The following is a 57,671-nucleotide window of genomic DNA, read 5'->3' on the forward strand; positions in this document are numbered from 1 at the left end:
GGCGACCAAACCAAGGTGATCGAGGTTACGGATCGAGATAGCGGGTGCGGCCATGATGATCTACCTGCAAAAGAGAGTAATAGATCAGAACGGCCGATCGCCGTCAAGCACTGAAAATAGCAAAATCAGGTGCGGAATGACGGATCAGGGCTGGCTATCACTCGCGTCATAAAAATGCGGACCCAATAGTCTGCATGTTGCAGGCAAAGGCGCCGGGCTTACGGCATTTCGCTTTGCTCGCAGTGCATGGCAGGCTTAGCCTTGATTGGGTAAATCGGTCTTGCTGTAAAAGACGATGTGAGTAACGTGGGGATCGTTGATCTGTTCCAGAATACCGACCTAGAGTTCATAGGCGAAACCGCCACCAACCTTGAAAAATCGGGCCATAGGGCGTATAACCACGCGCTTGTCAGTGTATTGAGTGAGCTAACTTTTATGCAGCAGAGTGAACCCGTGCAGACCGCCCCCTTTTGGCAGGCGAAGAGCCTGCAGCAGATGACCATGACGGAGTGGGAGTCTCTGTGCGACGGCTGCGGCAAGTGCTGTCTGAACAAGCTGATCGACGAGGACACCGAGGAGCTGGTGTTCACCAACGTGGCCTGCAACCTGCTCAATACCAAGACCTGCCAGTGCTCCGACTACGGCAACCGCTTTAAAAAAGAGCCGGACTGCCTGCAGATCACCCACGACAAGATTGCCGAGTTCAACTGGCTGCCCTCCACCTGCGCCTATCGCCTGCTGGCGGAGGGGCAGGGCCTGCCAGAGTGGCATCCGCTTATCACCGGCAGCCGCAGCGCCATGCACCAGGCTGGCCAGTCGGTGCGCGGCAAGGTAGTGCACGAGGCGCAGGCTGGTGACTGGGCCGACCATATCATTACCTGGGCGAGCTAAGCCTTAATCCGCCGTTTATTGCTTACTACAGGGGCAGGGGAGTGAGACTTCGCTGCCCCTGTTGTTTTTGGGATATAAGGGATGCGTTTTTGTGATAAAGGTAGTGTAAAGTTCTGCTGTGAGATGAACGTAGTGAGGGGGATGAGAAGCCGTCTCTAACGCCGTCTGTATTCGTTCAATCGCTTTTAGACACAAGGGCAGCAGAGTCCACACTCCGCTGCCCTTGTTGCTTTCTGGCGTCTTCTGGCGATGTAGTGTTGTTCTCCTCAGCCTGGCCCTCTCCCAAGGGGAGAGGGAAGGGGGCGGGGGATGTTTTACAGCGTCCGCGACGATAACGTTTCTCTGTTCTGCTGTTCTGCTGTTCTGCTGTTCTGCTGTTCTGCTGTTCTGCTGTTCTGCTGTTCTGCTGTTCTGCTGTTCTGCTGTTCTGCTGTTCTGAGTACCTGAGTACCTGAGTACCTGAGTGCCTGAGTGCCTGAGTGCCGGTGGGCACATCCGTGCATCAAGCGCAGGAGAGGAGTGGAGAGGGGCATCATAGAGAGGGGCGTTAGGAGGCTAACGTCTGGCCGAGCCTGCGGCTCAGAGCCCACGAGCCAGCCGGCCTGGGAGGTGGGAAGCGGCTTGCACACTGCCAAACAGCCATAAAAAAACCGGCGCCTTGGCGCCGGTTTTTGTTCTCCGAGACTCTATTACAGAGAAGCGGTGAAGGTACGGGTGATGACGTCTTGCTGTTGCTCCTTGGTCAAGGAGTTGAAGCGAACGGCATAACCGGATACGCGGATGGTCAACTGCGGATATTTCTCCGGGTTTTCCATGGCGTCCAGCAGCATTTCACGGTTCATCACGTTGACGTTCAGGTGCTGACCACCTTCCAGGTTGGCTTCGTGGTGGAAGTAACCATCCATCAGGCCGGCCAAGTTGGCTTTCTGGGCTTCCATGTCTTTGCCCAGCGCGTTCGGCACGATGGAGAAGGTATAGGAGATACCATCTTTGGCGTAGGCGAACGGCAGCTTGGCAACGGAAGTCAGGGAAGCAACGGCACCCTTCTGATCACGACCGTGCATCGGGTTGGCACCCGGGCCGAACGGCGCACCGGCGCGACGACCATCCGGGGTATTACCGGTCTTCTTGCCGTACACCACGTTGGAGGTGATGGTCAGCACGGACTGGGTAGCCACGGCACCACGGTAGGTGTTCAGCTTCTGAATCTTCTTCATGAAGCGCTCGACCAGGTCGCAGGCGATGTCATCGACGCGAGCGTCGTTGTTGCCGAACTGCGGGTACTCGCCTTCGATTTCGAAGTCGATGGAGACGCCATCGGCATCACGTACCGGCTTGACCTTGGCGTACTTGATGGCAGACAGGGAGTCAGCGGCTACGGACAGACCGGCGATACCACAGGCCATGGTGCGATAGACGTCACGGTCGTGCAGCGCCATCAGGGAGGCTTCGTAGCTGTACTTGTCGTGCATGTAGTGGATGATGTTCAGCGCAGCAACGTATTGCTTGGCCAGCCAGTCCATGAAGTGATCCAGTCTGTCCATCACGTCGTTGTAGTCGAGGTACTCGGAGGTGACCATTTCGGTCTTCGGACCGACCTGGATCTTGAGCTTCTCGTCCATACCGCCGTTGATTGCATACAGCATGGTCTTGGCCAGGTTGGCACGGGCACCGAAGAACTGCATCTGTTTGCCGACGATCATCGGGGACACACAGCAAGCGATGGCGTAGTCATCGTTGTTGAAGTCCGGACGCATCAGGTCGTCGTTTTCGTACTGAACGGAAGAGGTCTCGATGGATACCTTGGCGCAGTACTTCTTGAAACCGACCGGCAGCTTCTCAGACCACAGGATGGTCAGGTTCGGCTCAGGGGACGGGCCCATGGTGTACAGGGTGTTCAGCATACGGAAGCTGTTCTTGGTGACCAGGGTACGGCCATCAACGCCCATACCGGCCAGGGTCTCGGTGGCCCACATCGGGTCGCCGGAGAACAGTGAATCGTATTCCGGGGTACGCAGGAAGCGAACCATACGCAGCTTCATGACCATGTGGTCCATCAGCTCCTGGGCTTCTTGCTCGGTGATCAGGCCTTTTTGCAGGTCACGCTCGATGTATATGTCCAGGAAGCTGGAGGTACGACCGAAGGACATGGCCGCGCCGTTCTGGGACTTGACCGCCGCGAGGTAGGCGAAGTAGGTCCACTGTACGGCTTCTTTGGCGGTCTTGGCCGGTACGGAGATGTCGCAGCCATATTTGGCAGCCATCACCTTCATCTGGGCCAGGGCACGGTGCTGCTCGGAGATCTCTTCGCGCAGACGGATGGTGGCTTCCAGGTTGACACCGTTTTCCAGGTCAGCCTGCAGGGACTTGAACTGGGCCAGTTTGTCGGCCATCAGGAAGTCGATACCGTACAGGGCAACACGACGGTAGTCACCGATGATACGGCCACGGCCGTAGGCATCCGGCAGACCGGTGATGACGCCGGACTTGCGGCAGTTCAGGATGTCTTTGGTGTAGACGTCGAACACGCCCTGGTTGTGAGTCTTGCGGTACTCGGTGAAGATCTTCTCGACCATGGGGTCAAGCTGGCGACCGTACACTTCGCAAGAGGTCTTGACCATCTTGATACCGCCGTTGGCGATGATGGCGCGCTTGAGCGGTTTGTCGGTCTGCAGACCAACGATTTGCTCCAGGCTCTGGTCGATATAGCCGGCATCGTGAGCGGTAATGGTGGAGGGCAGGTCGGTATCAAAATCGACCGGCGCGTGAGTGCGGTTCTCGATCTTGATGCCTTCCATGACCTTGTCCCACAGCTTGGTGGTAGCTTCGGTCGCGCCAGCCAGGAAGGACTCGTCACCTTCATACGGGGTGTAGTTCTTCTGGATGAAGTCACGGGTGTTGACAGAGGTCTGCCATTCACCGGCTGCGAAGCCTTCCCATGCTTTTTGGAACTGTTCGTTAAGTTCTGCCATTTTCATTACCTCTCAAGGTATTTATGTGTCTGCCGCCATCCTTAATGATGGCGACGGAAGATAAACCAGTAAGTCAGCCCAACCATGACGCCACCACCAATGATATTACCGATGGTGACGGGAATGAGGTTGTGCAGGACGAAGTTGGACACGGTCAGGTCGGCAAAGGTCGCCGGATCCTGGCCGATGGCCTGCCAGAATTCCGGGCTCGCGACGCTGTGGATGGCGATACCGACCGGGATCATAAACATGTTTGCAATGCTGTGCTCAAAACCGGAGGCCACGAACATGGCGACGGGGAGCAGCATCACCATCACCTTGTCGGTGGCGCTGCGGGCGCCGAAGGCCATCCACACGGCGAGACACACCATGAGGTTGCAGAGGATGCCAAGGGCCACGGCCTCGAAGAAGGTGTGATGGATCTTGTGCTGGGCCACTTTCATGGCGTTCAGCCCCCACTGACCATCCGCTGCCGTGTATTCCGCCGACATGATGATGAGGCCGACGATGATGAGACCGCCGATGAGGTTGCCGAAGTAGACCAGTCCCCAGTTCTTGAGCAGCTGGGCCCAGCTGATGCGATTGGCCGCCTTGGCTACCAGGGTGAGGGTAGTGGAGGTGAACAGTTCGGCGCCGAGCAGGACGCAGAGGATGAGACCGAGGGAGAAGCAGATGCCGCCCACCAGCTTGGACATGCCCCAGGCCATGCCGCTTGAGCCCGTGGTGACGGTGATATAGAAGACGAAGGCGATGGCGATGAAGGCGCCAGCAGTGATGGCCAGGGGAATGACCTTGTATGCGGGCTTGGTGGCCTTGGCATAGGTAATGTCTTCGGCCAGGGCGGCGATGGCTTCGGGCTTCAGACAATCAAAGGGAGATTCTGCTTTCAATTCTCAGTACCTGCATATTTTGCCTGTGGAAATCATAACAAAGGGGCTGATCCCCAAAATTGACTCCGATCAAGAATTACAGATTGTGAATGTAATTTTACTACAGGATTTTTCGCCATCCGGAAGCGTTTCTTTACACCAGGTTTCAGGTGAAACAGAAATGAGTCTGTTATTAATTTTATGATTTTTAAGAACTTATAAAGGGCGCCCTGAAAAACGTACCGGCAAGGCACCTGTGCAGCCGCACTGCACCATGAGTGCCAAATTAACAACCCCCTAAGAGGTATTTTTTGTCTTTTATTTCATCTTTGTGGCACGGCCAGCCAAAGCGTAGACCATAAAACAGAAGGGGCCATAAGGCCCCTTCGTCACGCTAGCATATCAGTTCCAGGTATGGATTCGTTTGGCTTTTTGCAATTTCTCGTAAGCGGCCAGCAGTTTCTGGTGCAGCGGGAACTGGGAGAGGGAGAGATCGGCGGCTTCCAGACCGTGGAAGCGCGCCTCGCCGCGGGCGTTGGCCCACGCCTGTGCCAGGGTCTCTTCCCCGAACATGCGGGCGAACACCGGGCGGTACTGCTCGGGGTCGCGTTCCTCGTCGAGGAAAAGCTCGACGCAGGCGCGCAGGGCGCGGTAGTAAGCAGCGCGATCCGCCGGGAACACCGACTGGTTGAACTCCATGGTCCAGTCGATGAGGTCGAGGGCGCTCTCCAGGTCGCCAGCGGCCAGCGCCAGCATGGCTTTGAGCTCACCGACGCGCAGGGTGTGCAGGGCAGTGCCCTTGGCGGCGGCGATGCCGAGCAGCTCGCGCACCCGGGTCCGCTCGTCGTGCCCCTCTTCATCCAGCTGGTCGAACAGGGCCATGTACTGCTCTGCGTCCCACTCGAGCGCCGGCAGCGCCAGGATGGTCTCCCGCAGGTGGGCCCCCATGGTGTTGTTGGCCAGCAGCAGATCTTCCACCGGATAGATGTCGGACATGCCGGGCACCAGGATACGGCAGGCGTAGACACCCAGATGCTCGTAGTCGGCGATGTAGACCGGCTGCTCCAGCTCGTGGAAGATGCCGATCAGGTGGTCGAACTCCTCTTGCGAGGTGCCACGGAAGTCCCAGTCGGCAAACTCGAAGTCGGACTCTTCCTTGAACAGATCCCAGCTGATGAGGCCGGAGGAGTCGATGAAGTGGGTCTCCAGGTTGTGGTGATCCGCCACCTGCTCGTTGTCGAACGACGGCGGCACGAAGACGTCCAGATCCTTGAGGCTGCGCCCTTGCAGCAGTTCGGTGACGGTACGCTCGAAGGCGACCTCGAAGCGCGGGTGGGCGCCGAAGGAGGCAAAGCAGGTGCCATTGCTCGGGTTGAGCAGCACCACGCAGATGACCGGATAACGGCCGCCGAGGGAGGCATCGAAGCTGTAGATGGGGAAGCCTTCGGCCTCCAGTGCATCGATGGACGCCTTGATGCCCGGGTAACGGGCGATGACCTCGCCCGGGATCTGGGGCAGGCTGATGGCCTCGGCGATGATCTTGTTCTTCACGTGGCGCTCGAACACCTCCGACAACCCCTGGGTGCGGGCCTCGGTGCGGGTGTTGCCGGCACTCATGCCGTTGGAAACATACAGGTTGCCGACGATGTTCATCGGGATATAGACGGTCTGGTGGTCGGACTGGCGCTCGAAGGGCAGGGCGACGATGCCGCGCTCCTCGTTGCCGGATTGCAGGTCCACCAGCATGTCGGCGGTCACTTCACCGTCCGGGTTGTAGAACTTGCGGGTGAAGGAGTCGAGCAGACCAGTGGGCAGCTGATCCCCCTCGATGGGGAACCACTTCTCGTTCGGGTAGTGGACGAAGTCGCCATTGGCGACCTGCTCGCCCAGGTAGAAGTCGGCGAAGAAGTAGTTGGTGGAGAGACGCTCGAAATACTCGCCAAGGGCGGAGGCGAGCGCCGCCTTCTTGCTGGCACCCTTGCCGTTGGTGAAGCAGAGGGCGCACTCCTTGTCCCGGATGTGCACGGACCAGACGTTGGGCACGGGGTTGAGCCAGGAGGCCTCTTCGATATCAAACCCCAGGGCTTGCAGCTTGGTCTGGAAGCGTTCGATGGAGTCTTCCAGCGCTGCGTCCTTGCCGGGAATAAAAGTGTGGTCGGTCATCACAATGTCCTGATTTTATGGGCTCATGTTTGGACGCAGATAATAGCATGAGTGACGGGGAAAGCGGCCAGGGCAATGGTGTGGGCTTGCCCAGGTCTGCATTGGATGGGCGGGGTGTGGCAGTGGGGCCGGGCGGTGCGCTGCGGGGCGGCGATTTTTCATGGGAAAGAGGGTTGGGTCATCAGTTTTACTTAACATAATTAAGATAAAGTAAATTTTATTATGACCCTGTGCCCTTCATCATGGCGTCAACCGTTGGCGGGGGAAGGAAAAGAGGGGAACGCCCGTGCCCGTTCCGCCGCCCCGTCTTGATGAACCTTGACCAGGAGTGCTGAATGTTCCCGATGATCCCCCGTATCGACCCCGAGATAGCCAGGTTGGCGCCGGGCTTTTGTGCCCTCAGCATCGTGGTGGAAGCCGCCCCCGTGATTGACACTCTGGTGGGGGAGCGGGCCCTGGCCCGGGCATGTGCGGCCCTTGGCACCGACGAGGCTCCTTGGGCCCTTGAACATCTGGCCGCCTGGGATCAGGTGTTCAAGGGGTTTGGCGCCAAGCCTGCCCGCACGCCCTGCTCGGCCCAGGCACTGCGCAAGCGGGTGCTGCGCGATGGCGTCTTGCCTGCCATCGATCCCGTTGTCGATCTCTACAACGCCATCAGCATCGAGTATGCCATTCCCGTGGGCGGGGAGGATCTGGCGGCCTATGTGGGAGCGCCGCGCCTGGTGATTGCCGATGGCAGCGAATGCTTTGACACCCTCAAAGAAGGGCTGCCAACCCAGGAGGCACCGGCTCCCGGAGAGGTGGTGTGGCGGGACGATCTCGGCGTCACCTGTCGCCGCTGGAACTGGCGCCAGGGGATCCGCACTCGCCTGAGCCTCTCTTCCCCCCGGATGTGGTTCATTCTGGAGTGTCTGCCGCCGATGCCGCGCACAGCCTTGTGGGAGGCCGGCGACAGGCTGATTGCCGGTCTTACGCAGATGATGCCTGGGGCCCGCATCGAGCAGACGCTGGTGGAGTGATTGAAGGAGCAGACGAAAAGATAAAAGGAGGCGCCCCATGCTCGCCCGGGCGGTCATGGGGCGGATCTTGCTCGCCATCACGCGCCATGCCACGTCTGTGCCACCCGCCTTTCCCCACCGCCTGCGAACACATCAGCAAGCAGAGGAACACAGCAACATGCCGGGCTGACATCGCCCCCTGGAGCTTGCCACGTCGGGGCCGGTGTACCCGGCCCTTTCAGCGCACCTAACCGATGAACTTCAACCCCAGAATGCCAACGATGATGAGCAGCAGGCAGAGCACCCGGGCCAGGGTGGCCGGTTCGTTGAACAGCCAGATCCCCATCAGCACGGTGCCGACCGCGCCGATGCCGGTCCAGACCGCATAGGCGGTGCCAAGGGGCAGCTGTTTGACCGCCATGGCGAGCAGCAGCACGCTCACGGCCATGGCGATCAGGGTCAGCAGGGTGGGGAGGGGACGGCTGAAACCGTCGGTGTATTTGAGGCCGATGGCCCAGGCGACCTCGAACAGGCCGGCCAACAGCAATAGCAACCAGGACATAAGGCAGATATTCCGCAGGAAGCAGGGTCGTCCCTGCGTATCAGGAGGCCTCGGGGCCGTCCCCGAGGGGCAGCGGGGCTGCCGATCGGTCTCAATGATGCCCCAAGTTGTAGCGGGATGCCAACCGGCTGGCCGCAGGTCGGCCAGGCCGACGGATATTGCAGCGAACGGCACAGAATATTGCGCAATTCGACTTGCGCCCGCCGTCACAATCCGTAATGTGGACAGACGCATTTTTTGCAACTCATATATTGTGAATCCCTTGTAAACGGCTGGCGCCAAGGCAGGGGGTCACGGGTACCACACACGATTTCTATAAGCAGCTATCCAGGGTAGGACATTATGAAAAAAGTAGGTTTGGTCGGTTGGCGTGGCATGGTGGGTTCGGTGTTGATGAGTCGGATGCAGGAAGAGAAGGATTTTGCCCGCATTCAACCCACCTTCTTCACCACCTCCCAGGCCGGTGAGGCCGCCCCCAATTTTGGCGTCGATGCCGGCACCCTGCAGGACGCCTTCGATCTCGAGGCGCTGGCCGCACAGGACGTCATCATCACCGCCCAGGGCGGCGACTACACCAAGGATGTCTATCCGCGCCTGAAAGCCGCCGGCTGGCAGGGCTACTGGATTGACGCCGCCTCCTCCCTGCGCATGGAGAAGGACGCCGTTATCATCCTGGATCCGGTCAACGGCGACGTCATCGAAGATGCCCTGAACAACGGCATCAAGACCTTCGTTGGCGGCAACTGCACCGTCAGCCTGATGCTGCTGGCCCTGGGTGGCCTGTTCAAGGCCGATCTGGTGGAGTGGGTGAGCGTGGCCACCTATCAGGCGGCCTCCGGTGGTGGTGCCCGCCATATGCGCGAGCTGGTCACCCAGATGGGCATGCTGCGGGATGAAGTGGCGGTGGAGCTGGCGGATCCCGCCTCCGCCATCCTCGACATCGAGCGCAAGATCACCGAGAAGACCCGCTCCGGCACCCTGCCGGTGGACAATTTCGGTGTGCCGCTGGCCGGTGGCCTCATCCCCTGGATCGACACCAAGCTCGACAACGGCCAGAGCCGTGAAGAGTGGAAGGGCCAGGCCGAGACCAACAAGATCCTGGGTATCGAAAACGCCGCCATTCCGGTGGATGGTCTGTGCGTGCGGATCGGGGCCCTGCGCTGCCACAGCCAGGCCTTCACCATCAAGCTGAAAAAAGATGTGCCCTTGGCCGAGATCGAAGCCCTGCTGGCCGCCCACAACGACTGGGTCAAGGTGATCCCCAACGATCGCGACATCACCGCCCGCGAGCTGACCCCGGCTGCCGTTACTGGCACCCTCAGCATCCCGGTGGGTCGTCTGCGCAAGCTCAATATGGGTCCGGAGTACCTGGCCGCCTTTACCGTGGGTGACCAGTTGCTGTGGGGCGCCGCCGAGCCGCTGCGCCGCATGCTCAACATCCTGCTGGCCCGCTGAGGTAGCGGCAGCAGGGAACAAGGAAGGCCTGGCCTTTCTTGTTCCCCTCTTCGTGCCTGTCCATAAAAAAGCGGCATCCCTTGGGATGCCGCTTTTTAATTTATCCAGTTTGACTCTTAGATGTTCTGTGCTTCGTTTGGCACGATGACAGAGGCATGATTTCCTTTCGGCCCCTGCTGCAGTTCAAAGTTGACTGCCTGACCTGCTTTCAAGGTCTTGTAACCTTCCATTTGAATCGTGGAGTAGTGAGCGAAGATGTCTTCACCACCGCCTTCCGGACAGATAAACCCAAATCCTTTTGCGTTGTTGAACCACTTGACTGTTCCGGTTGCCATACATCTACATCCTTTTATTGATTACCCTGAAGTCGTTGAGTAACCTGCGCCAGCCTTATATAACTAGGGCATGACCCCGTAGCAGACGGGCGCCGATTAGCAAGTAACCAATCTAGTCCAACTTTTAAGCGAGTCAAGAAGTTGTTAACAACCGATGTGATCTGGTTAACAAGTCTATTGACAATCTTGAGCGACACGGTAGTAATCTAGAGGTACCAAAGCGCAACTATGAGCAAGCAGAAAGAACTCTTTGCTAATGAAGAGATTGCAGAGGCAGAGAAAACGAAGCTGCAACCGCCACCCATGTACAAGGTCGTCCTGAACAACGACGACTACACACCGATGGAGTTCGTGGTGGAGGTGCTGCAAAGGTTCTTTGGTATGGATCTGGAGAAGGCCACTCAGGTGATGCTGAGCGTGCATTATAGTGGTAAGGGAGTCTGCGGCACATTTACCGCCGAGATTGCCGAGACCAAAGTGGTCCAGGTCAACACCTATTCACGTAACAACGAACATCCACTGCTATGTACCATGGAAAAGGCTTGAATCTGATGACTTGATGACTTGATGACTTGATGGCGATAACGACACCGCATTGTTGCTGTACTGAGGGGAGGTGCCTATGTTGAACAAAGATCTAGAAAAGACGCTGAACGAGGCTTTCAAGCTGGCCCGTGACGAGCGCCACGAATTCATGACCGTCGAGCACCTGTTGTTGGCCCTGCTGGATAACAGCTCAGCCCATGAGGCGCTGAGTTCATGTGGTGCGGATGTGGAACAGATGCGCAAAGAGATCCGCGCCTTCATCAATCAAACGACCCCGCTCATCCCCCGTGACGACGAAGACAGGGAAACCCAGCCGACGCTGGGCTTCCAGCGCGTGCTGCAACGTGCCGTCTTCCATGTCCAGTCGTCCGGCAATACCGAGGTGAGCGGTGCCAATGTCCTGGTCGCCATCTTCAGCGAACAAGAGTCCCAGGCCGCCTACTTCCTGAAAAAAGCCGAAATAAGCCGCCTGGATGTGGTGAACTTCCTGTCCCACGGGGTGCGCAAGGACAACAAGCCCGAGAGTGGTGGCAACAATGCGGAATCTGATGACGAGGTATCCTCTGCCCAGATAGAAAGCTTTGCCACCAACCTCAACCAGCTGGTGCTGGAGGGGCGCATCGATCCGCTCATCGGCCGTGATCAGGAGCTCAATCGCACCATTCAGGTATTGTGCCGCCGTCGCAAGAACAACCCCTTGCTGGTCGGGGAAGCCGGCGTGGGCAAGACCGCCATCGCCGAAGGGCTTGCCTACCGTATCGTCAAGGGGGATGTGCCCGAGGTGATTGCGGGTAGCACCATCTACTCCCTGGACATGGGCTCCCTGCTGGCGGGCACCAAGTATCGTGGTGACTTCGAGAAGCGCCTCAAGGTGCTGCTCAAGCAGATTGAACGTCAGGAGGGGGCCATCCTCTTCATCGACGAGATCCACACCATCATTGGCGCTGGTGCGGCTTCCGGTGGCCAGCTGGATGCGGCCAACCTCATCAAGCCGCTGCTCTCCAATGGTTTGCTGCGCTGCGTGGGCTCCACCACCTACCAGGAATATGCCCAGATCTTCGAGAAGGACAGGGCCCTTGCTCGCCGCTTCCAGAAGATCGACATCGTCGAACCCACAGTAGACGACACCACTCGCATTCTGATGGGACTCAAGAGCCGTTATGAGTCTCACCATGGCGTGCGTTACACCGTCAAGGCGATCCGGGCGGCGGTGGAGCTCTCCGCCAAGTACATCAATGATCGCCATCTGCCTGACAAGGCCATCGACGTCATCGACGAAGCGGGTGCAGGGCAACGCCTCTTGCCCGTCAGCAAGCGCAAGAAGGTGATCAATGTGCCGGAAATCGAGGCCATTGTTGCCAAGATTGCCCGTATTCCCGAGAAATCTGTCTCCTCCTCCGACAAGGAGGTGCTGAAGAACCTGGAGCGCAATCTCAAGATGGTGGTGTTCGGGCAGGACAAGGCCATCGAGGTGCTGACCGATGCCATTCGGTTGTCACGTTCAGGGCTTGGCAACGAACGCCGACCTGTGGGCTGCTTCCTGTTTGCCGGCCCGACCGGGGTGGGCAAGACCGAAGTGACCCAGCAACTTGGCAAGGCGCTCGGGGTCGAGGTATTGCGATTTGACATGTCGGAATACATGGAACGCCATACCGTGTCCCGGTTGATCGGGGCTCCTCCCGGTTACGTGGGATTCGAGCAGGGAGGGCTGTTGACCGACTCCGTCCTCAAGCATCCGCACTCCGTCGTGCTGCTTGACGAGATCGAGAAGGCGCACCCGGATGTCTTCAACTTGCTGCTGCAGGTGATGGACAACGGTACCCTGACGGACAACAACGGGCGCAAGGCAGATTTTCGCAATGTGATCCTGGTGATGACCACCAACGCAGGGGTTCAGGAGACCCAGCGCAAGTCCATCGGTTTCCAGCAGCAGGACATGAGCCACGATGCCATGGCGGTGATTAACAAGACGTTCAGTCCGGAGTTCCGCAACCGGCTCGATCACACCATCTGGTTCAACCATCTCGACATGAGAGTGATCCATCAGGTGGTCGACAAGTTCATCGTCGAGTTGCAGGTTCAGCTGGATGCCAAGGGCGTTTCACTGGAGGTGTCTGAAGAGGCGCGCCACTGGTTGGCAGAGAAAGGGTATGACAGGGCAATGGGGGCAAGACCCATGGGCCGGGTCATTCAGGAGCACCTCAAGAAGCCCCTGGCCAACGAGATCCTGTTCGGTTCCCTGGTCGATGGCGGCATCGTGAAGGTCGAGCTGGTGAACAACAGCCTCAGCTTTGATTTTCAGGTCAACGTTGAAGCTGTCTCTCACTGACTGTGAGCAAGGCCGGAAATGACAAAAAACCCCAACCGAGAGGCTGGGGTTTTTTGCTGAATTCCTGGCTTAGCGAGAGCGGAAAACAATACGTCCCTTGGAGAGATCGTACGGAGTCAGAGCCACCGTTACTTTGTCCCCAGTCAGGATACGGATGTAGTTTTTGCGCATCTTGCCGGAAATATGAGCGATAACCACGTGACCATTTTCCAGTTCCACACGGAACATGGTATTGGGCAAGGTTTCGAGAATGGTACCCTGCATCTCAATACTGTCTTCTTTAGCCATTGAATCCTCTTGATAAGCCACAACAAAAAACCGCTGGATCATGCCGGATTTAAGGCTATGTGTAAAGTTTACTCGGGCTTGGTGTCGATTTTTTTCCATTCGCCCTGTACCAGCAGCTCATGGGGCAGGTATTGGCGCTTGTAATTCATCTTGCGGCACTCCTCCACCAGATACCCCAGATAGAGCCACTGACGACCGGTACGTCTGGCCAGTTCCAACTGGCTCAGGATGGCGAAGGTGCCGAGCGACCGGTCGGCATAGTCGGGGTCGAAGAAGGTGTACATGGCGCTCAGAGAGTGGGGAAGCAGGTCCGTGGTGGCCACGCCGATGAGGCGTCCCTCCTTGCGCATCTCCAGATAGAGGGGGGGCATCCAGTCGCAGTGCAGGAACCCCTTGTATTGGGTCCGGCTCGGTGGATACATGCTGCCATCCCGATGGCGCTCACGGATATAGCGTTCATAGAGCTGGTAATACTCGGGCTTGTCGTCATAGCTCAGTACGAGTTCGAGATCCCGGTTCAACTGGCGGATGCGTTTCTGCCCACGACTCGGGATGAAGCGTTCACTGTGTATGCGCAAGGATTGGCAGGCGCTGCAGGCGGGGCAGTGAGGACGATAGATGTCGTTGCCACTGCGCCGGAATCCTGCCGTCAGCAGCCGTTCGTACCCGGCGGCGTTGAGCAGTTCATGGTCCATCAGGACCAGCAACTGCTCCTGCTCGTGACCGAGGTAGCTGCACGGGTGCCTGGGGGTCAGCCCGACCTTGAGGATCACTTCTTCACTCATAGGCTGATTCTCCTCGGTTGCCAGCATCCCTCTTGCAACGGTTGCCGGGTCAGGGTGGCCAGGGTGGTCAGAAAGCGCTGCCTTGGCCACTCCTGGACGCCCAGCGTGGCCAGAAAGTCGTTTTGCATCTGGCAGTCGATGAGGGCACCGCCGTGCCCTGCAAAGTGGCGACAGAGGGCCACCATGGCCAGTTTGGCGCCATTGTCGATGCGGCTGAACATGGATTCACCACAAAAGAGTCGACCCAGGGAGAGACCATAGAGGCCTGCCTGCAACTGATCATCCTGCCAGATCTCGATGGAGTGGGCATGACCGAGGCGATGAAGGCGCCGATAGGCGTCGATCATGGGGGCACTTATCCAGGTGCCGCTGGCGGTGCGACGGGGGGCGGCGCAGGCTGCAATGACGTCATCAAAGGCGCGATTGATGTAAATCTCGAAGGGGGTGCGGCGCAAACACTTCTGCAGGCTGCGGCCGATGTGGAGTTCCTCGGGCACGATGACTCCCCTGGGATCCGGTGACCACCACAGCAGTGGCTGATGGGGTTCATTCCACGGAAAGATCCCGCTGTGGTAAGCTGCCAGCAATCGAGTGGGGGAGAGATCTCCCCCAATCGCGAGCAGCCCGTTGGGCTCTTCCAGCGCATGGCTGGGGGAGGGAAACCAGCACAGCTCATCATCCAGTTCGGTAAGATAGCGAGACATAAGGCAGAGGTTCATAGATGAAGGCCATTATCCTGATAGTATCCAGCTTGCTTGGCTTTGTCACGGCACCGGCCTGGAGTGCGGTGTATGAACGCAACACGGCGCGTCCGGTGGAGCAGGTGGTCTTCGGCCAGGTGGATGCGGTGCGCAACATCACCCAGCGCCAGATGGTGGAATCAGAGCATTCCGGCTGGAAAACTCTGGGAGGGGCCGTGCTTGGCGGGCTGCTCGGCAACCAGTTTGGCGGTGGGCACGGGCGGGAGATTGCCACTGCGGTCGGGGCACTGGCGGGAGCGGCGGCGGTGCAGCAGTTTCAGTCAGGGGGCAGCGTGGTGGAGAACAAGCTGGTGGAGCTGCTGATCCGCAACGAGCAGAATGGGCTCATCAACGTGATCCAGGATTACGATCCGGCCATGGTCTTTGCGCAGGGCGACAAGGTACGCATCCTCTATTTCAACGATGGAGTGCGGGTCGACAAGACCTATTGAACGGTGAAGAAGGGATTGACCCGGCGGCCGCCACACAAGGGGCGCCGGGCGGTACTACACGGAGTGTCTCTGCTGATGCTTGCTCAGACGTCCTGACAGACTATCTTGTCTCGCCCGGTATTCTTTGCCTGATACAACTGGCGATCTGCCTCGCTCAGCGCCTCGTCCATGGAGAGCCGCCCGACATTGATGACGCCGAAACTGGCGCGTACAAAGAGCGATATCTCCCGCGACAGCGGTTGCTGGCGCATTTGCAGACGAAGCCCTTCCAGTCGCTTGAGCAGCACGGGAACGGGGCAGTGGGGCACCATCAGGGCAAATTCTTCACCACCGAATCGGGCTATCATGGCATCCGGGAAGAACTGGGTGAGCAGCCTGGCCAGATGACAGAGCAGCTGATCGCCGATGGCATGCCCCCAGTGATCATTGACCTGCTTGAAGTGATCCACATCGAGCACGCACAGGGAGAGCTGCGCCTGATGGCGCTGATGCTCCTCGAACCACTTTTGACCCTCGTTGAACCAGTAGCGTCTGTTGTAAAGTCCGGTCAGGTAGTCTCGGTTGGCCGATTCCTGGATGTTGTTGAACTGCTCAAGGGCCTCCAGGTTGTGGCTGACCCGGCACTGCAGCTCCTCGGGTTCAAAGGGCTGATTGAGAAAATCATTCGCCCCTTGCTTGAGGTAGCGTGCCGAGAGGCCGTGTTTGTCCGACACCGAGATGCCGATGATGGCGAGCTGCTGCTTGCTGTAGCGCTCGCGCAGCATTCGCACCAGGCTGATGCCGTCGATCTCCGGCATGTAGTAGTCCACCAGCATCAGGCGAATGGCGGGGTGCTGCTCGAGCTGCGCCAGCGCATCGCGGGCTGAATTGGCCTCGTGCACCTGCAACAACTGCTTGCGCAACTGGGCCGCGGTACGGTGACGGGAGGTGCGTGAATCGTCGACCACCAAGACTTCGATGGCCTGGTTGAGGTAGAGGCGGTGCACCAGACCGACGGCATATTGCAGGGAGTGACGTGAATCCTTCATCACATAGTCCAGCACCCCGGCTTCCAGCCAGGCTTCCCGCTTCTCTTCGCTGATGTCGGCCGTCAGGATCACCACCGGCAACCCACGCTCCCTCAGCACATTGACAGCTTCTCCGCTGGGGGCGTCCGGCAGGGTGAGATCCACCAGGGCGACCACATAATCTTCCCCATGGCAATCGCGAGCCCCTTCAAGGGTATCGAAGGCGTCGATTTCCAGCCCGGTCTGCTGCGCAATGGCCTGGGTCAGCATGCGGCGTACCGTCAGGCTGTCTTCCACTATCATTATTTTTCGTTTCATCCTGCTCCTTGCAATAAAAAAGGGCATGCCAACTGGCATGCCCTTTATATCCTTCCGATTATTGTGCGTCCAGATATCGCTCTGCATCGAGGGCGGCCATGCAGCCGGTCCCTGCGGAGGTGATCGCCTGGCGGTAGACGTGATCGGCCACGTCGCCGGCGGCGAACACGCCCGGGATGCTGGTCTGGGTTGCGAACCCTTCCAGTCCGCCACGCACCTTCAGATAGCCGTTTTCCATCGCCAGCTGCCCTTCGAAGATCTGGGTGTTGGGCTGGTGACCGATGGCGATGAAGACCCCCATCAGCGGCAGCTCGGAGGTGGTGTCATCCCGGGTGCTGCGCAGGCGCACGCCGGTGACGCCCATGTCGTCACCCAGTACTTCGTCCAGGGTCTGATGGGTGTGCAGGACGATATTGCCGCTCTTGACCTTGTCGTTGAGGCGCTTGATCAGGATCTTCTCGGCGCGGAACTCGTCGCGGCGATGGATGAGGTGCACCTTCTTGGCGATGTTGGCCAGATAGAGAGCCTCTTCCACGGCGGTGTTGCCGCCACCGACCACGGCCACTTCCTGGTTGCGGTAGAAGAAGCCGTCACAGGTGGCGCAGGCGGAGACGCCGCGGCCCTTGAAGGCCTCTTCTGAGGGCAGACCCAGGTATTTGGCGGAGGCGCCGGTGGCGAGGATCAGCGCATCGCAGGTGTATTCCCCGTTGTCGCCCTTGAGGCGGAAGGGACGCTCGGTCAGCGTCACTTCATTGATGTGATCAAAGAGGATGCGGGTATCGAACTTCTCTGCATGCTCTTTCATGCGCTCCATCAGGGCCGGGCCGGTCAGCCCTTCCGCGTCCCCTGGCCAGTTTTCCACTTCGGTGGTGGTGGTCAGCTGACCACCTTGCTGCATGCCGGTGATGAGCAGGGGATTGAGGTTGGCGCGAGCGGCATAGACGGCCGCAGTGTAACCTGCCGGACCGGATCCCAGGATCAGCAGTTTGCTGTGAGTGACTTGGCTCATGATGTGATTTCCGAGACGTGATGAGTTTGCGCGATTGTAGGTAATTCGTGATCCGTGGTCAAAGGCCAGCGCATCGATTGGGGCAATCGCCAACAAGAGGGGTGAGCCGGGGATGGCAGGCATAAAAAAACCGCCCATCGCGGGCGGATTTTCACTCATCTACCTCCCTTTGCAGGGACGCGATCAGTTCAGCAGGGTCAGGGGATCCGTGTAAGCCAGATTGTGGGCCACGGCAACCTCCTTGCAGGTGATTTTGCCCGCCATCACGTTCAGGCCGTGCAACAGGTGGGGATCGGCGAGCAGAGCGTTGCGATAGCCCTGTTCGGCCAGCTTGATGATGAAGGGGAGGGTGGCGTTGTTCAGGGCCACGGTGGAGGTCCGCGCCACGGCACCCGGCATGTTGGCCACGCAGTAGTGCACCACCTCGTCGACGATGAAGGTGGGATCTTCATGGGTGGTGGCATGGGAGGTCTCGACACAGCCGCCCTGGTCGATGGCCACGTCCACGATGGCCGCACCGGGTTTCATGCGAGCAATGTGGTCACGGCTGACAAGTTTTGGCGCAGTGGCGCCAGGCACCAGCACGCCGCCGATGACCAGGTCCGCCGCCAGCAGATGGCGCTCCAGGGTCTCGCGGTTGGAGTAGACCACCTTGGCAGCCCCCTGGAACTCGCTGTCGAGACGGCGCAGGGTATCGACGTTGTTGTCGAGGATGGTGACGTCGGCACGCAGGCCGACGGCCATGCGGGCTGCGTTGGAGCCCACCACACCACCACCGATGATCACCACCTTGGCCGGTTCCACACCGGGCACACCACCGAGCAGCACGCCGCTGCCGCCACGGGATTTCTCCAGTGCCTGGGCACCGGCCTGAATAGACATGCGTCCGGCCACTTCCGACATGGGGGCCAGCAGGGGCAGACCGCCACGACCGTCTGTGACGGTTTCATAGGCGATGCAGACGGCACCACTGTCGATGAGATCCTGGGTCTGGGCCAGGTCCGGCGCCAGATGCAGATAGGTAAAGAGGGTCTGGCCAGGACGCAGCATGGCCCGTTCCACTGCCTGGGGTTCCTTGACCTTGACGATCATCTCCGCCTTGGCGAAAACTTCGGCAGCGGAGGCCAGGATCTCGGCTCCGGCAGCCAGATAATCTGCGTCACTGAACCCAATGCCATTTCCTGCGCCGCTTTGGACGAAAACAGTATGGTTTCGTGCTGTCAGTTCACGTACACTGGCCGGAACCATGCCTACGCGATATTCATGGTTTTTTATTTCCTTAGGTACACCGATAATCATGCTATCCCTCGTCTATCGATTGGTGGTTTATGTTGCCTAGATGTTAAGCGATATTTGCGCCTAGTATATTCAGGTATTGACAGGATTTGTGACCATTATTATAAAGTGACTGGTGATTCTTACCAAAAAATAGCCAAAGGATGGAATTAAATGATGGAAGCTAAGAGTCGGCTAAAGGATTTGGACAGGATTGACCGCAACATTCTGAATGAACTGCAAAAGGATGGCAGGATTTCGAACGTTGAGTTGTCCAAACGAGTTGGCCTGAGTCCCACACCGTGTCTGGAACGGGTTCGTCGCCTGGAGCGACAAGGGTATATCGAAGGATATGCCGCCATTCTGAACCCTCATTATCTGGACGCGTCTCTGCTGGTGTTCGTGGAAATTACCCTCAATCGTGGCGCCCCCGATGTGTTCGAGCAGTTCAACAAGGCTGTTCAGGTGCTCGAAGAGATCCAGGAGTGCCATCTGGTGTCCGGTGATTTCGACTATCTGCTCAAGACCCGCGTCAGCGACATGTCCGCTTACCGCCGCCTGCTGGGTGAAACCCTGCTGCGTCTGCCGGGCGTGAACGACACCCGCACCTACGTGGTGATGGAAGAGGTCAAACAGAGCAGTCGTCTGGTGATCAGCACCCGATAAGCGGGGTTGTGCTGTGACTTGCAAGTTCCATGACGAGTCACGATAGTCAGAAACGAGCGGCCGGTCCGCTCGTTTCTTCTTATAGAGAGTTTCAGGCCCGCCCTCAGGCACTGGCTGACAATCGGTGGGCTTTTCAGGGATACTAGGCCCCCTATCCCCGCATTCATGTTTTCACAAAGGAGCCGGAGTTTGGCCGATAAAAAGCTGTTTACTCCTTTATCAGGTACACAACGGATCTTCGAGGCCGTCTTGATCGCCATCACCTTGATGGCTGCCTATCTTTTGCTTGCCCTGCTGACCTACCATCCCGCCGATCCCGGCTGGTCGCAAACCTCCTGGCAAGGGGAGGTGAAAAACCTCGCGGGCAGCGCCGGTGCCTGGCTCGCCGACATCACCATGTTTACCTTCGGGGCCTTCTCCTATCTGGTGCCCCCTCTGGTGGTGCTGCTTGGCTGGAGCCTGTTCTGGCGCCCGAGCAAGCTGCTGGAAGTGGATTACCTCACCCTGTCGGTACGGATCATCGGCTTCGTGCTGACGGTGCTTGGCATGTCCGCCATCGCCAGCATGAACTTCAACGACTTGCAGAACTTTTCCGCCGGCGGCCTGGTGGGGGATGTGATCGCCTCCGCCGTGGTGCCGCTGTTTGGCGGCGTGGGGGCCAACCTGATGCTGCTCTGCTTCGTGGCGACCGGCATCACCCTCTTTACCGGCTGGTCCTGGCTCACCATTGTCGAGCGCATCGGTGCCGCCTGCACCGGCTCAGTCAGCGCCATCTACCATTTCCCCACCACCCTGGGCCGCTGGCTCACCGGTGGCTGGCGCCAGCCCCGCTATGAGGGGCCGGATCCCCTGCTGGAAGGGGGCGTGGGCAGCTTCGATCAGGAAGAGGATGACGAAGACCCCCACGGCAGCTGGACACGCAACCCCAAGGCGAAGAATCGCGCTCAAAAGACAAAAGCTGACGAATGGCTGCCGGAGCTTGACGAAGACACCTTCCAGTTCGATCCGCAGTTTGACGACGAAGAGGACGAGGCTCCGGCGCCTGCCGCCAAGGGCAAGCGCGTGGCCAATGGCCGTCCGCGTCCCGCCGTGCGCCAGGAAGAAGATGACCTCGACTTGCCCTGGGCGGAGGGGGATGACGAACCCGATGCTCCCGTTGCCGCTGCGCCGGTGAAAGCCAAGCGCCGTCCCCAGCCCGGTCTGGCCCCTTTACCGAGCATCGATCTGTTGGACAGGCCGCCCGCCAAGACCCAGATGATGAGCAAGGACGAGCTGGAGCGCATGGGCCGGCTGGTGGAGGCGAAGCTCGCCGATTACAACGTGCAGGCCAAGGTGGTGGGCGTCTATCCCGGTCCCGTCATTACCCGCTTCGAACTGGACCTGGCGCCGGGCATGAAGGCGAGCAAGATCACCAATCTTTCCCGGGATCTCGCCCGTTCTCTCTCTGCCAGCAGCGTGCGGGTGGTGGAGGTGATCCCGGGCAAGACGTTCGTCGGGATCGAGCTGCCCAACCGGGTACGCCAGACCGTCTACCTGCGGGAAACCCTCGACTGCGAGGCGTTCGCGGCCAGCCGCAATCCGCTCACCATGGGGCTGGGTCAGGACATCGCGGGGGAACCCGTGGTGGTGAACCTCGCCAAGATGCCTCACCTGCTGGTGGCCGGTACCACGGGCTCGGGCAAGTCGGTGGGGGTGAACACCATGATCATCTCCATGCTCTACAAATCCTCCCCCGAGGATCTGCGCTTCATCATGATCGACCCCAAGATGCTGGAGCTCTCGGTCTATGAAGGCATTCCGCATCTGCTGACCGAGGTGGTCACCGACATGAAGGATGCCGCCAACGCCCTGCGCTGGTGCGTAGGCGAGATGGAGCGTCGTTACAAGCTGATGTCCGCGGTCGGGGTGCGCAACCTCAAGGGGTACAACGACAAGGTGTTGGCCGCCATCGAGGCGGGGGATCCCCTGGTCGACCCCCTGTGGCGTCCGGGCGACTCCATGGATCAGATGCCGCCGGAGCTGGAAAAACTGCCCCACATCGTGGTGGTGGTGGACGAGTTCGCCGACATGATGATGATCGTCGGCAAGAAGGTTGAGGAGCTTATCGCCCGTATCGCCCAGAAGGCGCGTGCGGCCGGTATTCACCTTATCCTCGCGACCCAGCGTCCGTCGGTGGATGTCATTACCGGCCTCATCAAGGCCAACATCCCGACCCGTATCTCCTTCCAGGTGTCGAGCAAGATCGATTCGCGCACCATCCTGGACCAGGGGGGCGCCGAATCCCTGCTCGGCATGGGTGACATGCTCTACATGCCTGCCGGCACCTCCAACCCCACCCGTGTCCACGGTGCCTTCGTCGATGACCACGAGGTACACAAGGTGGTGGCGGACTGGAAACTGCGTGGCGAGCCGGATTACATCGACGAGATCCTCTCCGGCGAGTCGGACGGCGAGGGCGGCGGTGGCGACTTCGACGGGGGCGGCGATGAAGAGCTCGATCCCCTGTTCGACGAGGCGGTGGCCTTCGTGGTGGAATCCCGCCGTGGCTCCACCTCCAGCGTCCAGCGCAAGTTCAAGATCGGTTACAACCGGGCGGCCCGTCTCATCGAGCAGATGGAAAACCAGGGCATCGTCAGCGCCCCGGGCGGCAACGGCCAGCGCGACGTGCTGGCACCGCCGCCGGTTCGTGACTAAGCCTAACTCCTGTATCATTCTGGCCATGCCCTCTGCGGGCGTGGCCTTTTATCGAGAACCTCCCTATGAAGAGCCTGATGAAAAAACAACTATTGATGGGTTCCATTCTGCTGGTCGCCAGCAGCCAGGTATGGGCCGATGCGGCCAGTGATCTCAAGGAGAAGCTCTCCTCCGTCAATCTCTTCTCCGCGACATTTGCCCAGACCGTTTATGACAGCAAGGGCAAGGAGCTGCAAAAGGCGAGCGGCTCCCTGCTGGTGCAGCGACCCAACCGCTTCAACTGGCACACTACCTCCCCGGACGAGAGCCTGATCGTGGCCGATGGCAAGGATGTGTGGGTGTACGACCCCTTCGTCGAGCAGGTCACCGCCCTCAAGATGAAGGATGCGGTGCTCAACACCCCCTTCGTGCTCATCGCGGGCAACGACAACAGCCTCTGGAAGAACTATGACGTGACCCAGGAAGGGGATGTCTATACCGTCACCAGCCGCAACAAGGACGAGCTGATCGCCTCCTTTCGCATCACCTTCGACCGTCAGAACAACATCAGTCGCTTCGACGTGAAAGAGGCCCAGGGCCAGTGGAGCGAGTTCACCCTGAGCAGCTTCAACCGCAAACCGGTGCTCAAGGGCAACGAATTTGTCTTCAAGATCCCGAAGGGGGTCGAGCTGGACGACCAGCGCTGATGAGCCAGCCGTTACCGGCGTTATCGTCTGACCGGGCGTCATGGACGACCGGTCAGATGCAAGGTCAATGCAGATGAGCAATTTATCCCTGGATTTCTCCTCGGACTTTCGTCCGCTGGCGGCCCGGATGAGGCCGCAAACCCTCGAGCAGTACATCGGCCAGCAGCATATCCTGGGGCCGGACAAGCCCCTGCGAAAAGCGATCCTGGCGGGGCACTGCCACTCCATGATCCTCTGGGGCCCCCCCGGCACCGGCAAGACCACGCTGGCAGAACTGGTTGCCCACTACTGCCAGGCGGAGGTGGAGCGGCTCTCGGCGGTCACCTCCGGCATCAAGGAGATCCGCGCCGCCCTCGACAAGGCGAAGGAGAACGGCTGGCGCGGGGTGCGCACCATCCTGTTCGTGGATGAAGTCCACCGCTTCAACAAGAGCCAGCAGGATGTCTTCCTGCCCCACATCGAAGACGGCACCATCACCTTCATCGGCGCCACCACCGAGAACCCCTCGTTCGAGCTCAACAATGCGCTGCTCTCCCGGGCCCGGGTCTATCTGCTCAAGAGGCTGGAGGAGCAGGACATCCTCGCCATGATCGATCAGGCGATGCAGGACCCGCGCGGCCTCAATGACCCTAGCCTGCGCTTTGCCCCCGGGGCCAAGGAGGCGCTGGCGAAAGCCGTGGACGGGGACGGGCGCAAGTCTCTGAACTATCTGGAGCTCCTTGCCGACATGGCCGAGGCCGACAGCTCAGGGGCGCGGGTGATCGACAGTACCCTGCTCGCCGCCGTGGTGGGGGAGCACGTGGCCCGTTTCGACAAGGGCGGCGATCACTTCTACGACCTCATCTCGGCGGTGCACAAGTCCATTCGCGGCTCGGCGCCGGATGCGGCCCTCTACTGGTATGCCCGCATGGTGAGCGCCGGCTGCGATCCCCTCTACATCGCCCGCCGCTTGCTGGCCATTGCCTCGGAAGATGTGGGCAACGCCGATCCCCGTGCCATGCAGGTGGCGCTCTCGGCCTGGGACTGCTTCCATCGCATCGGTCCGGCGGAAGGGGAGCGGGCCATCGCCCAGGCCATCGTCTACCTCGCCTGCGCCCCCAAGAGCAATGCGGTCTACACCGCCTGGAAGGCGGCGCTTCACGACGCCAAGAACCTGCCGGACTTCGAGGTGCCGCCGCACCTTCGCAATGCCCCTACCAAGCTCATGAGCGAGCTGGGCTACGGCGCCGAGTATCGCTACGCCCACGACGAGCCGGGGGCCTATGCCGCCGGCGAGCAGTACTTCCCCCCGGAGCTTGCCGGCAAGCAGTACTATCAGCCCACCGAGCGGGGGCTTGAGAAGCAGATAGCCCAGAAGCTCGACTATCTGCATGAGCTGGACAAGCAGAGCCCGCGCAAGCGATAGGAAAGACCTTCAGGTTCCTTGCCCGGAAAAGGGCACGGCCAGGGCATCAGGGGAGGGGGTTCCCGGCAAAAACGGGCGCAATAGTCCCTGTTCGGGCGGGGGGGCGGTCTGCTACACTGCCCGTCTGACCCCGGTTGTCTTGGCCTTGCACCATCTTCTTGATTTCGAAGGCCCGATTCCGAAGGCAAAGGGGTGCGCCAACCGATGTTAACTTCCGGATCTGTTTCCCAACCCGGTCACGATGACCCGGGCCCAGATCCCATTAAAAAAGTAGGTAAACCATGCTGGATCCCAAATATCTGCGCAGCGACATCACCGAAGCTGCCGCTCGTCTGGCGACACGTGGCTACGTTCTGGACGTAGCGGCGGTCAATGTTCTGGAAGAGAAACGCAAGGATCTGCAGTCCCGCACCCAGGAGCTGCAGGCCGAGCGCAACGCCCGCTCCAAGTCCATCGGTGAGGCTGCCCGTCGTGGTGAAGATGTTGCCCCCCTCAAGGCCGAGGTGACCAAGATCAACGACGAGCTCGAGACCAGCAAGGTCGAGCTGGAGGCCCTGCTGGCCCAGCTCAAGGGGATCGCCGACGCCATCCCCAACCTGCCGAGCGAGACCACCCCGGTGGGCCGTGACGAGAACGACAACGTGGAGGTCCGCCGCTGGGGTACACCGCGTGAGTTCGATTTCCCGGTACGCGACCACATCGATCTGGGTGAGGCGGCCAAGGGGGTCGACTTCAAGAACGGCGTCAAGCTTTCCGGTGCCCGTTTCGTGGTGATGAAGGGCCAGATTGCCCGTCTGCACCGCGCCCTGGCCCAGTTCATGCTGGACCTGCACACCCTGCAGCACGGCTACACCGAGTGCTACGTGCCCTATCTGGTCAACCCGGACAGCCTGTACGGCACCGGCCAACTGCCCAAGTTCTCCCAGGATCTCTTCAATACCGGCATCGAAGGGGAAGGGGAAGACGAAGGCAAGGTGCGCAAGTTCTCCCTCATCCCGACCTCCGAAGTGCCGCTCACCAACATGGCCCGTGACGAGATCTTCGACGAGCAGGAGCTGCCCATCAAGATGACCGCCCACAGCCCCTGCTTCCGCTCCGAAGCGGGCTCCTACGGTCGTGATACCCGTGGCCTCATCCGTATGCACCAGTTCGACAAGGTCGAGATGGTGCAACTGGTGCACCCGGAAAAATCCTGGGATGCCCTGGAAGAGATGGTGGGTCACGCCGAGAAGGTGCTGCAACTGCTGGAGCTGCCGTATCGCGTGATGGCGCTTTCCACCGGTGACATGGGCTTCTGCGCCGCCAAGACCTACGATCTGGAAGTGTGGCTGCCGGCCCAGAACACCTATCGCGAGATCTCCTCTGTCTCCAACTGCACCGACTTCCAGGCGCGCCGTATGCAGGCTCGCGTGCGTATCGACGGCAAGCCGCAGCTCATTCACACCCTGAATGGTTCCGGTCTGGCGGTGGGTCGTACCCTGGTGGCCGTGCTCGAGAACTACCAGCAGGCAGATGGCCGCATCGCCATCCCGGCTGCGCTGCAATCCTACATGGGCGGCCTGACCCACATCGGGTAAGCGCTCGTTGCAGACGACAACGCCATGGCATGCCATGGCGTTGTGCATTCTGGGCCCGGGAAACCCGCCGCAAGGGGAAGGGATAGCTCCCTTCGGGCCTGTAACACAATTTTATCAAGCATTGCGCAATCGTTTTTGTTAGACTGCGCCGCAATTTCGCAGGACATCTTTTTCTATGGTCTGGATTGATTACGCCATCATCGGCATCGTCGGTTTCTCCGCCCTCATCAGCCTGGTGCGCGGCTTTCTCAAGGAGGCCATGTCTCTGGTCACCTGGTTCGTCGCCTTTTTCATTGCCAGCCATTTCTATCCCGATCTCGCCGTCTATTTCACCTCTTTTTCCGATGCCATGGTTCGCAACGGTCTGGCCATCGCCGCCCTGTTCGTGGCGACCCTGATCCTGGGGAGCGTGGTGAACTACGTGGTGGGCCTGCTGGTGGAAAAGACCGGGCTTTCTGGCACCGACAGGGTGCTCGGGGTCTGTTTTGGCGCCATTCGAGGGGTGCTGATCGTCAGCGCCCTGCTGTTTTTCATGGATACCTTCACCAGCCTCTCCCAGAGCGACTGGTGGGTGGCGTCCAGGCTGGTGCCGGAGTTCAAGCCGGTGATCCAGTGGTTTTTCGGGTTCATGATGAACTCGTCCAGTTTTCTTCAACAGGTACAGTGACTTCGAGGTAGCAAAGACATGTGCGGTATTGTCGGTATAGTTGGCACCACCCCCGTCAATCAGGCCCTCTACGACGCCTTGACGGTGTTGCAGCACAGGGGACAGGATGCCGCCGGGATCGTGACCATTGACAGTGGAAACTTCCGGCAACGCAAGGCCAACGGTCTGGTGAAGGATGTGTTTGAAGTGCGCCACATGCAGCGCCTGAAAGGGAATATCGGCATCGGACACGTCCGTTATCCCACCGCAGGCAGCTCCAGTGCGGCAGAGGCGCAGCCGTTTTACGTGAACTCCCCCTACGGCATGGTGCTGGCCCACAACGGCAACCTCACCAACGCCAAGGAGCTCAAGGAGCAGCAGTTCAAGGTGGCCCGCCGCCACATCAACACCACCTCGGACTCCGAAGTGCTGTTGAACGTGCTGGCCCACGAGCTGGACTTGTGCGACAAGATGGCGCTGCGCCCGGAAGATATCTTCTCGGCGGTGCGCAAGGTGCACCAGCAGATCCGCGGCGCCTATGCCGTGGTCTCTCTGGTGATCGGCCACGGCCTCATCGGTTTTCGCGATCCGAACGGTATTCGCCCGCTGATCCTGGGTCGCCGGGTCGACGAGCAGGGGCAGGTGGAGTACATGCTCGCCTCCGAGAGCGTGGCCCTCGACGCCATCGGCTTCGAGACGGTGCGTGACGTCGCCCCGGGCGAGGCCATCTACATCACCGAGCAGGGCCAGCTCTTCTCCGAGCAGTGTGCGGAGAACCCGCAGATGAACCCCTGCATCTTCGAATACGTCTACTTCGCCCGTCCCGACTCCTTCATCGACAAGGTCTCCGTCTATGCCGCCCGCCTCAACATGGGTCGCAAGCTGGGCCAGAAGATCGCACGGGAGTGGGACGATCTCGACGTGGACGTGGTCATCCCCATCCCCGAGACCTCCTGCGACGTGGCGCTGGAAATCGCCCACACCCTGGGCCTGCCGTACCGTCAGGGCTTCGTGAAGAACCGCTACATCGGCCGTACCTTCATCATGCCGGGCCAGACCCAGCGCAAGAAGTCGGTGCGCCGCAAGCTCAACGCCATCAGCTCCGAATTCAAGGGCAAGAAGGTGTTGCTGGTGGACGACTCCATCGTGCGGGGCACCACCTCCGAGCAGATCATCCAGATGGCCCGTGAAGCGGGGGCCGCCAAGGTCTACTTCGCCTCGGCCGCACCGGAAATTCGCTTCCCCAACGTCTACGGCATCGACATGCCCACCGCCAACGAGCTCATTGCCCATGGCCGTGAAGTGGAAGAGGTGTGCAAGCTTATCGGTGCCGACGGCCTCATCTTCCAGGATCTGGAAGATCTGGAAGAGGCGGTGCGGGAGATCAACCCCGAGCTGCGCCACTTCGAGACCTCGGTCTTCAACGGCCACTACGTCACCTCCGACGTGGATCAGGGTTATCTGGACCACCTCAATGCCCTGCGCAGCGACGACAACAAGGCGGTGCGCGAGTGGCAGGAAGGGACCAGCAACCTCGAGATCTTCAACGAAGGCAGTTAAACGTTTTCAGATTGCCAGCGTGATGAAAAAAGATGGGGGCCTAGGCCCCCATCTTGTATTCGTGCACTCGGCGCAGCGCCTGGACAACCCACACAAGGGTCCTCAGGCCAGATCCTCCCCGTTGCTCGCGATCACCTTCTTGTACCACCAGAACGACTTCTTGCGCCGGCGGGTCAGGGTGCCATGGCCGGCGTCGTCCCGGTCCACGTGGACGAAGCCATAGCGCTTGCTCATCTCGCCGGTGGAGGCGGAGACGAGATCGATGCAGCCCCAGCTGGTGTACCCCATCAGAGGCACGCCGTCCTTGATGGCGTCCCCCATGGCCTCGATGTGGGCGCGCAGGTAGTCGATGCGGTAGTCGTCCTCTATCTCCCCTAGCTCGTTCACTTCGTCCACCGCTCCCAGGCCGTTTTCCACCAGGAAGAGCGGCTTCTGGTAGCGATCGTGCAAGGTGTTGAGGGTGATGCGAAGGCCCAGGGGATCGATACCCCAGCCCCACTCGCTCACCTCGATGTGGGGATTGCGCAGGGACTTGACCACGTTGGCCTCGCTGGTATTGCCCGCATTCATGTCGGCGGCGGCGCAGCGGGAGGCGTAGTAGCTGAAGGAGACGAAATCCACGGTGTGCCTGAGGATCTCGTCATCTTCCGGCCCCTTCACCAGGGTGATCCCCTTGTCACGAAATACCCTCTGCGCATAGGCCGGATAGGCGCCCCTGGCTTGCACGTCGATGAAGAGGAGGTTCTCCCGATCTTTCTGGAGGGCGGTCCAGACGTCTGCGGGCTTGCAGGAGTAGGGGTAGAAGTTGCCCCCCGCCAGCATGCAGCCCACCTGGTTGGCCGGGTTCACCTCGTGGGCGATCCGGGTCGCCAGGGCGCTGGCCACCAGCTCGTGGTGGGCGGCCTGATACTTCACCTGATCCTGGTGCTCCCCTTGCTCGAACACCAGCCCCGCCCCGGAGAAGGGGCTGTGCAGCAGGATGTTGATCTCGTTGAAGGTGAGCCAGTACTTCACCAGGCCGTCGAACTGCTCGAAGCAGGTGCGGGCGTAGCGGGTGAAAAACTCCACCATCTGGCGGTTGCGCCAGGAGCCGTACTCGGTCACCAGGTGCATGGGCACATCGAAGTGGCACAGGGTCACCAGGGGCTCGATGTTGTACTTTCTGCACTCCTCGAACACCGCCCGGTAGAAGGCGATGCCCTCGGCATTGGGCTCGCGCTCGTCACCCCTGGGGTAGAGACGGGCCCAGGCGATGGAGGTGCGAAACACGGTGAAGCCCATCTCGGCCATCAGGGCGATGTCCTCCCGATAGCGGTGATAGAAATCGATGGCTCCGTGGCTTGGGTAGAACTCGTCATCTTACAGGGTGATGCGCTTCTCCTGGCCGAGTTTGACCGCCATGCGGCGCGGGCCATGGGGGATCATGTCTACCGTGGTCAGCCCCTTGCCCCCCTCGAGATAGCCGCCCTCCGCCTGATTGGCGGCCAGGGCACCGCCCCAGAGAAAGCCCTCGGGAAATCTTGTTAACGACATCTGTTACCTCTTGTCATGTCTGAATGGGGTGTCACAGCCCGGCCTGCGCCTGGCTGGTGGCGACGGGTTGCACGGGCTCGGCGCGGGAGGCCGGGCTCTCGACCGGGATGTCCTCGAACCCCATCACCAGGGTCAGCACGAAGGAGAGCACCACCGAGAGGGCCATCACGCCGAACACCCAGGCGATGGTCATGGGGTTGGCCGGATCGAAGAACTGCACGCTGGTAAAGAGCCCGGGGGCGGCCATGGAGTGGCTGGCGAGCCCCGCCATGCCGGCGACGGCACCGCAGACAAAGCCGCTGATGAGGCTCGCGATGAGCGGACGCTTGAGGCGCAGGGCCACACCGTAGAGCGCGGGTTCGGAGATCCCCGCCATGATGGCGGAGGCGGCCGCCGCGAGCGCCGTCTGGCGCAGTTCCGGGTTTCGGGTGCGCCAGGCCACCGCCAGGGACGAGCCGCCAAGAGAGAGATTGGCGCCAATTTCGGAGGGCATCACCATGCCTTCCTTGCCGGTCTCGGCGATGGTCTGGATGATGGTCGGGGTGAAGACGCGGTGCATGCCGGTCATCACCAGCAGGGGCCAGAGCGCCCCCATGATGGCCACCGACAGCCAGCCCAGGTAGTCGTGGACCGTGTAGACCAGGCCGGAGATGGCGGTGCCAATCCAGATGCCGACGGGGCCGATGAAGAGGATGGCCAGCGGCGCCGCGATCAGCACGATCAGCATGGGTTTGAGGAAGTTCTTGGTGACCGCCGGGGTGATGCGGTCGACCCAGCCCTCGATGTAGGAGAGGCACCAGGTCATCACCAGCGCCGGAATGACGGTGTAGGTGTATTTGACCGCGGTCACCGGGACCAGGGCGAAAGTCACCTGCTCCCCTTCGGCGGCTCTGGCCATCAGCTCGATGAAGCTGGGGTGCACCAGCACGCCTGCGATGGCGATGGCCAGGGACATGTTGGTCTTGAACTTGACGGCGGCGGAGGCGGCCACCATCAGGGGCAGGAAGAAGAAGGCCCCATCCCCGGCCACCGTGAGGATGGTGAGGGTCGAGGAGCCTTTCTCCAGCACGCCGGTCATCTCCAGCACCATGGCCAGCAGCTTGAGCATGGAGCCGCCGATGATGGCCGGGATGAGGGGGGACATGGTGCCGATCAGGGCGTCGAGGATGGCGGCGCCCATGCGGCGCAGGCTCCAGCCAGCGGAAGCCTCCGCAAGCGGAGTCTGCCCGCCGCCCTGGGGCAGCAGGGCCAGCACCTCGCGATAGGCGTGGGAGACGGTGTTGCCGATGATCACCTGACACTGGTTGTCCGCCTGCACCACCCCGAGCAGGCCCGTGATGGCCTTGAGGGCAGGGCCATTGACCCGGGCGGGATCGCCGAGCACAAAGCGCAGCCGCGTCATGCAGTGGGTCACGGCGACGACGTTGTCGGCGCCGCCGAGTGCGGTGATGACGGTACCGGCCAGAGCCGCATAGTTTTTTGACATCGAGGTAGATCCTTTTAACCAAGTGGGCCTGCTCGCCCCCGCCGCCGCGAAGGGCGGGAACGCGCATGAAACTGAGTGTGGAACCGGTTCCGCATGGAGTGCGCGGCCTGAGCGCGGGAGACAAGCATCTTGTGCAGCGAGCGTCCGGATCCGTGAATGGCATCACTGAACCCGGGCCTGCACGCCATTCGTGCGACGACAAGCCGGGGGCGGTGCAGTACACTGCGCCCCGTTACGAGCAAGGGAGAACACAATGACGACGATGCTGGAGGTGGCAAGGCGGGCAGGGGTGTCGAAGGCGACGGTCTCCCGGGTGTTGTCGGGCAATGGTTACACCAGCCAGGAGACCCGGGACCGGGTGCAGCAGGCCATCGAGGAGTGTGGTTATCGCCCCAACCTGGTGGCGAGGCAGCTGGCGACCAGGCACACCCGGACCCTGGGACTGGTGGTCACCAACACCCTCTACCACGGCGTCTACTTCGGCGAGCTGCTCTCCCAGGTGGCGCGGATGACCGAGGATCGCGGGCGCCAGCTCATACTGGCGGACGGCAAGCACAGCGCCGACGAGGAGCGCCAGGCCATCCAGTATCTGCTCGATTCCCGTTGCGATGGCGTCATCATCTATCCGCGCTTTCTTGGGGTGGAGGAGATGGACGAGATCATCGAGCAGCATGAGCAGCCCATCATGGTGCTCAACCGGCGTCTGAGCCGCCATCCGGCCCACTGCGTCTATGCGGACCAGCAGGCGGCGGCGGAGGCGGTGATGGACAAGCTGGTGGCCATGGGGCACAGGGAGATCGCCTTCATAGCAGGCTCTGCGGATTCCCCCACCGGCGCCGAGCGCCTGGCCGGTTACCGGCAGGCGCTGATCCGGCACGGCATCCCCGTGCAGGAGACCTTGATCGCCCCCGGCAAATGGACCCCCGCCTGTGGCGCGGCCGCCGTCTCGACCTTGCTGGCGCGAGGCGCTCGCTTCAGCGCCCTGGTGGCCAGCAACGATGACATGGCGATCGGGGCCATCAAACGGCTGCACGAAGCCGGTGTGATGGTGCCTGACGAGGTTTCGGTGGTGGGGTTTGACGACATCCCCCTGGCCCCTTACGTCATTCCCGCGCTGTCGAGCGTCAAGATGCCGGTGAACGGGATGATCCAGGAGACCATCAACCGCCTGATCACCATGGTGGAGGAGGGGAGCCGGGACGCACTGCCCGCCTTCAGCGGCACCCTGATCCGCCGTGACTCCCTCAGGCGTCTGACGGGCTGAGCCATGATGGCGGTGGGCAGGCCGGGCGGGATCCGTTAGCATAGGCCCCCCGGCGCGAGGCGCCGCGTGTCGTATCAACAGATGAGAGTTCAGATGGATGACCTGTTAGCCCCCGTTCGCCAGTTCCTGCATTGCGAGACCCCGGATGAGTGGGTGGAAATGGCGCAGGATCCCGCCCAGTTGCCGACCCTGCTTATCGATCACGCCAACTGCGAGAACAAGGCGGCACTCACCGCCCACAGCCTGGTGCGCCGCTACTGCCTGCCCAAGGAGAAGCGTCACCTGCTGCCCAAGCTGACCTTCTACCGGGAGCTCGATGCCTTGCCGGAGAAGGCGGAGATCCTCGGCAAGCGCACCATGGGCGAATCAGACAGGAGCGTGTTTGCCGAGCTGGAGCGCAATCCCCTGCTGTTCCCCATGGTGCGCCTCATCCAGGAGGAGCTGCACCACTTCGAGCAGGTGCTGGAGATCATGGCCGCACGGGGCATCCCCTATGGTCCCGTCACCGCCTCCCGCTATGCCCGCAGCCTGCTGGCCCACGTGCGCACCTATGAGCCGGCGGCCGTGGTGGACAAGATGATCATCGGTGCCTATATCGAAGCGCGATCCTGCGAGCGTTTTGCCAGGCTGGCCCCTCATCTGGACGAGGAGCTTGGCCGCTTCTATGTCTCCCTGCTGCGCTCGGAGGCGCGTCACTATCAGGACTACCTGGCCCTGGCACAGACGTTCGCAAACGAAGACATCAGCGAGCGGGTGGCCTTCTTCGGTCGCCTGGAGGCCGAGCTCATCTGTTCGCCGGATCCGCAATTCCGGTTCCATAGCGGACTGCCTGTCAGATCTGACAGTTGTTGAGGTGACGGGGGCTGCCTACCATTCCCCTGTTCCTACTACGAGCGACGCAATCACTTTTTGAGCGCAATCCCCCGGCGACTGATGAGACATCAGGCCGGGTTTTTTTATGTCTGGCACAAGGGGAAACGCACCGCGGGATCAGCGGCGGTATTCGTTGTTGTAGTTCTGAATGAGGCGGCGGGTGACGTCGTGCTGGGGGTCGGCGAAGACCCGCAAGGTCTTGCCGCGCTCCACCACACGCCCTTCGTGCATCACCAGCACCTCGTCGCTGATGTGGCTGACGATCCCCAGATCGTTGGCCACCAGCACATAGCTCAGCCCCATGGTCTCCTGCATCTCCAGCAGCAGGTTGATGATCTGGGAGCGTACCGAAATATCCAGGGTCGAGAGCGCCTCGTCCGCCACCACTATCTTGGGATTGAGGATGAGCGCCCGCGCCAGCCCCACCCGCTGCTGCTGGCCGGCGGAGAGCATCTGGGGATAGAAGAGGGCGTGGTCGGGCAGCATGCCCACCATGCGCAGGGTCTGGATCACCTTCTCCCGGCGCTCCTCCTCGCTCAGGGCCGTGTTGAGGCGAAGGGGGGTCTCCAGGATCTGGCCGACCCGGATTTTCCGGTTAAGGGAGGTGTTAGGATCCTGGAAGATCATCCGTAGCAGCTTGCAGCGGGTCTGGTAATCGCCGTGGACCATGGGTTGCCCCTCGATGGCGATCTCCCCGCCGGTCGGTTCAATCATGCCCGCCAGAATGCGGGCCAGGGTGCTCTTGCCCGAGCCCGCCTCCCCGACGATGGCCAGGGTCTGGCCCACCTCGAGATCGAACGAGAGGGGCTTTATCGCCTCCACCGCGCGGCGCCTGAACAGGCCGGTGCGGTTCTGGTAGGTCTTGCACAGGCCCCTGACCTGCAACAGGGAAGGTTCGGTCACGACGTGGTCTCCTTGGGTGTGCTCGCCGGATAGAGGGGCTGACGGGGCGGGCAGGTGCCCCGGATCAGGGTCTGGTGCCGGTTCATTTCTTCGGTTCTTCCATGTTGAGGGGGAAGTGGCAACTGAACTGATGCCCCTTGACCTTGCTCATCAGCGGCGTCTGCACGCACTGCTTCTGGGCGTAGGGGCAGCGTGGGCCGAGGCGGCAGCCGATGGGCAGATGCTGCAGCGGCGGTATCACCCCGGGCAGGGTCTCGAGCCGGGACTTGTGGCGCACCAGCTTGTCAAAGTCCGGGATGGACTTGAGCAGGGCATCCGTATAGGGGTGGTGAGGGGATTCCAGGATCTGGTCCCGGGTCCCCACTTCCACCATCTGGCCGCAATACATGATGTTGAGGGTGTCGGTCAGGTTCGCGATGGCGGCGATGTCGTTGCTGATGATGAGGATGGTGGTATTGCCCAGCTTGTTCATCTTGTCCAGCAACCGCAGGATCTGGGAGTGGGTGGTGGACTCCATGGCGCTGGTGGGTTCGTCCGCCACCAGCAGGCGCGGCTGGTTGGCGATGGCCATGGCGATCATCACCTTCTGGCACATGCCGTCTGACAGCTCGTGGGGATAGGCCCGCATCACCTTGCGGTGATCCTTGACCCCGACCCGGTGCAGCAGGGCGATGGCCCGCTTCTTGCGCCACTGGAAGCGCTGCCAGAACTTGCCGGTGAAGGCGCTGGTGGGGATGGCCTCCTCGAGCTGGGTGCCTATCTCCTCGGAGGGGTCGAGGCAGCTGATGGGGTCCTGGAAGATCATCGCTATCTCCCGCCCCATGATGCGGCGTCGTTCCTTGGGCGCCATGGTCAGCAGGTCCATGTCGTTGAAGCGCATCCGGTCGGCGCGCACCGTCCAGTTGTCCTTCTGGATGCCAACGATCACCTTGGCCACCAGGCTCTTGCCCGAGCCGGATTCCCCCACCAGCCCGCGGATCTCCCCCTCGTTCAGGGTCAGGCTGACTCTGTCCACCGCCTTGACCTTGCCCTGGGGGGTGTCGATTTCGATGGTGAGGTTGCGTATGTCGAGCAGGGGCATCAGCAACGTCCCCCGTTCAGGGCGCAGCCGGGTCGCTCAGGGCGTCCGGGGGCGGGGATAGATAACAAGGCTGGCAACATCAGTCGTTCCCCTCTTTGAGTGCTTCGCGAATGCCTTCGCCCACCAGGTTGGTCACCAGCACGCTGAACAGGATGGCCATCCCGGGCAGGGTCACCGTCCAGGGGGCCAGATAGATAAGATCGCTCGAATCGGCCAGCATGGCCCCCCACTCCGGCTGGGGAGACTGGGCCCCGAGACCGAGGAAGCCCACCGCCGAGATGTCCAGGATGGCGGCGGAGAGGGTGCGGGTGGTCTGAGTCACCAGGGTCTCGACGATGTTCGGCAAGATGGCCAGACGCATGATCCGCTGGGGCGGAGAGCCATCGAGGCGGCTGGCGATGATGTACTCCTTCTGCATCTCGGCGTGGACCGCGTTGTAGGTGGCCCGGATGAAGGGCGGTATCAACGCGAGCGTGATGGCGATCAGGGTGTTGAACAGACCCGGCCCCAGGATGGCCACGACGATGATGGCCAGCAGCAGGGACGGGATGGAGAGCAGGGTATCGAGCAGGTGATGGAGCACGCTCGACTTCACCCCCTTGCTCATGCCACCGAGGATGCCGATGGCCGAGCCGATGACCAGCGCGATGAGCACCACCAGCAGGGCGTTGCCGAAGGTGAGTCTGGCCCCGGCCACCAGACGGGAGAGGATGTCGCGCCCCAGATCGTCGGTCCCCAGGAAGTAATCGATGTTGCCGCTGTTGGCCCAGGAGGGGGCGAGCAGCAGGTGGCTGCTGTGCTGATCGTCGATGCCGTAGGGGATCACCAGGGGACCGATGAGGGTCACCAGCAGCAGCAGCCCGAAGCACCAGAGCCCCGCCATGGCCAGCGGGTTGCGTCGGTAGGAGGCCCAGGTCTGCTCCAGGGGGGAGAGGATCTTGAGCTCCGGATAGATGTTCGATTTATCGTGCATGATGCAGGCTCCCGTGCTGGTCGCAAGGGGATGGGCACGCCTGTGCGCCGGTGGCCCATGGGCCGCCGTGGTTCATCCACAGACCGCAATCAATCTTGTCTTGCATAGAGTTCTTTACGCCGTGCCGGATACATGATGGTGGTCAGCAGATCGGTGCTGACGCTGATGAAGATGACGAAGCTCGCCACCACCAGGAAGGCGCCGCGGATGGCGGCATAGTCCTGCAGCGCGATGCTGCTCACCAGCCAGCGGCCGATGCCGGGCCAGTCGAACACCACCTCGGTGATCATGGCGGAGGTGAGCACGCTGCCAAGTTGCAGCCCCAGCAGCGGCAACACCGGGGGCAGGGCGTTCTTGAGCCCGTGACGCCAGACGATCTGGCGGCGGGAGAGTCCGCGGCTGGCGGCAGCCTTGATGTAGTTCTGTTTCATCACGTCGATGAGGGAGCTGCGCACGTGGCGGATCACCTCGGTGGTGGGCACCACGGCCAGCACCAGGGAAGGCAGTACCAGATGGCGCAGGGCGTCGTGCAGGGCGGCCTCCCGCCAGGGCTCCTGGCTCATCAGCACATCGACGATGGCGATCCCGGTGATGGAGGGCACGTCGTAGAGCAGGCTGATCTGGCCAGAGGAGGGGAGCCAGCCAAGATCCAGGGAGAAGAACATCACCATCAGCAGCCCCAGCCAGAAGACCGGGATGGCATAGCCGACGAGGCCGGCGGCCATTATGGAGAGGTCCGGGCTGCGCCCCTGATAGAGGGCCGCGAGGGTGCCCAGGGGGATGCCCACCAGCAGCGAGATGGCGAAGGCGGCGAGGCAGAGGGTCAGGGTCGCCGGGAAGTAGTGACGGATCTCGTCGAGGACCGGCTGGCCGGAGACGCTGGAGAGCCCGAAATCCCCGGCGGCGATGCGCTGGAGGAAGTCAGGATAGCCGTGCCAGAAATCCAGCACCTGGGTGATGAGGCGAAACTCCAGGAGGTAGGCCCCCAGAGTCAGCACCAGGAGGGTGATCACCAGCAGGGTGATGCGGCGCAGGATATAGAAAAACATGCTTATGCCTCCTGGGGACGGTGCGCCGATGGCCCGACGATGGAGTGGTTATCTGTCATGGTCACTCCCGATGGGCCTGGTTGAAGGTGGTGCCGCCAAAGGGCATCAGGGTCAGCCCCTGAATGTCGCTGCGACTCACCTGGGTTCTCAGGGCATGGGCCAGGGGAATGAGCGGCAACTGCTCGTTGAGCAAGGACTGGGCATAGTAATAGTTGCGCAGGCGGAAGGCGAGCTGCGGGGTGGTCACCGCATCGTCCAGCAGCTGATCGAAGGCGGGGCTGCACCAGCGGCTGTAGTTGTTGCCCCGCTCGACGGCGGCGCAGCTCAGCAACTGGCGGAAGAAGTTGTCCGGATCCGCGTTGTCGGCGATCCAGCCCGAGAGCAGGCTGTCATATTGTCCATGGGCGAGCCGGGTCTCGATGACCGGCCAGGCCTGCTGCACTATCTTGAGGCTCACCCCAATCTTGGCGAAATCGCTGCGCATCAGTTGCGCCGTCTTGAGGCCGTCCGGGTTGTAGGGACGGGCGCCGGGTTGCACCAGCACCTGCATCTCGAAGCCGTTGGGGTAGCCCGCGTCCTTGAGCAACTGGCGAGCGAGCTTGAGATCCGGCTTGCGCTGGGGCAGGGAGGGATTGTAGCCCCAGGAGAGGGGCGGCAGCAGGCTGGCGGCGCTCTGGCCGGTCTCGAAATAGACCGCCTGCAGCAGATTCTGCACATTGATGGCGCTGGCGAGGGCCTGGCGCACCTGCACCTTGTTGAACGGGGCCTTGCGGGTATTGAGGGCGAGGAAGGCGACGTTCATCCCCGACTGCACCGACAGATCCAGGTGGGAGTCTTTGTCTATCACCGACAGCTGGCTGGCAGAGGGGGTGCTCATCACGTCGCACTCGCCGGTCAGCAGCTTGGCCAGGCGCTTGGAGGATTTGGGGGTGATGTCGTAGATGAGCTGCTCCATTCTGGCCTCGCCGCCCCAGTAGCCGGGGTGGCGCAGGTAGCGCACGAACTCGTTGTGGCGATACTCCTTGAAGCTGAAGGGGCCGGTGCCGATGGGGCGGCTGTCCAGCAGCGCCGGGGTGCCGGCCTTTAGCATCTGCTCCCCGTACTCGGCGGAGAGCACGATGGCGTAGTCGCTGGCCAGGGTGGCGAGGAAGGAGGCATCGGGGCGGTTCAGCTCGAACACCACCTCATAGGGCCCCTTCTTGTAGACCCGCTTGATGAGGTTGCCGAGCCCCAGGCTGTAAAAATAGGGGTACTCGCCGCCGGAGACGGCGTGGAAGGGGTGGTGTTCGTCCAGCAGACGCTGCCAGGTGAACAGGACGTCGTCGGCATTGAAGTGACGGGTCGGGCTGAACCAGGGGGTACGGTGGAAGGTCACTCCCTTGCGCAGGGTTAGGGTATAGGAGAGGCCGTCCTCGCTGCTTTGCCAGCGGGTGGCGAGCCCCCCTTCGATGCCGAGGGTGTTGGCATTGACCTCGAGCAGGCGATCGTAGATGGGACGGGCACTGGCATCCAGGGTCGCATCCGAATTGGCAAGCTGCGGGTTGAAGGTTCGGGGTGCCCCTTCGGCACAATAGATGAGCCCGGTTTTGGAGGCTTCATCGCGTTTCTGACAGCCGCTGACCAGGACCAGGAGACCAAGCAGCAGGGGGGTGAGCATTCTCATGTTGGAACCATGTTTTCAGACAAAGTTGCCCGCCAGGGGGCGGGCGCGTTGCGGGGGGCGGCCGGGCAGGCGCTCCCGTCGGGGGTGACGTGCGCCGCGTTATCCGCGCGCACAGACCCGGTGCCAGGCATCAGCCCGCCTCCTGGTTGCCACTGTTGTCATCCCCGTCCAGCAATTGATATTTGCGCAGCATCCCCCGGAACTGGTGATAGCTCAGGGCCAGCAACTGGGCTGCTTTGCGCTGATTATACTGGGATTGCTGCATCGCTTGCTTGAGTAAATTAATCTCGTACTCCGCCACCGCCCCTTTGAGATCCAGCGGCAGGGTCGGGGCCGTCTCTGCCGAGGTCGGCGCGTCGGTGGAAGGGGCGGCGTCACCTCGGGCACGGGGGCGCCAGGGGGAGTCAAAGGGATTGAGCACCAGCTCCGCCAGCGGCAGCTGGGGGTTGCCCTGGCGATAGAGGCTGCGCTCCACCACGTTCTTGAGCTCCCGCACGTTGCCCGGCCAGGGGTAATCTTGCAGCAGCTGGGTCGCCTTGCGCGAGAAGCCGGCAAAGAGCGGATACCCCAGCTCCCGGGTCATGCCGTGGGCGAAGTGCTCCGCCAGCATCAGGATGTCCTCGCGCCGCTCCCGCAGGGGGGGCAGGGTGATGACGTCGAAGGCGAGCCGGTCCAGCAGGTCGTGACGAAACCGTCCTTTCTGTGCCAGTGCTGGCAGATCCTCGTTGGTGGCGCACACCAGCCGCACATCCACCTTGAGGGGCTTGGCGCCGCCCACCCGCTCGAACTCCCCATACTCGATGACCCGCAGCAGTTTTTCCTGCACCCGGGCGCTGGTGGTGGCCAGTTCGTCGAGGAACAGGGTGCCGCCGTCGGCCCGCTCGAAGCGCCCCTGATGACGCTTGGCGGCGCCAGTGAAAGAGCCCGCCTCGTGGCCGAACAGCTCGGTCTCTAGCAGGCTCTCGCTCAAGGTGGCGCAGTTGATGGTGACAAAGCTTTGATCCCAGCGATCCGAGAGATAATGTAGGCGGTGGGCGATGAGCTCCTTGCCGGTCCCCCGCTCGCCGATGATGAGTACGGGCTTGCGCAGCGGCGCGAGGCGCGATGCCTGCTCGATGATTTCTAGAAATGCGTTGGATTCACCCAACAGACTTTCCGTGGCCGTGGTCATCCCTGCCCCTGTGAGTTGAAAAATCTGGTTAATCTTACCAAAAGTTGGTTATTTTAATCATCACTTGTTTCCCAGGGACTTGAACTGCATTCTGAGTGCCCATATAAATCAACAAGTTAAATATTGTTCCAGATTGGCACACAAGTTGCCATTGTCAATGGAGACACAACCCGATGCCTATCACAGGAGTACAATCATGAGCATTTTTTCTCGCCTGGCCGACATCATCAATTCCAATCTGACGGCCCTGCTCGACAAGGCGGAAGATCCCCAGAAGATGGTGCGTCTGATCATCCAGGAGATGGAAGATGAACTGGTGAAGGAGCGCTCCAACCTGGCCCGCTTCCTCGCGAATCAAAAAGAGATCGGCCGTCAGGTGAGCCGCCATCAGGAGCGGGTCGCCGAGTGGCAGGGCAAGGCCGAGCTGGCCCTGACCAAGGGGCGCGAAGATCTGGCCCGGGCCGCCCTCATCGAGAAGAGCAAACAGGCGGAGCTTGCCGACGCCCTGTCTCGGGAACAGCAGGCGGTGGACAGCGGCATCGAGAAGCTGGGGGAGGAGATCCGCCAGCTGGAAGCCAAGCTGGAAGACGCCCGTGCCCGCCAGAAGGCGATGGCCATTCGCAGCGAAGCCGCCAGCAGCCGCCTCAACGTGCAAAGCCAGGTGGCTCGTGGCGACAGTCAGGCCGTGGTGAGCAAGTTCGAGCGCATGGAGCGCCGCATCGACGAGATGGAAGCCCGCGCCGATCTGGGGCAGTCCGACAAGGCGCTCGCCCAGCAGTTTGCCGAGCTGGAAGCGGACGACCAGATCAGCCGCGAGCTGGAAGCCATGCGCCAGAAGCTGGGCCAGCACAATCCGGCACCGAAACAGGGAGAGTAACAGATGGAAGATCTGCTGGGTGTATTGATGGTTCCCATGGTGGTCTTCATGGTGGTGGTGGCCCCCATCTGGCTGGTGCTGCACTACCGCGCCAAGGGACGCATTGGCGCCGGTCTTGCCGATGGTGAGCGTGAACAGCTGCAGGGCTTGCTGGTGCGTGCCGAGAAGATGCAGGAACGGGTCGGCGCCCTGGAGTCGATTCTGGATGCCGAGGTTCCTGGTTGGAGAAACAAGGTATGACGGTTTTCAATGAGAGATGTCATGACCGTGGCAAAAAGCCGGAGCGGGCCGAAACCGTATTGGCGTCGATTCTGGATGCGGAAGTCCCCGGTTGGAGGAACAAGGTATGAACAGTGTCAGTCGTGAAGGGCGCAACCTGTACCGGGATCCCCAGCGAGGCAAGATTGCCGGGGTCTGTGCCGGTCTGGCAGAGTACTTCGGGGTGGAGACCTGGATCGTGCGGCTGCTGGCCATCAGTGGTCTCATCTTCGCCGGTTTCATCACCTTCACCGCCTATATTGCCGCCTGGTTCTTGCTCGACAAGAAGCCGGTCACCCTCTACTCCCAGGAAGATGCCGAATTCGCCGAGGTGCGGATGAAGGTGCGCAGCTGGCAGGCTGGCGTCACACCTCATCAGGCCCTTGTCCGCATCGGCCAGGAGCTGGATGCACTGGAGCCCAGGGTGCAGCGCATCGAGAAGCTGGTGACCTCCAAGGAGTTCACCCTGCAACGGGAGTTCAGCAAGCTCTAATCGTGCCGGGCCGCGAGGATACTGCCTCGCGGCCGTCTCTCTGATGTGATCACAAGGAGAAGAAGACCCGCCTTGATACGCAACAAACTTGAACACTCCTGGTCGGTGCTCCAGCACAAGGCCGTTGACGCGGTGAACCGGGCCCGGGATCGCCACATCCGGCTGGCGGTCACCGGCCTCTCTCGCAGTGGCAAGACCGCGTTTATCACGGCGCTGGTCAATCAACTGGAGCACGCGGCCATCGACGGTCGTCTGCCACTCTGGGACGCCCAGCGTCAGGGACGCATCCTTGGTGCTCGCCGGGTGCCCCAGCAAAACGCCCACATTCCCACCTTTCCCTATGAACGGGGCCTCGATGCCCTGTTTGGCGATCCGCCCGCCTGGCCCGCGCCGACCCGGGGGGTGGCTGAGGTACGCCTCGAGATCCGTTATCGCACCCGCCATCCGCTGCGTCGGCACCTGGGGGAGATCTCCACCCTCTATGTGGATCTGGTGGATTATCCCGGGGAATGGCTGCTGGATTTGCCGCTGCTGGATCTGAACTACGAGCAGTGGAGCGAGCAGGTGCGGGAGCAACTGTGCCGCCCCGAGCTGCAAGCCCTGGCGGCAGGCTGGTTGACGCCGCTCTGGCAGGCAGATCAAGCCTTCGAGGAGCGTGCCGCCAGCGAACTGGCCGCCCGCTACACCGAATATCTGCACGCCTGCAAGCAGGCGCTCGGGCTTCACCTCATCCAGCCCGGGCGTTTCGTGTTGCCCGGCGAGTATGCCGGTGCGCCGCTGCTGCAATTCGTGCCCTGGGTATGGGAGATGCCCACACACTCCCCCGAAGACGGCACCCTCTACGCCACCTTCAAGCAGCGCTTCGAGCAGTACAAGCAGCATCTGGTACAGGGCTTCTATGAGCAGCACTTTGCAGGCTTTGATCGCCAGATCGTGCTGGTGGACTGCCTGGCGCCCCTCAATGCCGGTGCCGCGAGCTTTGGTGACATGCAGCAGGCCATCGCCCGCATCATGGAGAGCTTCGCCTATGGCAAGAGCAACTGGTGGCGCCGTCTGTTCGCCCCGCGCATCGACAAGCTGCTGTTTGTGGCGAGCAAGGCCGATCACGTCACGCCGGAGCAGCACGGGCCTCTGGTGTCGCTCCTGCAGCACCTGGTGAGCCGTGGCCGGGGTCAGGCCCGCTTCGAGGGGATAGAGACCGAATGCCTGGCGCTGGCCGCCATCAAGGCCACCGAGGTAGGCAAGGGGGTGGCAGACGGACGGGAATTTCCCGCCATTCGTGGCACTACCCTCTCGGGCGAACCCTTGCTGCTCTTCCCGGGGGAGGTGCCTGCCCAGATCCCGCCTGCGCAGTGGTGGAAAACTCAAGGGTTTGATTTTCAGGCCTTTCGCCCGCTGCCCATGAGCGCCCATCAGGTGCTCCCCCATATCCGGCTCGATGCGGCGCTGGAATTCCTGCTCGGGGATCACCTCGAATAACGGGTGGGTGACCCGCTGTGCTCGAGGGGCGCCCACAGGAGAGAATGCGATGAACGATCAGACAAGATGGCGCACCGATGACGCCGCTCCCCTGCAAGGCAAGGTGACGCTGGAGCCCGCGCCATCGGTGGCAAGCGAAGCGCAACCACCGGCCCCGGCCCGGCGGCTGGAAGAGGAGAGCTTCGAGCCTCTGGACGCGCTGGACGAGCTCACCGAGGTGGAACCCGCGCTTACCGTCAGGCCTCGGCGCCGCCATCGTCTGCTGGCCTGGGGGCTGGGCGGGGTGGGGCTGCTGTCGCTTGGCCAGTTTGGCGCTTTTCTGGTGGATCAGTTTGCCGCCTCCCCCTTCTGGGGCGGCGCCTGGCTGCTCGCCTCCGGCCTGGTGGCGGTGGGCACCGCCGGGGTGGCGGGGCGCGAATGGCTGCGGCTGCGCACCTTGAAGCGGCGCCAGGATGTGCGCTCAAGAGCCGAGGGTCTGCTGGCCCATCAGGGGGTGGGTCAGGGGCAGGCCTTCTGCGAGGCCCTGGCCGAGAAGAGCGGTGACAAGGGGCGGGAAGGGTATCGCACCTGGCTATCCCAGCTTGACGAGAGCCACAGCGATCGGGAAGTGCTGACCCTCTACAGCCAGTTGGTGCTCACCGAGCGGGACAAGCTGGCCCAGGCCCGCGTCGCCAAATGGTCGGGGGAGGCCGCCGTGCTGGTGGCCCTGAGCCCGCTCGCCACCGTCGACATGATGCTGATGCTCTGGCGCAACCTGCGGATGATCGAGGACATCGCCGATGTCTACGCCATCGAGCTCGGCTACTGGAGCCGCATCCGCCTCATCCGCCAGGTGTTTCGCAACATGCTCTATGCGGGGGCCACCGAGCTGGTGACCGAGGTAGGGATGGATCTGCTAGGGGCCGAGCTGACCGCCAAGCTCTCCGCCCGCGCCGCCCAAGGGGTCGGGGCCGGGTTGCTCACCGCGCGCCTTGGGATGCGTACCATGGAAGCCTGTCGTCCGCTCCCCTGGTGTGCCGACGAGAAGCAGAAACTGGGGGAGTTGCGCAAGCGGCTGATCGGCCAGTTGGCGGGTTATCTCAACAAGTCGTGAGGTGGCTGGGATTTGATAGGGATGTCACAAATAATTTACAATTGTCAAAAGCAGCCGACCCCGGGGTCGGCTGCTTTTTTGAGGGGCAAACCGTTACAGTGATCCCATGACTCAACGACCAGTGACCGCCCGGATGGCGGCTGGCACCCGAAGGATGGGATCACTCATGGCAAGTCTCTACACGGCCCGCCAACCGGATGGGCAGGGCAGGATCCACTACACGGACGAGGAGCACGGCACCTGGCGGATCCTGATTGCACGCCAGCTTGCGGCGCTCGATGGCAAGGCCTGCGACGAATACCAGGCCGGGTTGGCACGCCTCGACCTGCCTCTGGACCGCATCCCCCAGCTAGGCGAGATCAACGCTGCCCTGATGCCCGCCACCGGCTGGTCGGTGGCGGCGGTGCCGGCCCTCATCTCCTTTGATCACTTCTTCGCGCTGCTCGCTGATCGCCGTTTTCCCGTCGCCACCTTCATTCGCCGCCGGGACGAGCTCGACTACCTGCAAGAGCCCGACATCTTCCACGAGATCTTCGGCCACTGCGCCATGCTGACCAACCCGGCCTTTGCCCACTTCACTCACCTGTATGGTCGGCTCGGACTCCATGCGAGCAAGGAGGAGCGGGTCTATCTGGCGCGGCTCTACTGGTTCACGGTGGAGTTCGGTCTCCTGCAGGGGGAGGAGGGGCTGCGTATCTACGGCGGCGGCATTCTCTCCTCCATCGGCGAGACCGCCTATGCCCTCTCGGGCAAGCCCGAGCTGCAGCCCTTCGATCTGCTGGAGATCCTGCGTACCCCCTATCGCATCGACATCATGCAGCCGACCTATTTCGTGCTGCCTCGTCTCGATACCCTCTATGGTCTGGAGGGGCAGGGGATCATGGCGGCCGTGGCCGAGGCCCGTCGTCTTGGCTTGCGTCCACCCCGCTTTGCCCCCGTTGCCGGCAAGCAGGCGAGCTAACCCGAATTCATTCCCACGATGTTTCATGAAAGGAGTCCCGAATGACTGAACTGGCGAGTCAACGATGCGAGGCGTGCCGCGCCGATGCCCCCAGGGTGAGCGATCAGGAGCTGGGGGAGCTGATGCACCTCATCCCCGACTGGCAGCCCCTGGTGGTCAACGGCGAGCTGCAACTGCGCCGTGAATTTGTGTTTCGCAACTTCAAGGAGGGGCTGGCGTTCACCAACCGCCTCGGAGAACTGGCGGAGGCGGAGTTCCATCATCCGGCGATCTTGCTTGAATGGGGCAAGGTGACCGTGAGCTGGTGGACCCACAAGATAGGCGGCTTGCATCGCAACGACTTCATCATGGCAGCCCGCACCGACGGGCTGATGAAGTAACCGCCATCTGGCGCCAACGCAGACAGGGCTTGCCCGGTGAAAGCGGGGCAGGCCCGCATTTTTATGGGGGAGCGCTCGCACTGGCGGGATCGAGTCTGTATTATCCCGTTATTCAGAATGTTAGCTAGGAAGTGTGTGCCGAATGCGTCTTGAAGTCAGCTGTGAAGACCGTCTGGGCCTGACCCGGGAATTGCTCGACCGACTGGTGGAGCACAACATCGATCTGCGCGGCATCGAAATCGATACCTCAGGCATCATCTATCTCAATTTCCCCGAGCTGGAGTTCCGTGACTTTCAGCATCTGATGCCGGAAATTCGCCGCATTCCCGGCGTCTATGACGTCAAGACCATCCCCTACATGCCCTCCGAGCGGGAACACCACGAGATAGAGGCCCTGCTCAAGGCGCTGCCGGACCTGGTCTTCTCCCTCGACAGCAAGGGGCGGGTGACCCAGGCCAACCAGGCCGCCCTCACCACCCTGGCGTTGCCACCGGACGAGGTGCGCGGCGTGGCGATCGCCTCCCTGGTCAAGGGCTTCTCGTTTGGCCGCTGGCTGGAGTCGGGGGAGATCAAGCCCCAGACCTGCAAGCTGAGCCTCGGTGGCGAAGAGTACCTGGGCGATCTGATGCCGCTGTTCGTGGCCGAAGAGAAGGGCAAGCAGGCTCTGGCCGGCGCCGTAGTGGTGCTCAAATCCGCCCGCCGGGTCGGCATGCACTTCAGTGCCCTGCACGCGGTGGAAGTGGGGGGCTTTGAGCACCTCCAGGCCGAGAGCCAGAAGATGAAAGAGGTGCTGGCCCAGGCAGCCAAGCTCGCGATGCAGGACGCTCCCTTGCTCATCGTGGGGGAGACCGGCACCGGCAAGGAGTTGCTGGCCCGGGCCTGCCACGGCGCCAGCCTGCGCTCCAGCCACCCCTTCATGGCGCTCAACTGCGCGGCCATGCCGGACAACGTGGCCGAGAGCGAGCTGTTCGGCTATGCCCCCGGCGCCTTTGGCAACAACACCGAGGGCAAGCGCGGGGTGCTGGAGCTGGCCAGCGGCGGCACCCTGATGCTGGACGAGATCGGCGACATGTCCCCCCATCTGCAGACCAAGTTCCTGCGGGTGCTGCAAGATGGCGTGTTTCGCCGGGTCGGTGACGAGCAGGAGGTGAGGGTCAACGTGCGCTTCATCTGCACCACCCAGAAGCAGTTGCTGGATCTGGTTCATGAAGGGAAGTTTCGCGAAGATCTCTACTACCGCCTCAATGTGCTTAGCCTCAATCTGCCGCCGCTGCGCGAGCGCAAGGCGGACATCATGGCCCTGGCCCAGCAGTTCGTGTCGCGCTTTGCCAGCGAACTGCAGCGCCCGCGTCCGCGCTTTACCCGCAACATGGCCGAGTACCTCACCGCCTACCGCTGGCCCGGCAACGTGCGCCAGTTGCGCAACTGCCTCTATCGGGCCATGACCCTGCTGGAAGGGGACGAGATTGGACCCGAGCACGTGGACTTGCCGGTGGCGGCCGATGCCATGCCGCTCATCGACGAGTGGTTCGAAGGGGGGCTCGACGAGGCGGTGAAGCGTTTCGAGAGCCGCCTGCTGGAGCGGCTCTACCCGGCGTTCCCCTCCACCCGCCAACTGGCCAAGCGGCTCGGTGTCTCCCATACCGCCATCGCCAACAAGCTGCGCGAATATGGGATTGGCAAGAAGTAGTGTCGATGGACGGTGTCTGCCTGGGGCATTGAGCGCCTTGCTGGCACGGCTGCGACGCCCGGTGACGCAGCCGTGCCACTTGCCTCTGGGGGCTGGCCACCCGGCTGGTAAGCTCGGTGCGGTGCCATGCAGGCACTCTCATCATGGGCGTCGGGTTACCCCGGCGCCGACCTTGACACTCTCGCGGGCACCATGCAGATGTTTTGTTACCTCCGGTTACTGATGTGGCTGGCGCCACTGTGCTGCATGCTGATGCTGGCAAACCTGACCGTGGCGGCGACCTCCGCCGAGGCGCGCAGTGACATGGTGCGCCAGACCGTGCTCGATATCCTCAGTTACACCCGCTGGCCCAGCGAGCCCGCCAGACTTCGGCTCTGCATCACGGCACCGACGGAATATGCGTCATCCCTTCTGACCATCGAACGGCAGGCCAATGGCCGACCGGTGGAGGTGCATCGCTACGACATGGGCGATGAGGCGCTGATCCAGCGCTGCGATGTCATCTATCTGGGGGTGCTGGCACCGGCACAGCGCCTCTCCCTGTTCGAGCGCCTGCGCGGTCACGCCATCCTCAGCATCAGTGAGCAGAGCCGCGAATGCATCGCCGATGCGGTCTTCTGTCTGCAGGCCGGGGAGGAGAGGGTGCGTTTTCGGGTCAATCTGGATGCGCTGGCCCGCAGCGGTGTGCGAGTGCACCCGGCCGTGCTCAAGCTAGCGCGAGCCGATGAGGAGGTGCGATGACGGTCCATCACGCCACTCCCCGGCTTACCCTGCGACAGAGTCTGGGGCGCACCCACATGATGATCTCCCTGACTGCCGTCTGCATGGCCGGGTTGTTTCTGACCGTCACGGCGCTGCTGGCGCTGCGCCTTTATGCGGATCACAACCTCAAGCTGGTGGCGCGGGCCATCAGCTACACCACTGAGGCGGCCGTGGTCTTCCATGACAAGGAGGCGGCACTGGATGCCCTGGAGACCATCACCTCCCGGGAAGACATAGCCAGCGCCAGCATAGTGCTGCCGGACGGCCAGGTGCTGGCGAGCTGGCGCCGGGACATCACTACCCCCTGGACCACCCTGGAGCAGCACCTGGCCCGCCTGATCCTGCCGGGGCCCGTGGCGCTCCCCATGGTGCGCGAGCACAAGGAGATAGCCAGGGTGCATCTGGTCGGTCACGGCCAGTACCTGTTGCGATTCCTATTGCAGACCTTGCTGGCTACCCTGGTGTGCCTGCTCATCAGTATTCTCGGGGCACTCCATGTGGCGCGCCGGATGCAACGCTCCATCACGGCACCCCTCAAGGCCCTGACCGAGGTGGCTTACAACGTCAGCCGCCAGCGGGCCCTCAAGGAGCGGGTGCCGGCGGCCAATATCGCCGAGCTGCACGAGCTGGGCGAGGATTTCAATTCGCTGCTCGATGAGCTGGAAGCCTGGCAGGCCCACCAGAAGCGGGAGAACGCCAGCCTGCTGCATCAGGCAACCCATGATCCCCTGACCGGTCTGCCCAACCGCGCTCTGTTCGAGGCTCGCATGGAGCAGGCCATCCTGGCAGGCAACAAGGGGCATGAAGGTTTTGCCCTGCTCTATCTGGATTGCGATCGTTTCAAGCAGATCAATGACAACCTGGGCCACAGCATCGGCGACGAAGTGCTGATCGCCGTGGCGCGGCGGGTGCAGCATCAGCTCAGGCCCCTGTATCTGGTCTGCCGGCTGGGGGGAGATGAGTTCGTCATCCTCCTGACCCCGATCCATGGGGAGGACGAGGTGCGCGAGGTGATAGGGCGAGTGCAGCAGGCCATGAACACCCCCGTGGTATTGAGTGACGGTCGCCATCTCGGGGTGGGGATCAGCATCGGCTCTGCCCGCTATCCCGAGCAGGGGAAGACGGCGGATGCCCTGCTGCAATGGGCAGACGACGCCATGTATCAAGCCAAACGACAACGCAGGGAGGAGAGAGAAACACGAAAAACGAGCACGTGAAGTTGAACCGGAAATAGTGAAAGGATGATAAGAATGCGCATGTTGAACCCGATCAAAGCGGGCCTGGTGGCACTGTTGCTGAGTGTGCTGGCGGCGTGCCAGAGCCCTCCCCAGGGGCTCACGGCGGAGCAGATCGCCGCCTTGAAGGAGCAGGGATTTCACCTGACCGACGAGGGATGGACCCTGGATATCTCCAACAAGGTGCTGTTCGCCAACAATGTGGGGGCCCTCAACCCCGAGACCCGCCAGGTGGTGGAGAAACTCGGCAAGGCCCTGATTGAGGTAGGACTGAACCGGGCCCGGGTGGACGGTCATACCGACTCCAACGGTGATGAGGCCTACAACCAGCAACTCTCCCTCAAGCGGGCACGGTCGGTGGCCGATGTCCTGGTGTCGGTGGGTATGCCACAGGGGAACCTGGATATCCGCGGCCGCGGAGAAGAGGCGCCCATCGCCGACAACGCGACCGCTGCCGGGCGAGCGGAAAATCGCCGGGTTGCCATCATCATCGGCAATGGCTGACCCCCGTCAGCCGGTATCGGCGCGGCGCTCCCGTCAGGAGCCTTGAATCAACCGCCCGATCCTGTGTGTGCCACCACTCTCCAGTGGGAGAGTGGCTCTCTTCCCTTGTTGTTTCACGCTCTCCTTGCCTGACGCGCTGTTGCCCTGATGGGGACAGAGTGACGGCTCAATCCTTCCCGACTTGATCCAGCACAAATACCTGCAACTGATATTCGTTATCATTTGCGTTATTTACGCAGGGTAACCCAGTGACGACTCTCCAGCTTTCTTCGACCATGACGGGGCTTTGTACCCCGGATCCCCTCAAATTCGCCTTCACCGCCAAGACGTCGGCCCATGCCAGCCGGGGAGGGACCGCCCCCCTGATGCTGGACGATGCCGGCTGGCAAGCCTGGTGGCAGCAGGAGAGCGAGGCCAAGGCCCGAGCGCTCTATATCCATATCCCGTTTTGCCGCAAGCGCTGCAGTTTTTGCAACTTCTTCGAAAACGGCGCCAATCCGGCGCGCATGAGCCGCTACATGGAGGCACTCTGCGGGTCGCTGCGCCAGGCAGCCGAGACGCCGCTTGTCCAGAGCCGGCCTTTCTCGGCGGTCTATGTGGGGGGTGGTACGCCAACCGACATGGCGGCGGGCGATCTCGCCCGCCTGGCCAGCGTCATCCGCCGTTTTCCCCTGACCGTGGATGCGGAACTGACCCTGGAGGGGCGACTCAACGGCTTTGATGACGAGAAGTGGCAGACGGCCCTGGCGGGCGGTTTCAACCGCTTCTCGTTCGGCGTGCAGAGTTTTGATACCCGCGTGCGCCAGCAGGCGGCCTGCTTCGATGACAGGGAGACCTTGCTGTCCCGGCTGGCGGCGCTGACCCGCCACAACGAGGCGGTGATCGTGGCGGATCTCATCTTCGGTCTGCCGGGGCAGGATGAGGCCGTGTGGCGCCAGGATATCGCGGATGTGATGGCGAGCGGGGTGCACGGGGTTGATCTCTATCAACTCATCTCCATGGCGGGCACCAACCTGGCGCGCGCCGACGAGAAAGGCACCCTGGGCTGGGCCGCCGATGGCCAGCAGCGGGCAGTCATGTATGCCGACGGGGCCCGGACGCTGGAGGCGGGGGGCTGGGAGCGGCTCTCCTGCAGCCACTGGCGGCGCACCGATGCCGAGCAGAGCCGCTATAACCAGATGGCCAAGTGGGGCGCCGAGATCCTGCCCTTCGGCGCAGGGGCGGGGGGCAACATTCACGGCCACGGCCTCATGTACGGCCGGGATCTGGCGCCCTGGCATGAGGCGCAGGCGGGGGGCGTGCGTGCTCCCGGCATGGTGATGAGGCCCAATCCTGATGCCCGTCTCGACGGGCTGCTGCGAGGGGGGCTCGACACCGGATGGTTGGCGTTGTCTCAATTGCCACAGGGGCTGGTCTCCCACTTGATGCCGCTCTTTGAGGCCTGGCAGCGACACGGGCTGGCACGGCTCTCGGCCGAGCGTCTCGCCCTCACCCTGGCGGGGCGTTTCTGGAACGTGAATTTGCAGGCCGGGTTGTTCGAGTATCTGAGGTGCAATCCACCGGGGGGGATCAAGGGGGGCGAGAAACCATCCGGCCACCCGGGCAAGATGGCCGGTCATGCCCGGGTATAACGGGCTATCGGAGCACAGAAAGGAGGCGGGGGCCTGGTGCAGGCCCCCGCTTTTTGTCAGCGGTTGTCGACCTCGTCCACCCGCACCCGCAGCGCTCCCTCTGCGAGGGTGGTGATCAGGATCTGGCCTTCATTGACCTGGGATGCGCGGCGGATCACCTCCCCGGAGGGGGTGCGCACGATGGCGTAACCGCGCCCCAGGGTGGCCAGCGGGCTGATGCTGTCGAGGCGGGCTCCCAGCATGGCGAGGCGGTGGCGGGCGAGATCCTGGCGTTTTGCGATGAGGGCATGGAGGCGCTCCTCGGCAAGCTGGTGACGACGTTTGCCGATGGCCAGCAGCTTTTCGGGGCTTCTGGCCTGCAGGCGCATGACGAGGCCCGCGAGGCGCCGCTCCCCCTGGTGCAGGCGATCACGCAGGTACTGCTGCAAGCGGCGGTCGAGCTCGTCGAGGCGCTGGGACTGCTGCTCCAGCCGTCGCTTGGGATCCTGATGATCGAGCCGCTTCTGCAGCAGGACGAAGCCATGGCGGGCGGCGACCTGGTGACGGCTCATGGCCTGGGTGAGCCGCTGGCGCAGGTGTACGAGGCGCTGGGCGCGGGTGCTCCTGTCCGGCGCGACCAGCTCGGCGGCGGCAGAGGGGGTGGGGGCACGAAGGTCGGCGGCAAAGTCGCTGATGGTGATGTCCACCTCGTGTCCTACGGCGCTCACCACGGGGATGGCGGAGCCTGCGATGGCCCGTGCCACCGCCTCTTCGTTGAAGCACCAGAGATCTTCAAGGGAACCGCCGCCGCGTCCGACGATGAGCACATCCACCTCGGCGCGGCGGTTGGCAAGCATGATGGCCGAGACGATCTGGGCGGTGGCGGCGCTCCCCTGCACCTGGGTCGGGTAGATGAAAACGGGCAAGTCCGGGGCGCGGCGTTCAAGCACCGTCAGCATGTCGTGCAGGGCGGCGCCTGTGGCGGAGGTGACCAGCCCGACGGCGCGGGGTTCCCGGGGCAAGGGGCGCTTGCGCCCTTCGTCAAAGAGCCCTTCGGCCCCGAGGCGGCGCTTGAGCTCTTCGAAGCGCAGGGCCAGCATGCCATCCCCGGCGGGCTGCATGGACTCGATGATGAGCTGGTAGTCGCCCCGGGGTTCATAGAGGGAGACTCGCGCCTGCACCAGCACCTGCATGCCATCCTGGGGACGGAACGGCACCCGGCGGTTGTTGCCCTTGAACATGGCGCAGCGCACCTGGGCCGACATGTCCTTGAGGGAGAAGTACCAGTGGCCGGAACTTGGCATCGCGAGGTTCGAGAGCTCGCCGGTGAGCCACACCAGCCCCAGATCCTGCTCCAGGATCATGCGCACGGCGCTGTTGAGGCGGGTGACGGTGAAGATCTGCTGTTGTCTGCTCTGACTGGCGGGTTCGAGGTGATTCAAGGCTGGCCCTGCTGTGGTGTCCGCCGGGGCGGGAGAAACGATGGGGGTCATCTTACCCCAGTTGCGCCCATCTGCCGAGCCATGGGCCCGGCAGATGACGCGGAGCCTAGGCTTGTGCCTTGGCCGGCTTGACGGCTCTGGCGGGGCTGGTCACCAGCCAGACCGCGAGGCAGACCAAGGCGCCGCCGAACACGAAGCCGCCGGTGAGGGTTTCCCCCAGCACCAGATAGCCCCACAAGATACCAAAGGGGGGGATGAGGAAGGTGACCGTGAGGGAGCGCAGGGGCCCGATGTCGGCGATCAGCCGAAAATAGATCAGGTAGGCGAAGGCGGTGCAGAGGAAGCCGACCGCCAGCACGCTGACCCAGACGTCAGGTTGGAGCCAGTCGACGGCGGGGCCGGTCGCCAGGGTGTAGCCGAAGAAGGGAAGCAGGAAGAGGACGGCCCCTATCTGGCTGCCAAAGGCCACCAGTTTGGCGTCCAGGCCTCCCCGCTCGGTGACCCAGCGTCTCGTCAGGAAGCCGGCGCAGCCATAGCAGGCGGTGGCGATGAGGCAGGCCAGCACCCCGATGGCCAGTTGGCCGCTCAGGTCGACCTCCCCGGTGGTGGTGATGAGCCCGATGCCCACCAGCCCCAGCATCACCCCGGCCCACTTTCGCAAGGTCAGCGCCTCGTGAAAGAAGGAGAAGCCGATGAGGGCGCCCATCAGGGGCGTGGTGGCGTTGAGGATGGCGGAATACCCTGCGGGCAGCCAGAGGGCCGCCACGGCATACATCAGGAAGGGGACGCCGGAGTTGATGATGCCAAGCACCATGATGGATTTGAGCTTGCCCTGAAACTGCATGGGGGTGCGCAGCAGCAGGAGCATGGCGGCGAGCCCGACGAGGGCGAAGAAGACTCGCAGGAAGGTGGTGTTGACCGAGCCGAACGCCGGCGCCGCGATGCGCATGAACAAGAAGCTGGCACCCCAGATGGCTGCCAGCGCGAGCAATCTCCCGTAATCCGATGGTCTCATCGTTTCTCCCTGACTGAACCGCCCTGTTGCCCGAGATGGCAAGGGGGATTGCATCATGGGGGCAAGTGTCCCCGATGGCAACGGCGCCGTGCAGGAGGCAGGGGCTGACCCTGTGCCCGAGGTGATCGCGGAGGGCGGCCATCTTGCTCTCCCCGATGGGGGCGCCCCTCACTTCTGCGCCAGGAAATGAAAGCGCTATCAATCACATACAGCCCATGACGAGGTCGGCAGTGGTCACATTTTGCGCGTATTGGCCATGAAATGGTCATGGGGGACTCTAGACTGGTCGGGCTCATCTGAAGGCGGGACGTTGCGGATGGGGGAATGCCGGGACACACCGGCATCACACACAAACAATGAAAATAAAGGACTATCAATGGCTAGATGGATACTCGCGGCCGGATTGTTGGGAACCCTGATCACGGCGCCGAGCACGGCGGCGGAGTGGTTCTTCCGGGGCACCGCGAATGGATGGGCGGCGACCGCCATGACGTCGACGGACGGCGTCAATTTTGATACCTGCCAGCGCTTCGTGAGCGGGGATGCCAGCGGCGGCCCGCGCTTCAAGATAGACAGGTACGGCAACTGGCAGCAGAGCTACCCGGCGGCCGACTACGGGGTCAATGCCAACACGGCGTACCAGATCCGCATCAACGCGAGCACCCAGGCGGTGAGCGCGACGGCGGTGGCCAGTTGCGAGGCCTCGGGGTTTGCCAGCACCTTGCCGCAGCTCAACGTGCGCGGCACCTTCAACGGCTGGGCCAGCCTCCCCATGACCCTGGTAGGGGATCACCTGTGGCAGGTGGAAGCCTACCTGGATGGCAAGGCGAGCCAGCGCCTCAAGTTTGATCAGGCTGGCGACTGGGCCGTCAACTTTGGCGACAGCAACGGCGACGGCGTGCTGGAGAAAAGTGGCGGCGACATCTTCTGGAGCACCGTGGGCACGGTGCGCATCCAGGTCAACGATCAGACCCTGGCCTACAGCATCACCCCCCTTGGGGATGACAACCAGCCGCCGCTCGCGGTCATTACCCCGGGGGGGACGGTGAACGTGACCCAGGGGGCGTCGCTCACCTTGAGCGGCAGCGACTCCACGGATCCCGACGGCCAGATCGCGAGCTATCTGTGGAGCAGCAGCGAGACCACGGAGAGCATTGTCGTCAACACCACCCAGACCGGCACCTTCACCTATGGCCTCACGGTCACCGACGATCAGGGCGCCAAGGGCAGCAGCAGCGTGAGTGTGGTGGTCGGGGCAGGACAGAGCAGCGACAGCTGGTACTTCCGGGGCACGGCCAACAATTGGGGGCTCACCCCCATGACCAGCGAGGATGGCACCACCTTCTGCACCGAGCAGGCCTTTGGCAGCAACAACCCCCGCTTCAAAATTGACCACAAGGGGGACTGGACCGAGGCGTATCCGGCCCAGGATTATCTGGTCAGCGCCAACACCAGTTATCGCATCTGCTTTGACAGCCTGCGCAAGGCCATCGAGGTGGAGACGCTGGCCGGGGCCGATCTGCAGGCCCCCACGGTGACGGCTACCCCGTCTCCGGGGAGTTATGTGGACAGTCAATCCATCACCCTGGGAGTGAGCGACGATCAGGACAGCGCCCCCGCCGTGCATTTCACGACGGACGGCAGCCAGCCCACCACGGCATCGGCCCGCTATGCAGGCCAGCCCCTGGTGGCGAGTGACAAGGGGAGCGGCACCGATCTGGTGATCCGCACCTTTGCCATCGACGCCAGCGGCAATCAGCGCGAGCAGCGCTTCGAGTACCGTATCGGCGAGCAGGGGGTGGCGAGCGGCGATTTTCGCGCCGAGAGCATCTACTTCCTGCTGACTGCCCGCTTCTATGATGGCGATGCCAGCAACAACTACTACAACCGGGATCGCTACAAAGCGGGGGATCCCCAGTGGCGTGGCGACTTCAAGGGGTTGATCGCCAAGCTCGACTACATCAAGGATCTCGGCTTCACCGCCATCTGGGTGACGCCGCCGGTGGAGAACCGCTCCGGCCTCGACTACCACGGCTACCATGCCTACGACTTCTACCGGGTCGATCCCCGTCTGGAGTCGCCGGGGGCGGGTTACCGGGAGTTCATCCAGGCGGCTCACGCCAAGGGGCTCAAGGTGATCCAGGATGTGGTGCTCAACCACTCGAGCCAGTACGGCCTGCGCGGCAAGACCTGGATCGATCGCCTGCCCGTCAAATACTACGTACCGGCGGGGTCGAGCCAGGGGCTCATCAACAATGGTCCCTATCAGGGCAATCTCGGGGATTACGCCAGCGCCAATCGCTGTGACGACGACAACCCGGCGGCGCCCGACTGGTACAAGGCCCGCTGCCAGTCCGATCCGGCGGGCACCCAGCCCCTGGTAGACCCCAAGACCGGCGCCACCGTGCCGAGCGCAGGCTACAACCCAAACCGCTTCTTCGGCATCGACGCCCAGACCCTGGATCCCGCCTGGTATCACCTGGACGGTTTCATGTCAGGCGGTGACTGGGAGAGCCCGCTCGCCCTGCAGCGCAAGCACATGGCGGGGGACTGCATCGATCTCGCCACCGGCAACCAGAACGTCAAGGACTACCTCAACGGCGCCATTCGTCAGTACCTCGACATGGGGGTCGATGCCATCCGTATCGATACCTTGAAGCACATCGAGCGGGACGAACTGCTGACCTATGTCCATGACTGGCAGGCCCACAAGCCGGGGCTGTTCGTCTTTGGCGAAAACCTGGTCAAGGGCACCGGCTGGGGCTCTGAGCTCGCCAACGACAATGCCTCGGCGGTGATCCGCCCCTGGTGGTATACCCGCACCACGCCGAACCCGGCCAATCCCCGTGCAGGGGGTGATTCCGGCCTCTCGGTGCTGGACTTCTCCCTCTTCTCCACCTTCCGTGACAACGTCACCCGGGGGAACTTTGGCGGGGTAGGGGGGATCTTCGCCATGGACTGGGTCTATGGGGATGCCACCAAGCTCATCACCTTCTTCCAGAACCACGACGTGGGGCCGGACAATGACTTCAAGTACCGCTACGGCGGGGAAGAGGGGAATGCGGCCATGACCTACAACCTGCTCTGGACGGCGCGGGGGATCCCGACCCTCTACTACGGGGAGGAGGTGATGTTCCAGGCGGGTAAGCCCCAGGACATCGACGGGGCCACCATGACGGTGGATCAGACCGGTCGTGCCTACTACGGGGAGGTGCTGGACAACCCCGCCACCCCGAGCCACCCGCTCTATCAGCACATCAAGCGCCTGAACCAGATCCGCAAGGCGGTGCCCGCCCTGCAAAAGGCGCCCATGAGCCAGGTGAACGAGTGGGGGAGCGGCATCAGCTTCGTGCGTGATCTGAGCGCCCAAGGGAGCTACGCTGCCGTGGGCCTTGCGGCCAACTCGGCCCAGCAGATAAACCTGAGTGGCCTGAAGAACGGCACCTACACGGACGCGGTAACCGGTGCGAGCCAGAGCGTCAGCAACGGCAGCCTGAGCTTTGCGGTGCCCGCCTATTCGGCGCGGGTCTGGGTACTGAACGGCCCGGGCAAGGTGGGCGCGGACGGTAAATACCTCAAGTAAGGAAGCCCTGTCACAGGGAGCAGCGAGTCGGCCTTCGGGCCGACTTTTTTATTCTGCCTTCTGCC

The 57,671-nt window shown here is 62.1% G+C and carries 48 protein-coding genes and 1 pseudogene; 28 read left to right on the forward strand and 21 right to left on the reverse strand.

Annotated features, from left to right (window positions below; genetic code table 11):
• The first annotated feature begins 435 nt into the window (after nt 1-435).
• A complete protein-coding gene (locus J9889_RS00970) occupies nt 436-891 on the forward strand; it encodes a YcgN family cysteine cluster protein (RefSeq protein ID WP_010674503.1) in 456 nt (151 codons plus the stop codon).
• A gap of 689 nt (nt 892-1,580) precedes the next feature.
• On the opposite strand, the gene pflB is transcribed toward J9889_RS00970, so the two are convergent.
• The 3 genes from pflB to ycaO all read right to left on the reverse strand — a co-directional run bounded on the left by pflB (nt 1,581) and on the right by ycaO (nt 6,895).
• Nucleotides 1,581-3,863: a formate C-acetyltransferase gene (gene pflB / locus J9889_RS00975; RefSeq protein ID WP_010674504.1), complete on the reverse strand. Its 2,283-nt coding sequence runs from the start codon at nt 3,861-3,863 to the stop codon at nt 1,581-1,583.
• 41 nt (nt 3,864-3,904) lie between these two features.
• Complete coding sequence (focA, locus tag J9889_RS00980) at nt 3,905-4,753, reverse strand: formate transporter FocA (RefSeq protein ID WP_010674505.1); 849 nt, start codon at nt 4,751-4,753, stop codon at nt 3,905-3,907.
• Between the two features lie 381 nt (nt 4,754-5,134).
• The gene (ycaO, locus tag J9889_RS00985; RefSeq protein WP_048207529.1) at nt 5,135-6,895 is read right to left on the reverse strand and encodes a 30S ribosomal protein S12 methylthiotransferase accessory factor YcaO; all 1,761 of its coding nucleotides are present in this window, start codon (nt 6,893-6,895) and stop codon (nt 5,135-5,137) included.
• Nucleotides 6,896-7,230: 335 nt separating this feature from the next.
• Between ycaO and J9889_RS00990 the strand changes: the two genes are divergently transcribed.
• Nucleotides 7,231-7,914 (forward strand): B3/4 domain-containing protein, encoded by a 684-nt coding sequence (locus J9889_RS00990; RefSeq protein ID WP_039039002.1) that lies wholly within the window; start codon nt 7,231-7,233, stop codon nt 7,912-7,914.
• Between the two features lie 226 nt (nt 7,915-8,140).
• On the opposite strand, the gene sugE is transcribed toward J9889_RS00990, so the two are convergent.
• On the reverse strand, nt 8,141-8,455 hold the full coding sequence (gene sugE / locus J9889_RS00995; protein ID WP_041215293.1) for a quaternary ammonium compound efflux SMR transporter SugE: 315 nt from the start codon (nt 8,453-8,455) through the stop codon (nt 8,141-8,143).
• A gap of 342 nt (nt 8,456-8,797) precedes the next feature.
• On the opposite strand from sugE, the gene asd reads away from it, so the two are divergent.
• Nucleotides 8,798-9,910, forward strand: coding sequence for an aspartate-semialdehyde dehydrogenase (gene asd, locus J9889_RS01000; protein ID WP_042016283.1), 1,113 nt, complete (start codon nt 8,798-8,800; stop codon nt 9,908-9,910).
• 116 nt (nt 9,911-10,026) lie between these two features.
• Here asd and cspD read toward each other — a convergent pair whose 3' ends face one another.
• Nucleotides 10,027-10,245, reverse strand: coding sequence for a cold shock-like protein CspD (gene cspD / locus J9889_RS01005; RefSeq protein WP_010674510.1), 219 nt, complete (start codon nt 10,243-10,245; stop codon nt 10,027-10,029).
• 228 nt (nt 10,246-10,473) lie between these two features.
• On the opposite strand from cspD, the gene clpS reads away from it, so the two are divergent.
• On the forward strand, nt 10,474-10,791 hold the full coding sequence (clpS, locus tag J9889_RS01010) for an ATP-dependent Clp protease adapter ClpS (protein ID WP_005325410.1): 318 nt from the start codon (nt 10,474-10,476) through the stop codon (nt 10,789-10,791).
• A 76-nt stretch (nt 10,792-10,867) separates the two neighbouring features.
• Nucleotides 10,868-13,120, forward strand: coding sequence for an ATP-dependent Clp protease ATP-binding subunit ClpA (gene clpA / locus J9889_RS01015; protein WP_128273140.1), 2,253 nt, complete (start codon nt 10,868-10,870; stop codon nt 13,118-13,120).
• A gap of 69 nt (nt 13,121-13,189) precedes the next feature.
• Here clpA and infA read toward each other — a convergent pair whose 3' ends face one another.
• From infA to aat, 3 genes are all read right to left on the reverse strand, one after another.
• Nucleotides 13,190-13,408: a translation initiation factor IF-1 gene (gene infA / locus J9889_RS01020; protein ID WP_005300033.1), complete on the reverse strand. Its 219-nt coding sequence runs from the start codon at nt 13,406-13,408 to the stop codon at nt 13,190-13,192.
• Between the two features lie 68 nt (nt 13,409-13,476).
• Complete coding sequence (locus tag J9889_RS01025) at nt 13,477-14,193, reverse strand: arginyltransferase (protein ID WP_045524744.1); 717 nt, start codon at nt 14,191-14,193, stop codon at nt 13,477-13,479.
• The gene (aat, locus tag J9889_RS01030) at nt 14,190-14,897 is read right to left on the reverse strand and encodes a leucyl/phenylalanyl-tRNA--protein transferase (protein WP_029314435.1); all 708 of its coding nucleotides are present in this window, start codon (nt 14,895-14,897) and stop codon (nt 14,190-14,192) included. Before aat ends, J9889_RS01025 begins: the two co-directional genes overlap by 4 nt.
• A gap of 17 nt (nt 14,898-14,914) precedes the next feature.
• On the opposite strand from aat, the gene J9889_RS01035 reads away from it, so the two are divergent.
• The gene (locus J9889_RS01035) at nt 14,915-15,385 is read left to right on the forward strand and encodes a glycine zipper 2TM domain-containing protein (RefSeq protein WP_010674514.1); all 471 of its coding nucleotides are present in this window, start codon (nt 14,915-14,917) and stop codon (nt 15,383-15,385) included.
• Between the two features lie 83 nt (nt 15,386-15,468).
• Here J9889_RS01035 and J9889_RS01040 read toward each other — a convergent pair whose 3' ends face one another.
• The 3 genes from J9889_RS01040 to ald all read right to left on the reverse strand — a co-directional run bounded on the left by J9889_RS01040 (nt 15,469) and on the right by ald (nt 19,018).
• Nucleotides 15,469-16,710, reverse strand: coding sequence for a diguanylate cyclase (locus J9889_RS01040; RefSeq protein ID WP_052815246.1), 1,242 nt, complete (start codon nt 16,708-16,710; stop codon nt 15,469-15,471).
• 58 nt (nt 16,711-16,768) lie between these two features.
• Nucleotides 16,769-17,719, reverse strand: a complete 951-nt coding sequence (trxB, locus tag J9889_RS01045) for a thioredoxin-disulfide reductase (RefSeq protein WP_104452880.1) — start codon at nt 17,717-17,719, stop codon at nt 16,769-16,771.
• Nucleotides 17,720-17,902: 183 nt separating this feature from the next.
• The gene (gene ald / locus J9889_RS01050) at nt 17,903-19,018 is read right to left on the reverse strand and encodes an alanine dehydrogenase (RefSeq protein ID WP_010674517.1); all 1,116 of its coding nucleotides are present in this window, start codon (nt 19,016-19,018) and stop codon (nt 17,903-17,905) included.
• A 150-nt stretch (nt 19,019-19,168) separates the two neighbouring features.
• On the opposite strand from ald, the gene lrp reads away from it, so the two are divergent.
• The 7 genes from lrp (at nt 19,169) to purF (ending at nt 28,228) form a co-directional block, all read left to right on the forward strand.
• Nucleotides 19,169-19,660 carry a leucine-responsive transcriptional regulator Lrp gene (lrp, locus tag J9889_RS01055; RefSeq protein ID WP_005300047.1) on the forward strand — a complete coding sequence of 164 codons (492 nt, stop codon included), beginning with the start codon at nt 19,169-19,171 and terminating at the stop codon, nt 19,658-19,660.
• A gap of 189 nt (nt 19,661-19,849) precedes the next feature.
• The gene (locus J9889_RS01060; RefSeq protein ID WP_210555828.1) at nt 19,850-22,354 is read left to right on the forward strand and encodes a DNA translocase FtsK 4TM domain-containing protein; all 2,505 of its coding nucleotides are present in this window, start codon (nt 19,850-19,852) and stop codon (nt 22,352-22,354) included.
• A 77-nt stretch (nt 22,355-22,431) separates the two neighbouring features.
• Nucleotides 22,432-23,040: an outer membrane lipoprotein chaperone LolA gene (lolA, locus tag J9889_RS01065; RefSeq protein ID WP_041211573.1), complete on the forward strand. Its 609-nt coding sequence runs from the start codon at nt 22,432-22,434 to the stop codon at nt 23,038-23,040.
• 67 nt (nt 23,041-23,107) lie between these two features.
• Complete coding sequence (locus J9889_RS01070) at nt 23,108-24,445, forward strand: replication-associated recombination protein A (protein WP_041211365.1); 1,338 nt, start codon at nt 23,108-23,110, stop codon at nt 24,443-24,445.
• Nucleotides 24,446-24,726: 281 nt separating this feature from the next.
• Nucleotides 24,727-26,022 carry a serine--tRNA ligase gene (serS, locus tag J9889_RS01075; protein ID WP_039039009.1) on the forward strand — a complete coding sequence of 432 codons (1,296 nt, stop codon included), beginning with the start codon at nt 24,727-24,729 and terminating at the stop codon, nt 26,020-26,022.
• Between the two features lie 175 nt (nt 26,023-26,197).
• A complete protein-coding gene (locus J9889_RS01080) occupies nt 26,198-26,689 on the forward strand; it encodes a CvpA family protein (RefSeq protein ID WP_010674522.1) in 492 nt (163 codons plus the stop codon).
• An 18-nt stretch (nt 26,690-26,707) separates the two neighbouring features.
• The gene (purF, locus tag J9889_RS01085) at nt 26,708-28,228 is read left to right on the forward strand and encodes an amidophosphoribosyltransferase (RefSeq protein WP_010674523.1); all 1,521 of its coding nucleotides are present in this window, start codon (nt 26,708-26,710) and stop codon (nt 28,226-28,228) included.
• A gap of 102 nt (nt 28,229-28,330) precedes the next feature.
• On the opposite strand, the pseudogene J9889_RS01090 reads toward purF, so the two are convergent.
• Nucleotides 28,331-29,761 (reverse strand): annotated as a pseudogene (locus tag J9889_RS01090) (6-phospho-beta-glucosidase).
• A gap of 31 nt (nt 29,762-29,792) precedes the next feature.
• A complete protein-coding gene (gene ascF, locus J9889_RS01095) occupies nt 29,793-31,247 on the reverse strand; it encodes a PTS cellobiose/arbutin/salicin transporter subunit IIBC (protein WP_210555829.1) in 1,455 nt (484 codons plus the stop codon).
• A 253-nt stretch (nt 31,248-31,500) separates the two neighbouring features.
• Here ascF and J9889_RS01100 point away from each other — a divergent pair, with 253 nt between their 5' ends.
• Entirely contained in the window at nt 31,501-32,511 is a 1,011-nt protein-coding gene (locus tag J9889_RS01100; protein WP_029314441.1) for a LacI family DNA-binding transcriptional regulator, read from the forward strand.
• A 93-nt stretch (nt 32,512-32,604) separates the two neighbouring features.
• Complete coding sequence (gene miaE / locus J9889_RS01105) at nt 32,605-33,363, forward strand: tRNA isopentenyl-2-thiomethyl-A-37 hydroxylase MiaE (protein ID WP_210555830.1); 759 nt, start codon at nt 32,605-32,607, stop codon at nt 33,361-33,363.
• Between the two features lie 138 nt (nt 33,364-33,501).
• Here the strand turns inward: miaE and J9889_RS01110 are convergent, their stop codons facing one another.
• From J9889_RS01110 to pspF, 6 genes are all read right to left on the reverse strand, one after another.
• Nucleotides 33,502-34,287, reverse strand: coding sequence for an ATP-binding cassette domain-containing protein (locus tag J9889_RS01110; RefSeq protein ID WP_201997397.1), 786 nt, complete (start codon nt 34,285-34,287; stop codon nt 33,502-33,504).
• Nucleotides 34,288-34,369: 82 nt separating this feature from the next.
• Nucleotides 34,370-35,368 (reverse strand): oligopeptide/dipeptide ABC transporter ATP-binding protein, encoded by a 999-nt coding sequence (locus tag J9889_RS01115; protein WP_010674529.1) that lies wholly within the window; start codon nt 35,366-35,368, stop codon nt 34,370-34,372.
• 79 nt (nt 35,369-35,447) lie between these two features.
• Nucleotides 35,448-36,341, reverse strand: coding sequence for an ABC transporter permease subunit (locus J9889_RS01120; protein ID WP_069784996.1), 894 nt, complete (start codon nt 36,339-36,341; stop codon nt 35,448-35,450).
• 89 nt (nt 36,342-36,430) lie between these two features.
• Nucleotides 36,431-37,390 (reverse strand): ABC transporter permease subunit, encoded by a 960-nt coding sequence (locus J9889_RS01125; protein WP_010674531.1) that lies wholly within the window; start codon nt 37,388-37,390, stop codon nt 36,431-36,433.
• A gap of 61 nt (nt 37,391-37,451) precedes the next feature.
• On the reverse strand, nt 37,452-39,047 hold the full coding sequence (gene sapA / locus J9889_RS01130) for an ABC transporter substrate-binding protein SapA (RefSeq protein WP_010674532.1): 1,596 nt from the start codon (nt 39,045-39,047) through the stop codon (nt 37,452-37,454).
• 136 nt (nt 39,048-39,183) lie between these two features.
• Nucleotides 39,184-40,224, reverse strand: coding sequence for a phage shock protein operon transcriptional activator (pspF, locus tag J9889_RS01135; protein ID WP_010674533.1), 1,041 nt, complete (start codon nt 40,222-40,224; stop codon nt 39,184-39,186).
• 196 nt (nt 40,225-40,420) lie between these two features.
• Between pspF and pspA the strand changes: the two genes are divergently transcribed.
• From pspA to hutW, 12 genes are all read left to right on the forward strand, one after another.
• Complete coding sequence (gene pspA, locus J9889_RS01140; RefSeq protein ID WP_010674534.1) at nt 40,421-41,101, forward strand: phage shock protein PspA; 681 nt, start codon at nt 40,421-40,423, stop codon at nt 41,099-41,101.
• 3 nt (nt 41,102-41,104) lie between these two features.
• Nucleotides 41,105-41,341 (forward strand): envelope stress response membrane protein PspB, encoded by a 237-nt coding sequence (gene pspB, locus J9889_RS01145; protein WP_005300084.1) that lies wholly within the window; start codon nt 41,105-41,107, stop codon nt 41,339-41,341.
• Nucleotides 41,342-41,447: 106 nt separating this feature from the next.
• Nucleotides 41,448-41,852 carry an envelope stress response membrane protein PspC gene (gene pspC, locus J9889_RS01150; protein ID WP_201997396.1) on the forward strand — a complete coding sequence of 135 codons (405 nt, stop codon included), beginning with the start codon at nt 41,448-41,450 and terminating at the stop codon, nt 41,850-41,852.
• A 72-nt stretch (nt 41,853-41,924) separates the two neighbouring features.
• Nucleotides 41,925-43,331: a YcjX family protein gene (locus J9889_RS01155; protein WP_201984276.1), complete on the forward strand. Its 1,407-nt coding sequence runs from the start codon at nt 41,925-41,927 to the stop codon at nt 43,329-43,331.
• Nucleotides 43,332-43,380: 49 nt separating this feature from the next.
• Nucleotides 43,381-44,424, forward strand: coding sequence for a TIGR01620 family protein (locus J9889_RS01160; RefSeq protein ID WP_210555831.1), 1,044 nt, complete (start codon nt 43,381-43,383; stop codon nt 44,422-44,424).
• A gap of 166 nt (nt 44,425-44,590) precedes the next feature.
• A complete protein-coding gene (gene phhA / locus J9889_RS01165) occupies nt 44,591-45,385 on the forward strand; it encodes a phenylalanine 4-monooxygenase (protein ID WP_041215282.1) in 795 nt (264 codons plus the stop codon).
• Between the two features lie 41 nt (nt 45,386-45,426).
• Nucleotides 45,427-45,765, forward strand: coding sequence for a 4a-hydroxytetrahydrobiopterin dehydratase (locus J9889_RS01170; protein WP_010674539.1), 339 nt, complete (start codon nt 45,427-45,429; stop codon nt 45,763-45,765).
• Between the two features lie 142 nt (nt 45,766-45,907).
• Nucleotides 45,908-47,455, forward strand: a complete 1,548-nt coding sequence (tyrR, locus tag J9889_RS01175) for a transcriptional regulator TyrR (protein ID WP_010674540.1) — start codon at nt 45,908-45,910, stop codon at nt 47,453-47,455.
• Nucleotides 47,456-47,653: 198 nt separating this feature from the next.
• Nucleotides 47,654-48,196 carry a YfiR family protein gene (locus J9889_RS01180; protein WP_223932167.1) on the forward strand — a complete coding sequence of 181 codons (543 nt, stop codon included), beginning with the start codon at nt 47,654-47,656 and terminating at the stop codon, nt 48,194-48,196.
• Nucleotides 48,193-49,434 carry a diguanylate cyclase gene (locus tag J9889_RS01185; RefSeq protein ID WP_210555832.1) on the forward strand — a complete coding sequence of 414 codons (1,242 nt, stop codon included), beginning with the start codon at nt 48,193-48,195 and terminating at the stop codon, nt 49,432-49,434. The genes J9889_RS01180 and J9889_RS01185 overlap by 4 nt, the downstream gene beginning before the upstream one ends.
• A gap of 33 nt (nt 49,435-49,467) precedes the next feature.
• Nucleotides 49,468-49,956, forward strand: coding sequence for an OmpA family protein (locus tag J9889_RS01190; protein WP_010674543.1), 489 nt, complete (start codon nt 49,468-49,470; stop codon nt 49,954-49,956).
• Nucleotides 49,957-50,231: 275 nt separating this feature from the next.
• Complete coding sequence (gene hutW, locus J9889_RS01195; protein WP_210555844.1) at nt 50,232-51,587, forward strand: heme anaerobic degradation radical SAM methyltransferase ChuW/HutW; 1,356 nt, start codon at nt 50,232-50,234, stop codon at nt 51,585-51,587.
• A 56-nt stretch (nt 51,588-51,643) separates the two neighbouring features.
• Here hutW and xseA read toward each other — a convergent pair whose 3' ends face one another.
• Nucleotides 51,644-53,008, reverse strand: coding sequence for an exodeoxyribonuclease VII large subunit (gene xseA / locus J9889_RS01200; RefSeq protein ID WP_210555833.1), 1,365 nt, complete (start codon nt 53,006-53,008; stop codon nt 51,644-51,646).
• Nucleotides 53,009-53,114: 106 nt separating this feature from the next.
• Nucleotides 53,115-54,023 carry a DMT family transporter gene (locus tag J9889_RS01205; RefSeq protein ID WP_210555834.1) on the reverse strand — a complete coding sequence of 303 codons (909 nt, stop codon included), beginning with the start codon at nt 54,021-54,023 and terminating at the stop codon, nt 53,115-53,117.
• Between the two features lie 376 nt (nt 54,024-54,399).
• Between J9889_RS01205 and J9889_RS01210 the strand changes: the two genes are divergently transcribed.
• Nucleotides 54,400-57,606, forward strand: coding sequence for an alpha-amylase family glycosyl hydrolase (locus tag J9889_RS01210; RefSeq protein WP_246878010.1), 3,207 nt, complete (start codon nt 54,400-54,402; stop codon nt 57,604-57,606).
• Nucleotides 57,607-57,671: the final 65 nt, after the last annotated feature.

Origin of the sequence: Aeromonas sp. PrichA-15, assembly GCF_017939245.1 — a bacterium.
GTDB classification, from domain to species: domain Bacteria; phylum Pseudomonadota; class Gammaproteobacteria; order Enterobacterales; family Aeromonadaceae; genus Aeromonas; species Aeromonas caviae.

Coding starts and splice junctions, on each gene's coding strand:
- J9889_RS01115 (WP_010674529.1), bottom strand. CDS start 35,368: ATGCCCCTGCTCGACATACGCAACCTCACCATCGAAATCGACACCCCC.
- J9889_RS01180 (WP_223932167.1), top strand. CDS start 47,654: ATGTTTTGTTACCTCCGGTTACTGATGTGGCTGGCGCCACTGTGCTGC.
- clpA (WP_128273140.1), top strand. CDS start 10,868: ATGTTGAACAAAGATCTAGAAAAGACGCTGAACGAGGCTTTCAAGCTG.
- J9889_RS01100 (WP_029314441.1), top strand. CDS start 31,501: ATGACGACGATGCTGGAGGTGGCAAGGCGGGCAGGGGTGTCGAAGGCG.
- J9889_RS01080 (WP_010674522.1), top strand. CDS start 26,198: ATGGTCTGGATTGATTACGCCATCATCGGCATCGTCGGTTTCTCCGCC.
- ald (WP_010674517.1), bottom strand. CDS start 19,018: ATGATTATCGGTGTACCTAAGGAAATAAAAAACCATGAATATCGCGTA.
- ascF (WP_210555829.1), bottom strand. CDS start 31,247: ATGTCAAAAAACTATGCGGCTCTGGCCGGTACCGTCATCACCGCACTC.
- cspD (WP_010674510.1), bottom strand. CDS start 10,245: ATGGCAACCGGAACAGTCAAGTGGTTCAACAACGCAAAAGGATTTGGG.
- J9889_RS00970 (WP_010674503.1), top strand. CDS start 436: ATGCAGCAGAGTGAACCCGTGCAGACCGCCCCCTTTTGGCAGGCGAAG.
- lrp (WP_005300047.1), top strand. CDS start 19,169: ATGATGGAAGCTAAGAGTCGGCTAAAGGATTTGGACAGGATTGACCGC.
- sapA (WP_010674532.1), bottom strand. CDS start 39,047: ATGCTCACCCCCCTGCTGCTTGGTCTCCTGGTCCTGGTCAGCGGCTGT.
- J9889_RS01125 (WP_010674531.1), bottom strand. CDS start 37,390: ATGTTTTTCTATATCCTGCGCCGCATCACCCTGCTGGTGATCACCCTC.
- pspA (WP_010674534.1), top strand. CDS start 40,421: ATGAGCATTTTTTCTCGCCTGGCCGACATCATCAATTCCAATCTGACG.
- J9889_RS01205 (WP_210555834.1), bottom strand. CDS start 54,023: ATGAGACCATCGGATTACGGGAGATTGCTCGCGCTGGCAGCCATCTGG.
- pspB (WP_005300084.1), top strand. CDS start 41,105: ATGGAAGATCTGCTGGGTGTATTGATGGTTCCCATGGTGGTCTTCATG.
- pspC (WP_201997396.1), top strand. CDS start 41,448: ATGAACAGTGTCAGTCGTGAAGGGCGCAACCTGTACCGGGATCCCCAG.
- tyrR (WP_010674540.1), top strand. CDS start 45,908: ATGCGTCTTGAAGTCAGCTGTGAAGACCGTCTGGGCCTGACCCGGGAA.
- aat (WP_029314435.1), bottom strand. CDS start 14,897: ATGTCTCGCTATCTTACCGAACTGGATGATGAGCTGTGCTGGTTTCCC.
- sugE (WP_041215293.1), bottom strand. CDS start 8,455: ATGTCCTGGTTGCTATTGCTGTTGGCCGGCCTGTTCGAGGTCGCCTGG.
- pspF (WP_010674533.1), bottom strand. CDS start 40,224: ATGACCACGGCCACGGAAAGTCTGTTGGGTGAATCCAACGCATTTCTA.
- lolA (WP_041211573.1), top strand. CDS start 22,432: ATGAAAAAACAACTATTGATGGGTTCCATTCTGCTGGTCGCCAGCAGC.
- trxB (WP_104452880.1), bottom strand. CDS start 17,719: ATGAGCCAAGTCACTCACAGCAAACTGCTGATCCTGGGATCCGGTCCG.
- purF (WP_010674523.1), top strand. CDS start 26,708: ATGTGCGGTATTGTCGGTATAGTTGGCACCACCCCCGTCAATCAGGCC.
- miaE (WP_210555830.1), top strand. CDS start 32,605: ATGGATGACCTGTTAGCCCCCGTTCGCCAGTTCCTGCATTGCGAGACC.
- serS (WP_039039009.1), top strand. CDS start 24,727: ATGCTGGATCCCAAATATCTGCGCAGCGACATCACCGAAGCTGCCGCT.
- J9889_RS01025 (WP_045524744.1), bottom strand. CDS start 14,193: ATGAGTGAAGAAGTGATCCTCAAGGTCGGGCTGACCCCCAGGCACCCG.
- J9889_RS00990 (WP_039039002.1), top strand. CDS start 7,231: ATGTTCCCGATGATCCCCCGTATCGACCCCGAGATAGCCAGGTTGGCG.
- asd (WP_042016283.1), top strand. CDS start 8,798: ATGAAAAAAGTAGGTTTGGTCGGTTGGCGTGGCATGGTGGGTTCGGTG.
- pflB (WP_010674504.1), bottom strand. CDS start 3,863: ATGGCAGAACTTAACGAACAGTTCCAAAAAGCATGGGAAGGCTTCGCA.
- ycaO (WP_048207529.1), bottom strand. CDS start 6,895: ATGACCGACCACACTTTTATTCCCGGCAAGGACGCAGCGCTGGAAGAC.
- J9889_RS01070 (WP_041211365.1), top strand. CDS start 23,108: ATGCAGATGAGCAATTTATCCCTGGATTTCTCCTCGGACTTTCGTCCG.
- J9889_RS01035 (WP_010674514.1), top strand. CDS start 14,915: ATGAAGGCCATTATCCTGATAGTATCCAGCTTGCTTGGCTTTGTCACG.
- J9889_RS01210 (WP_246878010.1), top strand. CDS start 54,400: ATGGCTAGATGGATACTCGCGGCCGGATTGTTGGGAACCCTGATCACG.
- J9889_RS01185 (WP_210555832.1), top strand. CDS start 48,193: ATGACGGTCCATCACGCCACTCCCCGGCTTACCCTGCGACAGAGTCTG.
- J9889_RS01160 (WP_210555831.1), top strand. CDS start 43,381: ATGAACGATCAGACAAGATGGCGCACCGATGACGCCGCTCCCCTGCAA.
- J9889_RS01120 (WP_069784996.1), bottom strand. CDS start 36,341: ATGCACGATAAATCGAACATCTATCCGGAGCTCAAGATCCTCTCCCCC.
- J9889_RS01040 (WP_052815246.1), bottom strand. CDS start 16,710: ATGAAACGAAAAATAATGATAGTGGAAGACAGCCTGACGGTACGCCGC.
- J9889_RS01190 (WP_010674543.1), top strand. CDS start 49,468: ATGCGCATGTTGAACCCGATCAAAGCGGGCCTGGTGGCACTGTTGCTG.
- phhA (WP_041215282.1), top strand. CDS start 44,591: ATGGCAAGTCTCTACACGGCCCGCCAACCGGATGGGCAGGGCAGGATC.
- hutW (WP_210555844.1), top strand. CDS start 50,232: ATGACGGGGCTTTGTACCCCGGATCCCCTCAAATTCGCCTTCACCGCC.
- clpS (WP_005325410.1), top strand. CDS start 10,474: ATGAGCAAGCAGAAAGAACTCTTTGCTAATGAAGAGATTGCAGAGGCA.
- infA (WP_005300033.1), bottom strand. CDS start 13,408: ATGGCTAAAGAAGACAGTATTGAGATGCAGGGTACCATTCTCGAAACC.
- J9889_RS01170 (WP_010674539.1), top strand. CDS start 45,427: ATGACTGAACTGGCGAGTCAACGATGCGAGGCGTGCCGCGCCGATGCC.